A 57,671-nucleotide genomic window follows, 5' to 3' on the forward strand; every position below is an offset into this window, starting at 1 on the left:
CGGGGGGCGGGGGGCGCCCCTCCCCCCGCCCGGGGCCCCCCCGCCCCCCCCCCCGCACGCGCACGCGGGGCGGCCGGGCGCTCCCGGTGGGGGCCCCCCGGGGCGCCGGCTCGGCCCCCGGGGCCCCGCACTCCCGTTTACCACCTCTGACAGACGGAGTCACCCATGTCCGAATCCCCCAGCATCCGAGCGTTCTCGCTTCGCATGCAGCAGGCACCGATCGTCCGGGACAGACCCACCGCGTTGATCACACCGACCACCGAGCAGCTGCCGCCCCGGGTGATCCGGTACGTCCAGCGACCGCCGGGGCGGCCCTTCCTCCCGGTGCAGGGTTCGGTGGACCGGCGAAACCTGCACGAGTTGCGGATGACGCCGGGCCCGGACCAGAAATTCGACGACGACGGTGTCACGAAGATCGCCCGGTTCTCGCGGTTCGGGTTGTTCGGCCCCGATCCGGCCGACCCTGCGCCTTTCGTCCTGTCGGCACCGTTCGGCGTTGCGATATGCCCGACCCTCGCACCGTACGCGGCCGCGCGCTGCGCACGGACCTGACGGCGGAACTGGCCGGGCGCGCTGCGGAACTGTACGCCGCCGACCGGCAGTTCCGCAGTTGCGTTCCGCTTCCCGAGGTGTCCGCCGCAGTCCGTGAGGACGGTCTCGGACTGGCCGGCATCATCGCGGCGGTCATGACCGGCTATGCAGACCGGCCGGCACTCGGCCGGTGCGCGGGGTCCGCGCCGCACACGATCAGCTACCGGGATCTCTGGCAGCGGATCAACGCGATCGCCACGGATTGGCTTGCCCACCAAACATTCCCGATCTCATCAGGCGAGTTCGTCTGCACATTGGGGTTCGCGAGCGCCGACTACATCACCGTGGACCTGGCCTGCGCCCTGACCGGTGCCGTGACGGTCCCGGTCCAGTACGGTGCGCAAACCGGGCAGCTGACCAGAGTGCTGGCGGAAACCCGGGCGTCGGCCCTCGCCGTCAGCTCGGATCAACTGCCTACTGCGGTCGAAGCCGCACTCAGCGCTCCGCGACTGCGCCGCCTCATCGTCTTCGACCATCGAGCCGACATCGACGATTTTGGTGACACTTTCGAGCAGGCCCAACTGCGGTTGACGAAGTCCCGGCACCCGATTCTGTTCGAAACGCTCGACGAGGTCATCCGGCGCGGCCTCCGACGGCCACCCGCAGCATCGCCACGCCCACCGCTGCCGCCTGCCGACCCGGACCGGCTCGTCGGCCTGTCCTACACGTCGGGCAGCACCGGGACCCCCAAGGCCGCGATGTACACCGAACGCATGGTCGCCGGAACCTGGCGCAATTCCGTTGCCATACCGGTGATTTCCTACAACTACATGCCGATGAGTCACTACGGCGGGAAGGCGCTGGTGCTCACCACGCTGGCCAGTGGCGGCACGGCCTATTTCGCTGCCGCACCGGACATGTCGAGTTTGTTCGACGACATCGCCGCGGTGCGTCCCACGGTGCTTCCGCTGATCCCCCGGGTGTGCGAGATGATCTACAGCAGGTACCAGAGCGAATGCAGCCAGCGTTCGGCGCCGACTTCGGACCCTGCAACCGTACGCGCGCAGGTGATGACCCACCTGCGCGAGAACGTGCTCGGCGGGCGCATGCTCCTGGCGGCGTCCGGAAGCGCACCGCTGTCGGCGGAGCTCACCACGTTCATCGAAACGTGCCTGCGTATCCACCTCGCAATCGGTTACGGCACTACCGAAACCGGCAATGTGCTCAACGACGGCCGGGTGGTTCGTCCCCCGGTGATCGACTACAAGCTGGTCGACATTCCCGAGCTGGGGTACTTCGGCACCGACCGGCCGTATCCCCGCGGCGAACTACTCGTGAAATCCGAGGTCCTCACCCCCGGGTACTACCACCGTCCGGACGCCACGGACACGGCCTTCGACGACGAGGGCTACTACCGTACGGGTGACGTCATGGCCGAGATCGGGCCGGATCACCTGGCATTCGTGGATCGCCGCAGCAACGTGGTCAAGCTGTCCCAAGGCGAGTTCGTCGCGCTCTCCCACCTGGAGTCGGTGTTCGTCACCAGTCCGTACATCCGGCAGATCTTCGTGTACGGCAGCAGTCGTCGCGCGTTCGTCCTGGCAGTGGTCGTGCCTGAGACGCCACCCGGTCTCCCCGCTGCCACCAAGGCGACCATCCTCGCATCGCTGCGGACGATTGCCCGCGACAACGCTCTGCGTCCCTATGAGGTGCCCCGCGACATCCTGATCGATCCCCGGCCGTTCAGCGTCGACAACGGACTGCTCACCGCCACCGCCAAGCCGGCCCGACCGGCGCTGACCATTCACTACCGTGAGCAGCTCGAACAGACCTACGCCGACATCGCCGATCGCCAGGCGGTCGAACTCGCCACACTTCGGCAGGGCGCCGCCGACAGGCCGGTGCTGGAGACCGTGCGCCTGGCCGCCGCTGCCACCCTGGGGATCACCACCGTCGATGTCGACACGGTCCTGAGTGACATCGGCATCGATTCCCTGACCGCACTGACGTTGGCAACGCTGCTGACCGAGATCTTCGGTGCCCGGGTGCCTGCCACCGCCGTCATCGATCCCACCCGCAACCTGAGCGGGATCGCCTCGCTGATCGAAGCACAGCGTCGCGCCATCCCCCGCCGGGCCTGCCCGGGTGTTCACGGCCAGTGCACCGACCGCGTGTACGCCCGCGATCTGACCCTGGACCGGTTCATCGAGGCGCGCACGATCGACCGGGACCGGCCCGTGGCCCCAAACCCCGGCCCACCCCGGACGGTCCTGCTGACGGGCGCCAACGGCTTTCTCGGACAACTACTCTGCGCAGAGTGGCTACGCCGGCTGGCACCCATCGGTGGCACGGTGATCTGCCTGGTCCGGGGCGCCGACAACGCCGATGCCCACCGCCGGTTGAAAGCCGAGTTCGGCCCGCCCGCGGAATCCCGGCTGGAGGTCCTCGCGGGCGATCTCACCGACGAGCACCTCGGACTGGATGGTGCCACGTGGTCGCGGCTGGCAGCCACGGTCGACCTGATCGGGCATTCGGGTGCCCTGGTCAATCACCTGTTGCCCTACCCGGAACTGTTCGGTCCCAACGTCGTTGGTACCGCGGGCCTGATCCGATTGGCGATCACCGGCAAATCGAAGCGATTCGCCTTCGTTTCCACCGCGGCGGCAGGCACCACCGATGACGGCCGGCCGCTTCCCGAGGACGCCGATGTCCGGGTCGGTTGCCCGGCCCGTACCCGCAACACAGCACCCGCGAACGGTTATGTGATCAGCAAGTGGGCCGCAGAGGTACTGCTGCGCCGGGCCCACGACGCCCACGGGCTGTCTGTGACGGTGTTTCGCCCGGGGATGATCCTGGCGCACAGCCGATTCAGTGATCACCTCAATGTGGGCGACGTGTTCACCCGGCTGGTGTTGAGCCTTGCCGCGACCGGGATCGCGCCGCCCTCGTTCTACCGGCAGCCGGCCAACCGCCCGCATTACGACGGCCTGCCGGTCGACTTCGTCGCCGCAGCCATCGTGGAACTGGCAGCCGGGCCAGGACCCTTCGGCGGATTCGCGACCTACAACGTGGTCAACGACCACGACGATGCCATCTCGCTCGACGAGATCGTGGACTGGCTGGTCGAGGCCGGGCATCCGATCACTCGGCTCCAATCCCACCGGGAGTGGGCAGCCCGCTTCGAGACGGCCATGCGCGCGCTACCGGTGCGGCAACGTCGGCACTGCCTGCTCCCGCTCATGGCTGCGTTCGCCGAGCCCGCCGAAGCCGTTGCGGGATCGGCCTTTCCCACACAGCGATTCCGCGAGTGCCTCCGGTCGAGTGGCGCGCCGCGCCCGGTCCCCCATCTGACACCGGATCTCATCCACGGGTATCTCACCGCACTGCGTCACCGCGGCCTGCTGTGAGCAATAGGGGGCTCGCCGGTTCAAAACAGCCCGTCGCGCCGTAGACCCTCGACGGATTGCGTGATCGCCCCGCAAACCGCATCCATCACCTCGGTGTCGTGTGCGGCGGTGAACAGCGGGTACAGGAACTCGGGAAGGTGCACCCCGGCCGCGCGCAGATAGTACGTCCACAGGTATTCGGCCACCGCATGGCGCTGTGGGTGCACCAGGTCGACGAACTCCTCGGTCCCCATGGTGCCGAACAGTGGACGGACGAGCGTCTCGTAACGCCGGATCGCAATCGGAAGGCCTGTTTCATCGCGGAGGCGCTGCAGGTGCCCAGCGAATCGATCGGCTGCTGCCCGGGTGGTCGCGTACACGGCATCGCCGTGGTCTCGCAGATAGGCGAGCTGGGCCAGGCCTGCCGTGCAGGACAGGACGTTGCCGCAGAAGGTTCCGAGAACCCGGGTACGGGTCTGCATGTCGCGAAGGTGTTCCCCTGTGGTGACACCCATCTCGATGATGTCGGCGCGCCCCACGGTGGCTCCGATGGGCAGGCCGCCGCCGATGATCTTGCCGAAACTCGCCAGGTCGGGTGTGGGGCCGGCGTCGAGCGCGCTTCCGAACCGGAACCGGAAGCCGGTCAGCACCTCATCGAACACGAGCAGGACACCGTTTCGTGATGTCACCTCACGCAACCCGGACAGGAATTCGCGGTCCAACTGCGGCCAGCCGGAGCGGATCGGCTCGACGATCACACAGGCGAGTTCGGCGGCGCGCGCCTCGATCACCGCGAATGCACTGCGGTCATAGGGCAGCACGATCGTCGACGATGCCACCGACGGTGGGATGCCGGGCATCGACGGCGTCACCGTCCCGTCGGGCAACCGTGCGGCCAGAACGTCGGTGTGGTGGCCGTGATAGCACTGGTCGAACATCGCGATCAGCGGGCGCCGGGTGTAGGCACGGGCCAGCTTGAGCGCGTGCATCGTCGCTTCGGTGCCGGAACTGCTGAAGAATCCGCCGTCGGCCCACCCGACGGCGGCCAGCAGCAGACTCATCAGGGCGGTCTCCGTCTCGTGTCCCGCCGCAAACGACAGGCCGTCGCCGAGGGCGCACCGCAGCGCGTCGGTCACGACCGGGGCCGCATGGCCGAGGATGTTGGCCCCACGCCCGTTGTCGAGGTCGATGAACTCGTTGCCGTCGAGGTCGGCCACGTGCGCGCCGCGCGCCCATGCCACGATCATCGGCAGGACCCGGGGCATACCGTCGACGTAGTGGTTGTGAACACCGGTGCGCGCGCGGCGGGCCACGGCACCAATGGTTTTCGGTTGCCGACGGGTGAGTTCGCCGATACATTCGAGTTCGCTCAATCGCCGGTTCAGCCCGGTCGGATCGAGCATGAGCGTCCGGGTGGTGAAGGGCACCTGCGGGTTCACGGTGCCCGTCGTCGGGTTCATCCGGCACCGCTAGTCCGGTCGGCCGACCCCGTCGGCCCACAACCCCGGCCAGTTGCCGGCCACTTGCTTCGGATAGCCGTTGTCCACCCGCGAGGTTGCGATGTCGTAGCGGATGTACTGCGATCCCTTGAAGAAATAGGCCTTGCCGTTGTTCCTGATCACCGCATGGTCGATGCCGCTCTCATATTCGGTCGGCAGGTTCGGCGCCCAGTTGTCCTTGATCGGCTTGGGATAGCCCGCATCCACCTGGTCGGTGGCGATGTCATAGCGCAGGTACTCCGAGCCCTTGAAGAAATAGGCCTTGCTGTTGGGCCACACCACTACCGCGTCGAAGCCATCCGGCCACACCCCCGGCCAACTCGCCGAGATGTCCATCGGATAGCCGGGATCCACCTTGTCGGTCGGCAGATCGAAGCGGATGTATCGACTGCCCTTGAAGAAATAGGCCTTGCCGTTCGTCCACAGGACGTCCGCGTCGATGCCATCGGCGAAGTCGGCCGGGAACCCGGTCCAGAATCCGGCGATCGGCAGCGGATAGCCGGGGTCGGTCTTGCCTTTCGCGTCGTCGAACCGCGCGTACTGCGACCCGTTGAAGAAGTACAACTTGCCGTTGGGCCACACCGAGCTCGGGGAAACCGGGCCCGGGTACAGGCTGGCCGCGAACTGGGCGTCCAGGTTGTCGATGTCGGTTCCGCCCGGCACGGCGATCCCATCGGTCATGATCGACCCGGGCAGGTCGTAGCACATGATCGAGTTCTCGTCGGTCTCGTTGGTCGCGGTCAACGCCGAGACGTCGAACGGAGTCAGTACCTGCTCGATCACCTCCTCACGCGACCACCCCTGGGTCGCCATGAACAGGGTGATGGCCTTCTCGCGGTCGATGCGGTCGACGATCGCCTTGCGCCGGTGCTCATGTGGGAAGCCGAGGGTGTGGCCCGTCTCGTGCCGCACCACCCGGTGGAACTCCGACTCGGGCGTGTTCATCGTGAAGCCCTCGAGGTTCATGGTCTGCTCGTTCGCCGCGGCAAGCAGGATGTCGGTACCGAGGTACGACCAGTAGCCGTCGTCGGCAACGCGCGCGATCCGCACCTGAGGGTCCACGGCGGACGCCACGAACCTGACGTTGGCCCAGGCTCCCCACGCGTTCATATGGGCCAGAATTCGGCGCTGCAAGTCGGCCGGCGGGGAGTCGAGAAAACCGACCGTGAGGCGGACACCACCGGCGCTCCAGCGCTTGTTGGTCATGACCGCCAGATGCTCCCGCGACGGTAGGTCGTCCGCGGACAGCCCGGTGATGTTGGGCGCGTTCGCCGGATTGACCTCGACGGCCGCCTCCGCGGAGGCGACCACTTTCTCGGCCGGCAACCCCTTGATCGTGCACGGTATGAATGTCATCGTCGTCCCTCCTTCGGTTCCGGACGTGATCGGTGTGCCAACGCCGAACCTAGGACGGAGCAGCGCGCGACCACACGAGTGGAGCGCTACCTGTATTCGGGGCGTCCTGAACCGGGACGCACCCCGTGACCTGCCGGTGACTGCGCGCGGGCCGCCTCGTCCGCCGCACGGGTTCGAGTAGCCGACTACTCATGTCATTTCTGCTTCCGTGAACAACAATCGAGGCCGACAGGCTCGATATTTCGGCCGGAGGGAAACGACGGATGCTGACCACGGCGAGACAGACATCAGCGTTCGTCGCCGCTGTCTGGTCCCGGTCGCGATCGCTGACGGCCACCCTCGCGGCCCGGGTCGCCCAGTACATCGATCAGACGGTGGGCTGGCCCCGCCTACCCAAGGCGATCGGGCTGGCCGTCCTGATCGGACTGCGCCATCAGCTGCGAACGTCGAATCTGTATGCCGCCGAACCGGGCCCGATCCCGCCGGGCAGTCCCGCCGAGGCCGGCAACTATCTGGGCGCCCGCACCCGCGACGGGTCCTACAACGACCTCAAAGACCCGGGCATGGGCTCCGTGGGTTGCCGGTTCGGCCGCAACGTCCCGCCCGAACACTCCTATCCGGAATCCGACCAGCGGCTGCTCGACCCCAATCCCCGGCTGATCAGCCGCACCCTGCTGACCCGCGACAGTTTTCAGCCCGCGACCACGCTGAACTTGCTGGCCGCCGCGTGGATTCAGTTCGAGGTGCACGACTGGTTCGCCCACGGCTCGCTCGCCACCCGACCCTGGGTGGTGCCGCTACGCGACGACGATCCATGGCCACAGCGGCCGATGCGCGTCGAACGCACACCGCCGGACCCTCATCCCGGTGCGGCCGGCCCGCCCGCCTTCGTCACCCAGGAGTCGCACTGGTGGGACGCCTCCCAGATCTACGGGACCACACCGGCATTCGCCGGCGCCCTGCGTGCACCCGACGGCGGCAAACTTCGCATCGACGAGTCCGGCCTGCCGCCCGTCGAGGTCGAGGCCACCGCCGATCTCACCGGCACCGCGGGGAACTTCTGGGTGGGCCTGGCCCTGCTCCACTCGCTGTTCATGCGTGAGCACAACGCCATCTGCGACCACCTGGCGCAGAAGTACCCGTACCTCACCGGCCAACAGCTCTACGACAAGGCGCGGCTCGTCAACTCCGCATTGATGGCGAAGATCCACACCGTGGACTGGACGCCGGCCATCATCGCGCACCCGACAACGGTGACGGCCATGCGGGTCAACTGGTTCGGACTGCTGGGCGAGAAGCTGGGCCCCCGGTTCAGGCGAAGCTTCGGGCGCGTCAGCAGCAGTCCCCTGCTGCACGGCATCCCCGGCTCGCCCACCACCCATCACGGGGTGCCGTACTCGTTGACCGAGGAATTCGTGGCGGTGTATCGGATGCACCCGTTGATCCCCGACGAGTTCACGTTCCGCGCGCTGGCCGACGACCATGTCACCGCCCGGCACGAGCTACCCGAGCTGTCGGTGCTCAATGTGCGTGCCCGACTGACCGAAACCCCGATGTCCGACCTCTTCTATTCCTTCGGCCGAGCACATCCGGGCGCACTGTCGCTGCACAACTTCCCCAGGCATCTGCAGCACATGCACCGGGTGGACGGCACCCTGATCGACCTTGCCACGATCGATCTGATCCGCTGCCGGGAACGAGGTGTGCCGCGGTACAACGAGTTCCGGAAGCTGTTCCGACTCAAGCCGGTGACGACGTTCGAGGAGCTGACCGGTGACACCGCGCTGGCGGCCGAACTACGCGAGATCTACGACGACGACGTGGACCTCGTGGACCTGGTGATCGGCCTGTACGCGGAGCCCAAACCACCCGGATTCGGCTTCAGCGACACCGCATTTCGGGTCTTCATCCTGATGGCCACCCGCCGGCTGGAAAGCGACCGCTTCTTCACCACCGACTTCCGTGACGAGACCTACACCGTCGCCGGCATGAACTGGGTGCGGGAAAACAACATGCGCTCGGTGTTGTTGCGCCACTTTCCCGAACTGGCCCCCGCCCTGGCCGGTGTGGCCAACCCGTTCGCTCCCTGGACCTGTGTCTCACCCATCAGAAAGGCGTCCGCATGACCTCATCGACGACCCCAGCCATGACCGCCGCCGACGTACGTCGGATCGTCGAAAGCCTGAGCCCGGTTCCCTACCGCGAGAATCTCGAGCAGCCCAGGGCGGACGAGGCCCAGGACATCGAGAAGATCATCGGGTCTTTGCACAAGAACAACGAGCGGGCCTACAAGAAGTTCAAGCACGGGCTTCGTGACGCACATGCCAAGAGCCACGCCATCCTGCGCGGCGAACTCATCGTCAACCCGGATCTGCCGGACATGCTCGCCCAGGGCATGTTCGCCGAAGCACGCAGCTACCCGGTGATCGCCCGTATCTCGACCACCTCCGGGGTGCTGCGCAGCGACCGCAACCGCGGGGTGCGCGGACTCGGTATCAAGGCCATCGGGGTGCAAGGCGAGCGCGCCATGAAAGACCCGCAGGACGAATCGAATGTCACGCAGGACTTCGTGCTCGTCACCCACGAAGAATTCCTGTTCGCCGATGCGCACGCCTACCGCAAACTGGGGATGCTGAGCGCGACCCTGCTCGCCCGGTTGTCCGACGGCGCGCTGTGGGCAGGCAGCGAACTGCTCAGCGCGCTCAAGAAGATCGGCCTGCCGATACCGCCGAATCTGGCGGTGTTCATCGCCCCGAACCGTCCCATCCTGGGCGAGACGTTCTACTCCTCCGCCCCGATCCGGTACGGCGACTACGTGGCACGTTTCAAGTACGAGCCGACCTCACCGGAGGTGAAAGCGCTTGCCGACCAGACCCTTCCGCGCAATCCAGGACAGGACGAGCACCGCGATCTGATCATGGCGTTCTTCGAAAAGCACCCCGCCGAGTACACGTTCAGCGTGCAACTGTGTCTGGACGAGAAGCAGATGCCGATCGAGGACGCCACGAAACCCTGGAAATCCCCATATCTTCCGGTGGCCAAGGTGGTGTTTCCCCAGCAGAACCCGTACAGCGCGCTGCGCCGCGCCTACGGCGACGACGTGCTCTCGTTCAACTCGTGGCGCGGCCTTGAGGCACATCGCCCACTGGGATCCATCAATCGGCTGAAGCGCAAGGTATATGAGGCATCGAGCGACTTCCGGCACAAGATGAATCGCATCGACCGGCACGAGCCCTTCGACATCGTCGAACTGCCGGACTGACCCCCAGCGAACGGGAAATACTTGCAATGGGAAGAACATTCGCCCCTACGACCGACAACCGAAGCCCCGTCGACCCTCTGTTCGGCAGCGATCCGGGCCCGGTGGCCCTAGACTCAGGATTCATGCCTGGTCAGTGGCAGCTTTTGGACCGGCCCGCCGAGCACGAGGCCATTCGGGCCGCCCTCAGCGGGACGGACAGCTGCGGAGTCGTGCTTGTCGGAGCCGCAGGAGTCGGCAAGACCACCTTGGCGCGCACGGTCACCGCATCGTTGAGCCGGAAGGTGCACTGGACCGCGTGCACCGAATCGTCGCGCAGCATCCCCCTCGGCGCGTTCGCCCACTGGGTGTCGTCGTCGGGGTCACGCGACCCCATCGCCCTCATCGGGTCGGCACGCGAATCGCTTGTGGCCGACGGCGACACCATCGTGGGGATCGACGACGCGCATCTGCTGGACCAGTTGTCGGCGACACTGTTGCATCAGATCGCCGTGGAGCGCTCGGGCCACGTGGTGGCCACCGTGCGCAGCGGTGAGCCGGTGCCCGATGCGGTCACCTCACTGTGGAAGGACGGCTACCTCCAGCGCTTCGAACTCAACCCGTTCACCAAGCAGCAGAGCATCGCCCTCATCGAAACCGTCCTCGGCGGCACGCTGGAGGGGCTCAGCGCCGACGTGATGTGGGAGACCTCTGGTGGCAACCCACTGTTCCTGCGCAACATGGTCGAGGGTGCGGTCGACGCCGGCACCCTGACCAAGGTCAACGGGGTGTGGCAGTTCCGCGGCCCCACCGTCATTCCCTCCGGGCTCGTCGAACTGCTCGACGAACGCCTGGCGCACGCCGGCGAGGATGTGCTGCACGCGCTGAAGTTGCTGTCGCTGTGCGAGCCACTGGATATCGATGCGCTGGCAGAACTGGCCGGCGAGGACGCGGTGGACACGGCCGAGATGCGCGGCCTGATCCGGATCGTCGCCGACGACCGCCAGATCAACGTTCGCTTCAGCCACCCGCTGTTCGGTGAGGCGGTGCGCCGCCGGGTCGGCACTGCGTCGGCCCGGAAGTTGCGGGGTCGCATCGCCAAGATCCTGCACGAACGCAACCTCGACTCCCCTGCGAGCCGAATCAAGTTGGCAGAGTTGGCCATCGAGAGCGACCAGGGCACCGACATCGAACTGCTCATCACCGCCGCCAAGGACGCGGTCTTCCTGTCCAACCTCCCGCTCGGGGAGAAACTGGCCCGAGCCGCCTTCGACCACGGCGGCGGACTCGGCGCGGCCGCACTGCTGTCCCGCGCGTTGTTGTGGCAGGGTCAGCCGGCACAGGCCGACAGCATCCTCGAGCAGTTCTCGCCCGCAGACCTCAACGAGATGGAACTTGTGCAATGGGGCATTCCACGGGTGTCCAACCTGTTCTGGTCCCAGGGCGACGTGACGCGGGCCGCTCAGGTGCAGGCCCTCCTGCAGGACCGGGTCACCCATCCGACCCTGCGACTGATCGTCGACGCCACCGGCGCGGGTATGGCCGTACACCAGAACAAGATCCCCGAAGGCCTCGAGATCGCCGAACGGGTCCTGGCGAACCCCGAGGCACCCCGGCAGGCCGTGGATTTCGCGGCGTTCGCCGCAGGCCTGTCGATGCCGCTGGTGGGCCGGGGCAACGATTTCCTGCCCATCGCGTCGCGGTGCCGCGCTCAGCGCAAGACCACCGACGGCATGGTCCGGATCATGGTGTTCTACGGCGAGGTGCTGGCCCTGGCCTACACCGGTCAGCTCGAACTGGCCCAGCAACGCGCCACGGAATACACCGAGTTCTCCTCGGCCGGCCAGTTCGCCGGCTGGGCGATCGCCAAGATCATGGACGGCGTGGCCGCGACCCACAGCGGCCGATTCCGCGACGCGATCCGGGCCATCGAGCAGGCCCTGGCCGCGCTCAACGCCGAGAGCTCCCTGCCCTGGCAACTGCCCGGCCGGCTACTGCTGGCCCGCGCCTACGCCGGGGTGGGCAACCCCGCCGACGCGGAACGGGTACTCGAGGACGCCGAGGAACACTCGGGCGAGTTCATGGCGCTGCACGAGCCGCTCCGGATGATCGCCAAGGCCTGGCTGGCCGCCGCCAAGGGCGGGCACCGCTCGGCGATCGACCTCGCGCGGACAGCCGCCGATGCGGCGCATTCCTCCGGCCAGTTCGCGGTCGAGGCCGAGGCATTGCACAGCGCGGCACGCTTCGGTGACCGCAGTGTGACCCGTCGCCTGCAGGACCTGGTGGACCGGGTCGACGGCCCGCTGCCGGCCCTCTACGCGCGGCATGCCGCCGCGGTGGCCGCCGCCGACGCCGCCGAGCTGGACAAGGTGGCCGCCGCGTTCGAGGAGGCCGGCCTGCTGCTGTCGGCGGCCGATGCCGCGGCCCAGGCGGTACCGCTGCACGACAAGGCCGGTCACCGCCGAAACAGCACCGAATCTGCCGCGCACGCACTGCAATTGGCGTCCAAGAGCGGCGGTGCGGCCACCCCGGCGATTCGATCGGCCGCCCGGCCCCTGCCGGTGACCGGACGCGAACGCGAGGTGGCCGGTCTGGTCGCCCAGGGAATGTCGAATCGCGACATCGCCGAACGACTGACCGTCTCGGTCCGCACCGTGGAGGGCCATATCTACCGCGCCTGCATCAAGCTCGGGGTGGCCGACCGCGACGAACTCGCCAAGATCGTGTGGAACGACCTGGCTCAATGAAGCGAGCCCGATAGCCCGCCTCAATAGACGTCGCGGACATACCGCTTCTGGGCAACCAGTTCCCGCTTGTAGTCGCGCGCGGCATCTTCGGTCATCCCGCCGTGAGTGCGCAGGATCGTCGTCAGCGTGGCGTCGACATCCTTGGCCATCCGGGCGGCGTCACCGCAGACGTAGAAGTGGGCGCCGTCGTCCAGCCACCGCCACACCTCGGCCCCGCGGTCCAGCATCTTGTGCTGCACATACACCCGGTCGGCCTGATCGCGGGAGAACGCCAGGTCCAGGCGGCTCAAGAAGCCGTCATCGACCATGTCCTCCAGGTCATCCCGATAGTAGAAGTTCTCCCGGCGGTGCTGATCGCCGAAGAACAACCAGTTGCGACCACCGTGACCCAGCGCCCGGCGCTCCTGCAAGAAGCCCCGGAACGGCGCTACGCCGGTACCCGGGCCGACCATGATCATGGGCGTGTCCGCGTCCTCTGGCGGACGGAAATGCGGCGAGCGCTGGAGGAACACCGGCGCCGCGGCTGCCCGGTCGGCGAGAAAAGTGGAACACACCCCGCCCCGAGCAGCGCCGCCCGGCCCGCGGTAGCGCACCATCGACACGGTCAATTGCACCTCGTGCGGGCTCACCAGCGGACTCGACGAGATCGAGTAGCTGCGTGGGGTCAGCCGGACCAGAACCTCCTGCCACTGCTCGGGTTCGGCGTGCACCGCGAACTCGGTCACGATGTCGAGACCGTTGCGGTTACGCAACCAGTTACTGCGCCGCTCACCGGAATTGCGCAGAATCTTGGCCGCGGAGCGGTCCGGGCTGGAATCGGCAACAAACCGCAACAAGTCCGGGGTCACGCGGCAGATGTCATACGACGAGATGAGGGCATCCCGCAGTGACTGCTCGACACCGTCGACCTCGATCTCCGAGTGCGGATTCAGCGCGGTGGCCGCCAGCCAAGAGTCGACCACGGCCGGATCGTTACTGGCGTAGACGCCCAGGGAGTCACCGACCGAATAGCTCACGTCGTACTCGGAGATGTCGAAGCCGAACTGGCGCACCTCTTTCGCCGCGCTCGGCGTCGTCAACAGCTGGTTGCGCGCCAGGGCAGCCAGAATCGGTTTGGCCCTGGTGAATTCGTCGGGCTCGGTGGGGATGACAGTTCGGATACCGCCGCCGACGACCGCCGGGGCGGGCGTCGCACCGGTAAGCGCCGTCGTGACCGAATCGGCCCAGCGCCGCATCGGCTCGTCATCGTAGGACTCGCATTCTGCGCGCTCGAGCAACTTGGTGGCACCCAGATCGGCGAGCCGCCGGTCGAGCGATTTGGCGTGTCCGCAGAAGTTGTCGTACGCCTTGTCGCCGAGGCCGAGCACCGCATAGCGAACCCCGTGCAACTGAGGCGCATCCGGGGCCTGTAGCCGGCTCCAGAAGTCGGCACCGTTGTCCGGTGGGCCACCGTCACCGAATGTACTGGTGACCACCAGGATGTCGCGAGCGGCGGCCAGGTCGGCCAGTGCGAGGTCGTCCATGTTGACCAACGACGCCCCGTCGATGCGGCCCGCCAACCCGGCTGCGAATTCCTCGGCGGTGCCCGTCTGCGAGGCCCACAACACCAGCGGCCCACCGGGTGCCGGCCGGTCGCTCGGCACACCGTCTCCGGCCCGTGAGTAGCGACCGGCCAGCACTCCGTCCACCCACAGCCGCGCCCTGGCGCTCAGCGGCGCCGCCGCCGGAAGCACCGGAACGCCCATGGGAGCGTCCGGCAGCCCGGTGAAAAACCCTGCCAGGTAGATCTTTTCATCCTGGCTCAGCGCCGGCTTGTGCACCGCACCCAGACCCATCTCCGCGGCGAGCGGATGCACCGCCGGGGTGCCGTCGACCGACCGGACCGGACGCAGGCTGACCGCGCACACCTTGAACTCCGGCTGCAGCGAGTCCGGGTCGACGGCGTCGTTGGTCACGGCGTTCACCGTCAAGTACTCGCCGTGTTCGTCGTTCCAGTGAAACGGTGCGAAGCAGTTGCCCGGCCGCACCCGGTCCGACAGCACTGCGGGGAGCACCGCGCGGCCACGCCGGGACGTCAATTCGACCGGCTGCCCCTCCACGATGTCGAGTTCCAAGGCGTCCAGCGGGTGGATTTCGACGAACGGCGCGGGATTGAGCTTGTTGAGCTTGTCCACCTTGCCGGTCTTGGTCATGGTGTGCCATTGGTGTTGCAGCCGGCCGGTGTTGAGCACCATCGGATAGTCGTCATCGGGTAGTTCCGCGGCATCCATGTGCGGACGGGGATGAAAGACGGCCCGCCGCGACGGCGTCGCGAAGGCCAGCCGAGGGCGGTGACCGTCGGCGTCGACGAACAGGTCCTGGCTCACGCCGTCGTTGAGGTAGCGGATCGGGTGCCGGTCCTCCGCACCGCCGGGCCCGTCGACCGGAGGGACCGGCCACTGCAGCGGGGTCTCGCGCAACCTTGCGTAGCCCGCACCCCGCAGGTCGTATCCGGTCTTCGGGTTCGCGAACCCGCGGATCTCGGCGAAGATCTCTTCGGCCGACTGGTAATCGAAGTGTTCGGCGAAGCCAAGGTGCGCAGCCACCTGGCAGATCAGCTGCCAGTCCGGCCGGGCCTGCCCCAGCGGGGCGACCGACGGGGACAGCAGGGTGAGGTTGCGTTCCGAGTTGACCATGACGCCTTCAGATTCCGCCCACAACGCCGCGGGCAGCAGGATGTCGGCGTAGTGATTGGTGGCGGTGGACCGGTAGGCGTCCTGGACGACGACCAGCTCGGCGGCCTCCAAGCCGTTGATCACGGTCTTCCGGTTGGCCACGCTGGCAACGGGATTGGTACAGATGATCCAGCAGGCCTTGATCAGGCCCTGCTCCATCTGCTCGAACATGCCGATGGTGCCCGGGCCCACCTCGGAACGGATGGTGCCGGGGTCGACGCCCCACTGCGTCTCGACAAACGTCCGGTCATCGGCCGCGACTACCGAGCGCTGCCCGGGCAGACCCGGTCCCATGTAGCCCATCTCCCGGCCGCCCATGGCATTGGGCTGACCGGTCAGCGACATCGGGCCACTGCCCGGGCGGCAGATCGCGCCGGTGGCCAGGTGCAGGTTGCAGATGGCGTTGGTGTTCCACGTTCCGTGCGTGCTCTGGTTGAGGCCCATGGTCCAGCAGCTCATCCACTCCCCGGCCTCGGCGATCATCGCTGCGGCGGTGCGGATGTCGGCTTCGGGGATGCCGGTGATCTCGGCGACCCGGGCCGGTGGGTAGTCGGCCAGAAATTCCGGCATCGCCTCCCACCCCGTGGTGTGTTCGGCGATGAAGTCGTGGTCGATGGCACCGTCTTCTAGCAGCAGGTGCAACAGGCCGTTCAGCAGGGCCAGATCGGTTCCCGGCTTGATCTGCAAGAACAGATCGGCGCGTTCGGCGGTCGCCGTCCGCCGTGGGTCCACGACGATGAGCTTGGCGCCGGCCTTGAGCCGATCCGCCATGCGCAGGAACAGAATCGGATGGCAATCGGCCATGTTCGCGCCGGTGACGAAGAACAGGTCGGCCCGGTCGAAGTCGGTGTAGGAACCCGGCGGCCCATCTGCGCCCAGCGATTGCTTGAACCCGGTGCCCGCGCTGGCCATGCACAACCGGGAATTCGATTCGATGTGCACGGTACGCAGGAAGCCCTTGGCGAGCTTGGTGGCCAGGTACTGCGCCTCCAGCGTCATCTGGCCGGACACATAGAGGGCGACGGCGTCGGGACCGTGCTCGGCGACGATGGCCCGCAGTCGGCGGCCCGCCTCGGCTACCGCGTCGTCCACCGGAGTCGGCAGCAGTTCATCCGAACGGGAGGGCCGCAGCAAAGCAGACGTGAGCCGGTCTTCGTCGGCGGCCATCAGCTCGGCGTGCATCGCCCCCTTGGTGCACAGCCGGCCGAAATTCGTGGGATGCAGCTTGTCGCCACTGACTCGGGCGATCACAGTCCGGCCGTCATCGACCCTGGTGGTGACCTCGATACCGCAGCCGACGCCACAGTACGAACACGCAGTCCGTTGTTGCTTGCCCGGGATCGAACCCGGTCCCGCGTCGTCCGCCATGCCCCCATAGTGCGGTGAAGGTGTTGTCGGATCTTTCCGGCGACGTTATCCCCACGAAAACTGATCCTCACCACGCACAGATGCCCGCGGTGAGGACCATTCCCCCAGTTCAAACCCCTCGCGAGCAGACGCGGAGGTACCCAATTCCGCGCCGATCGGGGTGCGTTCGCGTCTGCTCGGCCGGGATTGATTACTCAGGTTTGACCGCGAGAACCGGTTTGGGGCATTCCAGCAGCAGTTGTTGCGACACGCTGCCCAGCAACAACTTGCCCACCGGGCTGCGATGCCGCATACCGATCACCAGCAACTCGGCGTCGTCAGCGTCCATCGCATCGAGCAGTTCAGTGGCCGCGTCGACCCCCACCGGCTGGCGTAACTCGAACGGCACGCCGCTCTCCCGCAGGCGTTCCTCGACGTCGTGGACCTGACCCGAACGGGCGAACCGGGAATCCACATAGGCCTCACCCGAAGTCGCGTTGATCACCAGCACGCTGGTGCCGCGCAACTGGGCTTCGGCGATGCCGTGCTCGACAGCGGCAATGCCGAAGGCGTCCGCGGTGTAGCCGATGACAATCATTGTTGAGCCGCCTTCTGCTGCTGATCCGCGTCGTCCTCGACGATCAACAACGTCTCCTCACTGCGGTGCATCAGCTTGAGCACCAACGGCATCAACAGCAGGACCGCCATGAGTACGTAGGTGACGATCGCGACCGGCTCGGTGAACAGACTGGTCCAGTCCCCGCCGCCGAGTTGCAGGCTCTGGCGCAGTTGTCGTTCGATACGTGGACCCAGGATCACCCCGATGATCAACGGCAGCACCGGCAATCCGAACCTGCGCATCATCAAACCCAGCAGCCCGAAGACGAGCAGCAGCGCCAGGTCCAGCGGTTGCACGTTGACCGCGAGCGCTCCCAGCGTGGCGAAGAACAGGATGCCGGCGTACAGGTAGGGCCGCGGGGTGCGCAGCAGCTTGGCCCACAGCGGCGCCAGCGGCAGGTTGAGCACGAGTAGTAGGAAGTTGCCGATGAACAGGCTGGCGATCAGTGTCCAGATCAGCAGCGGTTCCTTCTCGAAAAGCGTTGGCCCGGGCTGAATCCCGTAGGACACGAACGCGGTCAGCATCACCGCGGCGGTGGCATTGGTGGGCAGGCCCAACGACAGCATCGGCACCAGGGTGCCCGCGGCCGAGGCGTTGTTGGCCGCCTCCGGACCGGCGACGCCCTCGATGGCACCCTTGCCGAACTCCTCGGGGTGCCTGGAGAGGCGCTTTTCGGTGATGTAGGACAGGAACGTCGGCAACTCGGCGCCGCCGGCGGGCAGCGCGCCGAACGGGAATCCGTAGGCGGTACCGCGCAGCCACGGTTTCCACGACCGCGCGAAGTCCTGGCGGCTCATCCACGGCCGCCCCACCGGAATCACGTCTGCCGGCCGGCGGCGCAGGTGCGCCGCCACCCAGAGTGCCTCGCCGAGAGCGAAGATCGCCACCGCGATCACCACGATGTCGATGCCGTCGGACAGCTGCGGCAGGCCGAAGGTGGCGCGGGGCTGGCCGGTCAGGAAGTCGATGCCGACGACGCCGATCGCCAGACCGAGGAACAGCGAGATCGCACCGCGCAGTTTGGACGAACCCAGCACCGCGGTGACCGCGACCAATGCGAACAGCATGATCGCCAGGTACGAGGGGGCGCCGAGGGTCACCGCGAACCGCGAGATGGGCGGCGCGAACGCGGCCAACAGCGCGGTGCCGATGGCGCCGGCGACGAACGAGCCGATGGCGGCGGTGGCCAGGGCCTGGGCGGCCCGGCCGGCCTTGGCCATCTTGTTGCCCTCGATCGCCGTGATCACCGACGAGGATTCACCGGGGGTGTTCAGCAGGATCGAGGTGGTCGATCCGCCGTACATCCCGCCGTAGAAGATTCCGGCGAACATGATGAACGCCGCGCTCGGGCTGACGTTGTAGGTCACCGGCAGCAGGAGGGCCACCGTCATGGCCGGGCCGATGCCCGGGAGCACCCCGACGGCGGTGCCCAGCAGCACCCCGATCACGGCGTACAGCAGGTTCATCGGGGTCGCCGCCTCGGCGAATCCCTGAAGCAACCATTCGAAGTTGTTCATCTACAGAATCCCGTCCAGAATGCCTGCGGGCAGCGGGATTCCGAGCCCGGAGTAGAACGCGTAGAAGCTCGCCACCGAGAGCACCGTGCCGATCGCAAGATTGCGGACGTAATGACGATTGCCGAGAATCGTTGCCGCCCCGGCGAACAGCAGTGCTCCGGTGATGGTCCAGCCCAGCGGTTTGACCAGGAGGATCACCAACACGAACAGTCCGACCAGCAGCCCCACCGTGCGCCAGTCCCCCGGCATGTTGGGGTCGACATCCTCGCCCGCGTCGGCCTCACCGACCGAGCCACGCGGGATCGCAACCGCCAGAACCAGGGCGAGCGCGATCAGGATGATCCCGATCCCCAGTGGAAAGGCACGCGGCCCAACGGGATCGACCTTGGCGAATCCCCCGGTCAGCGTCAGCGCGTCGTAGATCAGGAATGCGCCCACCGCCACCAGGACCAGGCAGACCAGATACTGCGCCTTGTCGACCTTCACAACAGCCCCAATTCACTCAGCGTCGTCGAGACGCGGTTGTCTTGATCACGCAGGAACTGTTCGAAGTCGGCTCCCGTGCTGAAGGCGTCACTCCAGCCGTTCTTGACCAGCGCGTCGCGCCACTGCTCGGTGCCGTGCAGGTCGGTCAGCGCCCGTACCATCGCATCCTTGGCCTCACCGGAAACGCCTGGCGGCGCAAGTATTCCGCGCCAGTTGGTGAACGTCAGATCGATGCCCGCCTCAGTCAGGGTCGGCGCGTCGATCCCCTCGACCCGCTTGGCACCCGAGACCGCCAGCACCCGGACCTGCCCCGCCTCGATCTGGTCGACGAACTCGCCGAGGCCGGTGGTACCCGCCGCGATCTTCTTGCCCAGCAGGGCCGTCAGCAGATCACCGCCGCCGTCGTAGGTGATGTAGTTGACCTTGCGCGGGTCGACTCCGACCGCTCGTGCGGTCTCCATCGGGAACAGGTGGTCGGGCCCGCCCGGTGAGGATCCGCCGCCGATCGTGACCTTGGCCGGATCGGCCTTCCACGCCGCCACGAGATCACCGATGGTGCGGAACGGCGAATCCCCCGGCACCAGAATGCCTTCCTGTTCCTCGACCATCTTGGCCAGCGCGGTGGCGTCCGACGCGCGAGCAGAGGAACCGTTGGTGTAGACGGCACCCACCACGCCGAGCCCCATCATCATCATGAGGTCGTCGTTGCCCTTCTCGTTCATCAGCCGCGCCATCGCCACGGTGCCGCCGGCGCCGATGACGTTGAACACCTCGATACGGCCGGTGATGTCGGTGTCCTCCATGATCTTCACCGCGGTACGGGCAGTCAGGTCGTAACCACCTCCTGGGCTGTTCGGCACCATCATGCGCAGCCGATGCAAGCCCCTGGATTCGTCGCCGCGGGTAACTCCGCAGGCTGTGACCAGCATCAGCGCGACCACGGCCACCATCAGACCGGCACCTAGTCGTCGAAACCTCATGGTCAGCAATACTGGACCCATGACGTGACGCAGGTCACCTATTCGGACGCAAAGGAAGTTTTGTTCGTTGAGTTCACCAGCCCCGCGGACACCGCGCGCACGCACCCGGTTCTTGCCCAATGGCAGCCTGGCCGCACGCTTTCTGGTGTTTCAGCTTCTGGTGGTCGCGGTCGTGCTGGTCGCGGTGGCCGCGGTGTCGGTGGCGCAGTCCACGCGGGAGTTCCGTGATGTCCGCGGGCAGCGGATGATCGCGGTCGCCGAGAACGTCGCGTCAACACCCGTCGTCCGGGATCGCTACGACGACCCGTTCGCCGCTTCGGTGCTGGCGCCCGAGGTCGAGCGTGCGGTGGCCCTGTCGGGCGCCGAGCGGGCCGAGATCACCGATCCCGCCGGGACTGTGCGGGTGTCGTCGGATCCGGACCGCATCGGCCGACGGCTCGACCTGAGCAGCAGCCGGGCCGACGAGGGCCGAGCCTGGTCCGGCGACAGCGATGCCGACGGCTCGCACCGCCTGGTGGGACAGGTCCCCATCCTGGCTGCCGACGGCGCGGTGCTGGCGATCGTGTCGGTCAGCGAGCGCTACCCGTCGCTGTGGGAGTTGTTGGGCGGCGCCGGTGAACGTCTGCTGATCTATCTCGGACTGGGTGCGGCGCTCGGGATGCTGGCCTCGTGGTTGTTGTCGCGGCGAATCAACCGTCACACCCGTGGCCTGGACATCGCGGAGATCGCCACCCTGGCCGATCACCGGGAAGCGCTGCTGCACAGCATCCGTGAGGGTGTGGTGGCGGTGAGCAATGACGGGGTCATCACACTGATCAACGACAGCGCGTCCGAACTGCTGGGAATTGGTGCCGACGCGGTGGGCCGCCGCGTCGATGCGGTCGGTCTGGAACCGGGTGTGGAGGCATTCCTGTTGTCCGGCGAGGGAACTCACGCCGAAGAATCCGACGTGGTGATCACCACGCCGACCCGGGTGTTGGCACTCAACCGCCGCGCCGCCCGCAGTCAGGGCAGGAGGATCGGTACCGTGACCACCATGCGCGACAGCACCGAGCTCGCCGCACTGCAGGCTCAGCTGTCCTCACACCGCAGTGTGACCGACACACTGCGGGCCCAGACCCACGAGTTCTCGAATCAGCTGCACACCATCTCCGGTTTGACCCAGTTGGGCGAGTTCGACGCGGTCCGCACTCTGGTCGGCACCCTGACCCGACGCCGGGCCGAAATCAACGAGGCTGTCACCCAACATGTTTCAGATCCAGCGGTGGCCGCGCTCCTGATCGCCAAGACATCACTGGCCGCCGAGAGCGGGGTCACCCTCGGCCTGACCGACGACAGCCACCTGGACGCACTCGACCCGGCTCTGGCCACCGACGTGATCACGTTGCTGGGCAATCTGATCGACAATGCCGTCGACGTGTCGGTGGGCTCGGCGGCCGCACGGGTGGACGTGCGCATCGACGATGCGGCCGGCCTGGTGCTGGCGGTCTCGGACTCCGGACCGGGGGTGCCCGAACACCTTCGGGAGTCCATCTTCTCCCGCGGCGTCACCTCCAAGGCCGAGGTGCCCGGCGGGAGGGGGATCGGCCTGGCCCTGGTTCGGTTGGTGACGGCCCAGCACGGGGGTGCCGTCGAGGTCACCGACGCGCCAGGTGGCGGCGCCCTGTTCGTGGTGAGACTGCATGCGTGACGTCCTGGTGGTCGACGACGACTTCATGGTGGCCGAGATCCACCGCCGCTTCGTCGAACGCGTCGACGGGTTCCGCCCGGTCGGCGTGGCGCGCACCGGGGCCGACGCGCTGGCGTCGGCAGCCGAGCTGCGTCCCGATCTGATCCTTCTCGACGTCTATCTGCCCGACATGACCGGGCTCGAGGTGCTCCAGCGGTTGCGCGCCGAGGGCAACCGGGTCGGCGTCATCATGGTCACCGCGGCCCGCGAACTCGACACGGTCCGGGGCGCGTTGGACGGCGGCGCCGCCGATTATCTGGTCAAACCGTTCGACTTCGATCAGTTGCAGACGAAGTTGGCGGCGTTCGCCACCCGCGCCGAGGCACTCGCGGGCGCCGGAGGTGCCGATCAGTCGACCATCGACGCGCTGTTCGGCGGCTCGGCGGTGGTGCTGCCCAAGGGGCTCGGCGCCGAAACCGGTCGCCTCGTCATGGCCGCAGTACGCACCGCCGGTGAGGTATCAGCCATGGAATGTGCTCAGCTGGTGGGGATTTCGCGTGTCAGCGCCCGACGCTATCTGGAGCACTACCTGAGCACGGGGGCTTTGGAACTGCGATTGCAGTACGGAACCGGTAGGCCCGAACGGCGTTACCGGGCGAAGTGAGGTAGCCCGCTACTCACGACTCGCGGCGTCGGGAAGACCAGCATCACCATCAGCAGGTTCTTGCCCGATCACGCGGAGGCTGTCATGACGCTGGTAACCGATGCCGACCTTCCCCCGCTCGACTACGAGCACGAGACCGATCCCGAGGCTGTACACCGGCTGATCGCGCAGGCCCGCGCCCACTCCCCGATCGCGATGGGGCCCCACGGTCCGGAGCTGTTGAGCTACGACCTGGTCCGCACGACCCTGCGCGATGCGCGCTTCGAGATCCCCAAAGGCGTGTTCCTGGCCGCGCAGGGCATCACGTCCGGCCCGCTGTGGGACCGCGCGAACAGCAGCCTGCTGGGTGTCGATACCGAATCGCACACCCGGTTGCGCCGACTCGTCGCCAAGGCGTTCGCACCCCGCAGCGCCGACCGGCTCCGCGAAACCTGCGTCGACATCGTCACCGAACTCACGGACCCCTACCTGCCCGAGGGGCACTGCGACGTGGTTGCCGACATCGCCGTGCAGTATCCGATCCCGGTGATCTGCGCGCTGCTGGGCGCCCCGCGCCAGGACTGGCATCTGTTCTCCCAGTGGGCCGATGACATCTTCAAGATGTTCAGCTGGAACCTCGGCGCCCATGCCGACACGGTCGAGGCAGCCTGGCTACAGCTCGACGAATACGTCGATGCCATGGTGGAGCGACGGAACTCCAGCCTCTCCGATGATCTGCTCTCCGATCTGGTCCGGGCGGAGGTCGACGGTGACCGCCTCACGCATTCCGAGCTGCTGATGCTGGCCGGCGGCGTCATACTGGCGGGCACCGATACCACCCGCAATCAACTCGCGGCGGCCGTCCAGGTGCTGTGCGACTATCCTGAACAGTGGCTGATGCTGGCCGAAAACCCTGATATGGCACCGCTTTTCGTCGATGAACTACTGCGCCACACGCCGATCGCCCTGAGCAGTGTGCGGATCGCACGCGAGGATACCGAACTGGGCGGCCTCACGTTCCCGGCCGGAACCCAGGTGGTGGTGAACTTCGCTGCGGCCAACCGGGATCCACAGGTGTACGACGAGCCCGAGCGATTCGACGTCAACCGCATCGGACCCCCGGCCATGATGACGTTCGGCGGCGGTTTGCACTACTGCCTGGGGGTCCATCTGGCCAGGGTCGAGCTCACCGAGGCATTGCGCGTACTCACCCGGAAGCTGCGCAACCCCCGGTGCGAGCGACGTGCGCCCTGGAAGCCGATGACGGGTATCACCGGTCCCGCGTCACTGCCGCTGAACTTCGAGGCAGCCTGAAGGTCTAATAATTGGACCTGAAATTCGGCACGCATCGCATAATGGCGGCGTGACATCGAAGGTTCTGTTCCTGCGAAACGACCACACAGCCACCGAGGCCATGCTGGCCGATGTCTTCGCCGAATACGGCTTTGACATCGACACGTTCCAGGTCGTTGCGCCCGAGCAAGAGGACGCGCCCGCGGGTGAGGTGACCTTCCCCGATCCGACGGACTATGACGTGATCGTTCCGCTGGGCGCCCGCTGGGCGGTCTACGACGAATCCCTGCTCGACAGCTGGGTCGGAGCCGAGATGGCCATGGTGCGCGCGGCGGTGGAGGCCGGGGTCGGTGTACTCGGGGTGTGCTTCGGCGGACAGCTCGTCGCCCAGGCCCTCGGCGGATCGGTCAACAGGTCGCCGGCACCCGAAGTGGGCTGGTACGACGTGGTCACCGACGACGAGCAGTTGGTTCCCGGCGGTCCATGGTTCCAGTGGCATTTCGACCGCTGGACACTGCCGCCCGGGGCCACCGAGATCGCCCGCACACCGGCCGCCTCGCAGGCCTTCGTGCTGGGCACGGCGCTGGCCTTGCAGTTCCACCCGGAGCTCGATTCCGGGCTGTTGGAAGTCTGGTTGGCCCACGACCGCGACGGCGAGGTGGCCGGAATCGGTGGCAGCCACGATGAATTACGCTTGCAAACAAGAGAATTCGTCGATGATGCGGCCGCCCGCCTACGCGCCCTGGTCCGGGCGTTCCTCAGCCGGGTGGTCCGGCACCGACCATCGACGTAGGCTGACATGAGCCGGCGGAATTCTCCTTCAGCGCCGGCCACAGTGCCGATGAACACCTGGAGTCTTCGAGCGAGCAGGGACCGCACCTACCAGGACCGCCACGAGGCGGGCCGGGTCCTGGCCGAGCAGCTGGTGTCCTATCGAGACCGACCCGAGGTACTAGTTCTCGGCCTGGCCCGGGGCGGAGTACCGATCGCCGCCGAGGTCGCCTCGTTCCTGCATGCTCCGCTGGATGTGTTCGTGGTCCGCAAGCTGGGCGTGCCGCAGTGGCAGGAACTCGCCATGGGTGCGGTGGCCTCGGGCGGCGGGCTGGTGCTCAACGACGAGCTGGTGAACCGCCTCGGCATCGACGACGACACCATCGCCGAGACGATCCGGCACGAGACCGCCGAGATCCAGCGTCGGGAGCAGGCCTATCGCGGGGGTGCGCCACCCCCCGACCTCACCGGCCGGACCGTGATCCTGGTGGACGACGGTATCGCCACCGGGGCCACGATGCTGGCCGCGGTCCGTGCCGTACGCGCGGCGCGACGGGTCGTGGTGGCGGTCCCGGTCGGACCACCGACGGTCAGCGGTCAACTCATGGAGGAGGCCGACGAGGTGGTGTGCCCCAGCACTCCATCCCAGTTCGAAGCGGTGGGCCAGGCCTTCGCAGACTTCCACCAGGTCAGCGACGACGAGGTACGCCGCTTACTGGCACAGCCCGGCGAGGGCTAGCTCTTGTTGTACTTCTCGGCGGAATCGTCGACCTCGACGTCCGCATCGGCGGCGTCGGGCTCCACGGCGACATCCGACTCCGGCTCGGCGACCAGCTCGTCGGGATAGTCCACCGGCGCGTCGACCGCTTCGAAGGTCTCGGTCGTCTCGGTGGCGTTGGCCTCATCGGCCGCCGCGGTGTCAGCGTCTTCGGCAGCACCGGCCTTGGTTCCGCGCGAGCGTTCCCGCAATGCGTCGACGATCAGCAGCAGCACGCCGATCACGCTGGCGCCGATACAGACCCAGGCGATCAACTCATTGCTGGTTACCACCGCGGTCACCAGCGCGGCCAGGCCGATGACGGCAAGCACGAGCGCAATGATCAACATCGTTCAACCCTAAGTGTGGTGGCCCGTGATCGGGCCGGTTCACGACAGTGTGAGGAAGTCGGGCTTTCCGGTCAGTTGTTGCCGCGGTTGAACTGGCTGAAACCACCCGCCGAGTCGTTGTTGGCGCTGGAGTCCACCGGGGCGGCCGAACCGCGCTGACCCAGCTCTTCCAGCTGAGACTCCAGGTAGGTCTTCAGACGGGTCCGGTACTCACGCTCGAACGTGCGCAGCTGCTCCAGGCGGCCCTCCAGGACCGTGCGCTGCTGATTGATCGTGCCCATGATCTCGGAGTGCTTGCGCTCGGCGTCAGCCTGCAGCGCGTCGGCCTTCTCCTGAGCCTGGCGAAGCTGGGTCTCCGAGCGGGTCTGCGCATCGGCCAGCATCGCGTCGGCACGGGTACGGGCCTCCGAGACCGTGGTCTCGGCGGTCTTGCGGGCATCGCTGACCATGGCGTCGGCCTGGGCCCGCGCGTCCGAGAGCAGCTTCTCCGACTCGGCCTTGGCCGTGGAGGTCAGGCGATCTGCGGTGTCCTGCGCCAGGCTGAGCACCCGGGCGGCACGCACAGCGGTGTCCTCGCTCTGCGGAGCGGGAGGGGCGACCGGCGCCGCCGGGGCCTCGTAGACCGGCTGGGGCGGCGGGGTGGGCTCGGGCTCCGGCTCGTAGAGCGGGATGGACTGGGTGGACTGAGCGCCGCCCGCTCCGGACCGCGCCGACGCCAGCTCAGAATCGAGCTCGGACACGCGCTGCCGAAGATCGGCGTTCTCCTCGATGAGCCGAGTCAGCTCGTTCTCAACCAGATCGAGAAAGGCATCGACCTCGTCCTCGTTGTAGCCACGTTTGCCGATGGGCGGCTTGCTGAACGCGACGTTATGGACGTCCGCTGGTGTGAGCGGCATTGTCTGCCCCCTTGAAGTCTTGGACCGTCAACCGATCTCAAAGTGTAAAGCCTTGCTTGATCGCAACTGGAGTCCATCCTGTCACACCAGACCCGGCGGTTGCAGTGGAGGCCTATTTTTAAGAACGAATTTCAATCTTCTTACGCATTTGTGGACCATTCGGCAAACGCCGAGAGCGGGTCTCCCCCACCCACTCGCGCCGACGTTCTACATCGACGCATTGAACGCCAATTGCATCCCGATGAACGCCGCGAGAAGCAGCACCATGATCGACAGGTCGAAGCGCACCGCGCCTATCGTGAGCTGGGGAATGAGCCGCCGCAGCAGTTTCACCGGCGGATCGGTCACGGTCATGATGAGCTCCAGGATCACGACGGTCAGCCCCTTGGGATGCCAGTCGCGACTGAAGGACCGGATGAACTCGACGACGACGCGCGCGATGAGCAGCAGCCAGAACACGAACAGCGCGAATCCGAGAATTTCGAAGAACAGCGACAACTGAGCCGACCTCACTACAGCAGGATGTGTGACATTGGATACAGGTCGCCGTAGGCCGGACACATCTCACGCAGATGACGTGGTCAGCCGATAGTGCGACGCCGCCAGCCTACCCGGGGCCCTCTCGGACCTCAGGCATGCGCGGCGGCGCCACAGCGCCGCGACTCACGTCGCGGCTCTACTGATAGGCGTAGAAGCCGGCCTCGGCGATCCTGCGCCGCTGCTCGGCGCTGACGTCGACGTCGGCCGGCGACAGCAGGAACACCTTCGTCGCCACCTTGTCGAACGATCCGCGCAGTGCGAACGCCAGCCCTGCGGCGAAGTCGACCAGGCGCTTTGCGTCGGCGTTGTCCATCGACACAAGGTCCATGATCACCGGGGTGCCGTCCCGGAACCGCTCGCCGATCGTGCGTGCCTCGCTGTAGTCCTTGGGTCGCAGGGTGGTGATCTTCGCCAGCGGGCTGCCTGCTTCGAACAGCTCGGCCATCCGGCGGGGATCCATCGCCAGTGCTCCCCGGGTGGACCCGGACAGTGCGCCCAGACGCGGTGCGGCACGGTCGAATTCGCGGGGGGCGCGCATCCGGGCATCGAACCGCTGCTCGTCGGCGAAACCGCCGGGGTACCCACCCCGGTAAGCCGGGCCCTCGTCGTACTCGGGAGCCTCGTAGCCGTAGCTGTCCTCTTCGAACCGCTCGTCACGGGGTCGCCGGGCGTAGCTACGGGCCGCACCGCGATCGTCGTCCTCGTAGTACTCGTCGTCATAGTCCTCCATCGGCGCCATGCCGAAGTAGGCCTTGACCTTGTGCAGTGTGCTCATCTCGGCGACCCTTCTGCTGACGATGGGGGTGGTGGTGTCTGTGATGAAGATGTGACTGGTGTGACTACTTCCGGTGACGTTAGCGGGCGTTGCCCCATCAGCGCGGTTCCGACACGCACACACGTCGATCCGTGTTTGACGGCGCTTTCGAGATCTCCGGACATTCCCGCCGACAGCTCGAGCCGGTGCTGGTAGTCGCGCTGCACCCGGTCCCGCTCGGCGGCCAGCCGCGCAAAAGCGTCGTCGGGATCCCACGCCAGTGGCGGGATTCCCATCAGACCGACGAACTCCAACACCTCGGCGGAGTTCGCTGACCCACAGATTTCGTCGACGAGATCGGGGGCGTCCACATCGACACCGCCCCGTTCGGTGTCCCCGTCGAGACTGATCTGGATGTACACACGCAGCGGTTCGGTCCGCGCGCCCGCGGCCAAGGCCTCGCCCACGGCCCGGTCCAGCGCGGTCAACAGACGGATGCTGTCGACGGAGTGCGCAGTGTGTGCCCAGCCCGCGACAGCCCGCGCCTTCTTCCGCTGGATGCGCCCCACCATGTGCCAGCGAATCGGAACATCCGTTAATTCCGCGCGAACAGTTTCGACTTTTTCGGCCGCCTCTTGTTCGCGGGATTCACCAAATGCGAGGCACCCTAATTGATTGAGAATAATGACATCGGTGGCCGGAAAGTATTTCGTAATCGGAAGTAATTCGATTTCATTTACATTTCGCCCGACCGATTCCGCGGCGCGTGCCAAACGGGCCCGCGCGGCACCGAGCGCGGCGGTCAACTCGGCCGTCCGGTCGGCGTCACGCCCGCGCTGCACGGTGCTCATCTCAGGCTCACTCCAGGCTCGTCAGGGGGTCGTTCAACGGGGCTGCTCCATCCACACCACGCTCGCCAGGCGTCCGGTCGGTGCGTCGCGGCGATGGCTGAACAGCGCGCGGTCGGCGACCGTGCACCGCGGGTCCACGTCGATCGCGGTGACGCCCAAAGCCGTTAGTTGCCGGGCTATTCCGGCCCGGAGATCCAAGCCGGGGGTGCCACGGGAGGTGGTGGTGCGCGAGCCGGGCAGGTCCGCCTCCACCTCGGCGGCCATCTGCTCGGGTACCTCGTAATTGGCGCCGCTGACCGCAGGGCCCAGCAGTACCGAGATATCCCCGAGATGTGCGCCGACGGCCAGCATGGCCTCGAGAGTCCTGGGCACGATTCCCTTCTGAGCGCCCACCCGCCCGGCATGCACGGCGGCGATCACCCCGGCGCGGGCATCGCCCATTAATACCGGGACACAATCGGCGGTCACCACAACCAATGCCAAACGCGGGGTCGTCGTCACCAATGCGTCGGCATTATCGACCGCGGTGTCGCGCGGCCCGTCCACCGTGACGACGTGATCACTGTGCACCTGATTCATCCAGACCAGCGCGTCGGCCCCGACGGCCGCCGCCAGGCGACGCCGGTTCTGGGCCACCGCGGCCGGGTTGTCGCCGACATGGTCGCCGAGGTTGAACGAATCGAAGGGCGGTGTCGAGACCCCGCCGGCGCGGGTTGTCGTCACCCGCCGAATACGAACACTCACGATCCCAGTATCCGAACCCGCCGCCGGGCCCCGCTCAGTGCCGCATGAACGGTGGGACGTCGACATCGTCGTCGGCGATCCCGCCGTCTCCGTCGCCACCGACACTCACGGTGGCGCCATTGGTGTGTGCCGGGACGCTGACCGCATCCGTCGGTTCGAACAGTGACGTGGTCACCTTGCCGGAACGCGCCGAGGCGATCGGCTGGGTCGGCGCCGAGCTCGGGCTGACCACAGGCTTGCGACTGGGCCCGGCCATGTCGAAGCCGGCCGCGATGACCGTGACCCGCACTTCGTCACCGAGCGAGTCGTCGATCACCGTGCCGAAGATGATGTTGGCTTCGGGATGCGCGGCGTCCTGCACGAGCGAGGCAGCCTCGTTGATCTCGAACAGGCCCAGGTCACTGCCGCCGGCCACCGACAGCAGCACACCCTGCGCGCCTTCCATCGAGGCTTCCAGCAGCGGGGAGTTGATCGCGATCTCGGCGGCCTTGAGCGCCCGGCCGTCACCGCGTGCCGAGCCGATGCCCATCAACGCCGTGCCCGCACCGCTCATCACGCCCTTGACGTCGGCGAAGTCGACGTTGATCAGACCGGGCGTGGTGATCAGGTCGGTGATGCCCTGGACGCCGTTGAGCAGCACCTCGTCCGCGCTGCGGAACGCGTCCATCAGCGACACCGCGGCGTCACCCATCTGCAGCAGCCTGTCGTTGGGGATCACGATCAGGGTGTCGCAGCTCTCGCGCAGCGTCTGAATGCCGTTCTCGGCCTGGTTGCTTCGGCGCTTGCCCTCGAACGAGAACGGCCGGGTGACGACGCCGACGGTGAGCGCGCCGAGCTTGCGCGCGATCGACGCGACGACGGGCGCGCCACCGGTTCCGGTGCCGCCGCCCTCACCGGCGGTCACGAACACCATGTCGGCGCCGCGCAGCAGCTCCTCGATGTCGTCCTTGGCATCCTCGGCAGCCTTGCGGCCCACTTCGGGGTCCGCGCCTGCGCCGAGCCCACGGGTCGAGTCGCGGCCGACGTCGAGCTTGACGTCGGCGTCGCTCATCAGCAGTGCCTGTGCGTCGGTGTTGATGGCGATGAACTCGACGCCCTTGAGGCCCTGTTCGATCATCCGGTTGACGGCGTTGACACCGCCGCCGCCGATACCAACCACCTTGATTACCGCTAGGTAGTTATGCGGGGGGGTCATGGATCGTCTTCCTCCCAGGTTGGGTGTTCACAGTGCTTCTGACGCCGAATCCTCCTGGGCAAACTCTCAACCTCAACCATAGGCTTAGAGTTATGTCAAGTAGTTCCGCGCAAACAGAACGGTAGGGGGCCAACGCCGGTGATCGCGGCAGGCGCGCCGACGCGCCGCGCGGCAATTTTGCCTCGAACTACTTGACAGTCGGCAGATCTGGGCTGGAGACGTCGTAGGTATGGCCCGGCTGGGTCAGCAGTGCGGCCAGCTTCAATGCCTTCTCGTCGGTCCGATCGTTGGTCCCCCACACCACAACCCGCCCGTCGGCCAGCGTCAGCGCGATCGAGGCCACCGACGGGGCGGCGATCCGGCCCACCTGTGCGACCACATCCGGTGGCAGCGCCAGCATCACCTCGAGCGCAGCCTTGGTGGCCGGATCCGCCGGACCCGGATTGTCGGTGTCCAGATACGGCAATGTCGGCGGTGGCGGTTCGGTGGCGAAATCGACTCCGTCGCGGTCGAACAGATGGGGACCGTCGGGATAGTCCTTGACCACCACCGGCACCCGCTCGACCACCGTGATCCGCAGGGTCGACGGATACTCGCGCTGCACCCGTGCGGTGGCGACCCGACGGATCGTGGCCACCCGTTCGGCGACCGCATCCGTGTTGATCTGCAGCAGCGGCGTACCGGGCGCCACCGCAGCGGCGGCCAGCACCTGCTCCTGCGGGATTGCCGCCACACCGTTGACCACCACATTGCGCGCCGCCATTGCCGGCGTGAAGTAGAGAACCAGGCCCAACGCCACCGCGATTACGCTGACCAACGCCGACCAGAGCAGGACCTTCAGACCACGAATAGTGCTGCGGGCCACCGTGTTCGGGCTGTCCGAAGGCTGCCCGTTCACCTTGCGCTTGGCCTCGCGGCGAGCATGCTCGATCGCCACCGCCCGGTCGCGCGCGGCCCGGCGCTCCTCGCGTTCGCGGCGGGCGCGGCGGCGGGGTCCCTCGTAGTCGGGTTCTGCCGCGGGCGGCACATCGGGCCCGGCCGCGGGCGGCACATCAGATCCTGCCGAAGGCTCGGCGGACTCAGCCGCGGGATCGGCGGACTCGCCCGTGGGTGAGTCGCCGGGCTCGCCGGGGCCGGATTCCTCTTGAACCGGGCCGGATTCCACCGCAGCGGTTTCCTCGGTCGCCTCGTCGGGACCGCCGGGACCCGTTTCGGTCACGGCGATTCCGTCGAGGATCGGCCCGGCGCGCTGCGATTTGCCTTGATCCCGAGCTCGGTCACGATTTCCTTGCCCAGCATGGTCACGTCACCGGCCCCCATGGTGAGCACCACGTCGCCCGCCTGGGCCGTGGCGGCGACCGCCGCGGCGACCGCCGAGAAGTCGGGTACATAGGTGACCGGCGCGCTGACATGCTCGGCGACCGTGGCGCCGCTGATACCGGGCAGCGGCTGCTCCCGCGCGCCGTACACGTCGAGCACGAAGACCTCGTCGGCCGCGCTGAGGGCCGACCCGAACTCGGTCGCGAAAGTCGCTGTGCGCGAGTACAAGTGCGGTTGGAACGCAACGATGACCCGGCCACCGGTCTGATCCACGACCGTGCGGGCGGCCTCGAGAGTGGCCCGGACCTCGGTGGGATGGTGCGCATAGTCGTCGAAGACCCGGACGCCGCCCAGTGACCCGACCAGCTCGAAACGCCGTCGTACCCCCTCGAATCCGGCCAGTCCGTCGAGCACGGCCTCGGCCGGCGCACCCACCTCGATGGCAGCCAGCAGCGCAGCGAGTGCGTTGAGCGCCATGTGCCGGCCCGGCACCGCGAGCCGGATCGCGCGCGGATGCGGCTCGCCGGCGAGCTGGATGTGGGCGACCGCCCCGGTCCCCTGCTGTTCCCAGCTCAGCAGGGTGCCGGCCAGATCACCGGCGGGCGTGCTGCCGTACCGCAGCACCCGGATGCCCAGCGAGTCGGTGTGTTCGGCGAGCGCAGCCGCCCCCGGGTCATCGGTGCACACCACGAGCGCGCCACCCGGCGCGATGCGGTCGACGAATGCGGAGAACACCGCGGTGTAGGCCTGCTCGCTACCGAAGAAATCCAGGTGGTCGGCTTCGATGTTGGTGACCACCGCGACATTCGGGGTGTACTCGAGCAGTGAGCCGTCACTCTCGTCGGCCTCGGCGACAAAGCACTTCCCGCTGCCGTGATGGGCGTTGGTGCCCGCCTCGCCCAGTTCCCCGCCCACCGCGAACGACGGGTCGAAACCGCTGTGCTGCAACGCCACGATGAGCATCGAGGTGGTGGTGGTCTTGCCGTGGGTGCCCGTCACCATGAGCGTGGTGTAGCCGGCCATCAGCTTGGCCAGCACCACCGGACGCAGGATGACCGGGATTCCGCGGCGCCTGGCCTCGACCAGTTCCGGATTGGTCTTGGGGATCGCGGCGTGGGTGGTCACCACCGCGGTCGGCCCACCGGGCAACAGGTCCAGCGACGACGCGTCGTGACCGATCCTGACCTCGGCGCCGCGGGCCCGCAGGGCCACGACACCGCGCGACTCCTTGGCGTCCGATCCGGACACCAGGCCACCGCGGTCCAGCAGAATTCGGGCCACGCCCGACATCCCGGCGCCCCCGATCCCGACCATGTGCACTCGCTGCAGTTCAGCCGGAAGTGAATTAGCGTTCACTGCAGCCTCTTTCGTCGGTCGCGGGCGACATCGAGGGCAACCTGGGCCACCCGCCGAGCGGCGTCGGGGTGGCCCGACAACGAGGCGGCGGCCGTCATCGAGGCCAGCCGGGCGTCGTCGGTCATCAGGCCGGCGACCGTATCCGCCACGAATCCCCCGTCGAGCTGGGCATCGTCGACGACGATCCCGCCACCGGCCGAAACCACCGGCAGGGCATTGAGCCGCTGCTCGCCGTTACCGATCGGCAACGGGACGTACACCGCGGGCAGGCCCACTGCGGTCACCTCGGCAACCGTCATCGCCCCCGACCGGCAGATCGCCAGATCGGCTGCGGCATAGGCCAGGTCCATCCGGTCCAGATAAGGCACCGCGACGTACGGTGGTGCCCCCGCCGCAGCCGGCGGCAGATCGAGGGTGTTCTTCGGCCCATGCGCATGCAGTACCGAAACACCGGCAGCACCAAGAGCTTCGGCAGCCGCGGACACCGCGCGGTTGAGCGACTGCGCGCCCTGCGAACCACCGAACACCAACAGCACCTTGGCATCCGGCGCGAAACCGAAGAACGCCCTGGCCTCGGCGCGTAGCGCGGCGCGGTCCAGTGACGTGATCGACGCGCGCACCGGCACGCCCACCACCTCGACCTTGCGCAGCCCCGGTTCGGGCACCGCCGAGAGCACCCGGCGGGCCGACACCGCGCCGACCCGGTTGGCCAGGCCGGCACTGGCATTGGCCTCGTGGACCACCACCGGAACCGCGCGCCGACGCCCGTGCACACCGAAGCCACCGCGGGCCGCGAGGTAGGCCGGCAGCGCGACATAGCCACCGAACCCGATCACCACATCGGCCTCCACGCCGGCCAATACCGAACGGGTCTGACGGATCGCGGTCCGCACGCGCAGCGGCAACCGCACCAGATCTCCTGACGGCTTGCGCGGCAGCGGCACCGGGGTGATCAGCTCGAGGTCGTAGCCGCGCTGCGGCACCAGCCGGGTTTCCAGACCGCGGGCGGTTCCGAGGGCCGTGATCCGGACCTGCGGATCGAGTTCCCGCAACGCATCCGCCACCGCCATCGCCGGTTCGACGTGACCTGCCGTGCCACCACCGGCCAGAACGACAGATATCCCCCGGTCGCTTCGCTCCTGGCCCCCAGGACCAGATATCCGCCGGCCCGTCTTACCCTCACTCACCCGTAACGCTGACCTTCCAAAGTCCGGGCCCGATGACCCTGTTTCCGCTGGCCTGCAGGATATCGGACCGAGGACTTACCGCCCCCCGCCGGCTGCTGACCAGCAGCGCGCCCGGAACGGCGCACCGGCCGGTCCCCGCTGCGCGGCGTGCGACGTGGCGCCGCTTGTCTGGCGTCCGCTTGTCGGGCCCGGGTCTGCTTGCCCGCCTGCTTGCCGGCGGTCTTGGCACCCGCCTTACCTGCGGGCTTGGCGCCGGCCTTGCCTGCCGGCTTGCCCGCACCGCGTGAGGGCGACTTCCGACGATCGTGCAGCCGGTTGCGGGCGACCTCAAGGCGGGTGGGGATATAGGGCTCGGGCAACGGCAGCCGCAACAGCCGGGTCACCCGGTCATCGCGGCCGGCCCGCAGCGCGGCCACGGCCTCCGGCTCGTGCCGGGCCGCATTGGTGACCAGACCCATCATCAGAAGTGTTGTGGCTTGCGATGATCCACCGGCCGATATCAGTGGCAGCTGCAGCCCGGTGACCGGCAGCAGGCCCACCACATAGCCGACGTTGATGAACATCTGACCGACCACCCACAGCGTGGTGGTGGCCGTCAGCAGGCGCAGGAACGGATCGGCCGAACGGCGGGCGATGCGCATCCCGGTGTAGGCGAACAGACCGAACAGGGCCAGCAGACCCAGCGCGCCGACGAATCCCAACTCCTCGCCGATGATGGCGAAGATGAAGTCGTTGTGGGCGTTGGGCAGGTAATTCCACTTCGCCGTGCCCTGGCCGAGGCCGTCACCGAAGATGCCTCCGTTGGCCAGGGCGAACCGGGCCTGGCGGGACTGATAACCGATGCCCTGACCGTCGGCTGCCGGGTCGAGCCAGGACTGCACCCGGTCGGACCGGTAACCCGCGGAGACTGCCAGCACCGCGGCGGCCACGACCGCGGCAAGCAGCGAGGACAGGAACACCCGCAGCGGCAGACCGGCGTACCACAGCAGACCGAGCAGGATGATGCTCAGCGAGACGGTCTGCCCGAGGTCGGGCTGGGCGACGATCAATGCCAGCGCGATCACCGCGGCAGGCACCAGCGGGATCAGCATCTCGCGCAGCGAGGCCCGCTCCATGCGCCGCGCCGCCAGCAGGTGCGCGCCCCAGATGGCGAAGGCGATCTTGGCCAGCTCCGACGGCTGCATCGAGAACCCGGCGACCACGAACCAGCCGCGAGAACCGTTGGCCACCTTGCCGATTCCTGGGATGAGCACGAGGATCAGCAGCAGGATCGTGAAGGCGAAACCGGGGAAAGCTATCCGGCGCAGGGTGCGGACCGGCATCCGCAGGGCGATATAGAACGCGATCAGCCCGACGCCCGTCCACATGACCTGGCGGCCGAACACCGCCCAGGGCGACCCGTCGAAGTCATAGGAATACACGCCCGACGCCGAGAGCACCATGATCAGGCCGAGCGTCGTGAGCAGAGCGGTGACCGCGATGATCAGATGGAACGAGGTCATCGGACGGCCCAGCCAGGCGCCGAAGCGGGTCCGCGGGGCCGCCGACGATCCGGCCGCGGCGTTCGAGCTGGGTGCAGCCTCGGAAGTTCCGGCGGCTGAATCGGCGGTTTCGCCGGCTGCGGCACCGTCACGGCGGCGCAGCCGGGCCAGGATGCCGGCCACCGCGCCTACCCGATCGCGGCGCGGACGGCGCCGGCGAATGCATCGCCACGCTGGCCGTAGCCGCTGAACTGATCGAAGGACGCGCCTGCCGGGGCCAGCAACACGGTGTCACCCGCGCCGGCCAACCCGCGGGCGGCATCCACGACCGCCGCCATGACCGCATCGGAGACCGGACGGTCCCCGACGTCGATCACACGAGTCACATGATCACCAATAGACTCATTTGTCTCAAGCACCCCAGAATCCTCCCCCGCCACAACCTCGACGACGGGGACATCCGGGGCGTGTCGCGATAACGCATCGGCAACCATTTGCCGATCCCGCCCGATCAGCACCACAGCAACCAGGCGATTCGCCACGTGACGCACCAACTCGTCGACCGAAGCGCCCTTCAGCAAGCCCCCGGCGATCCACACCACCCGATCGAACGCGGTGATCGAGGCCTGCGCGGCATGTGGGTTGGTGGCCTTGGAATCGTCGACGTAGCGCACCCCGTCGTCCTCCCCGACCAGCTCGGCACGATGCCTGCCAACCTGGAACGACGCCAACGCGGTGGCAATCGAAGCCGGCGCCACCTCGACGGCACGCGCCAGGGCCGCGGCGGCCAGCGCATCGAGCACACCGACCGGACCCGCCACCCTGATCGTCGCGGCATCAGCCAACTCGACGTCGTCGCCGAACGCACGGTCGACGAGCTTGCCGTCCCGGACCCCGAGCTCACCGGCGGCCGGTTCGCCCAGCCGGAACCCGACCCGAACGGGCGCCCCGGCGGACGGCAGCAGACCGGCGGCCACCGGATCGTCGAGACCCACCACGGCCACCCGCCCGGCCAGTGCCCTGGCCTTGTCGGCGGCATAGCGGGCCATCGAACCGTGCCAGTCCAGGTGATCCTCGGCCACGTTGAGCACCACACCGGCGTCCGGGCGCAGCGAGGGTGCCCAGTGCAACTGAAAACTGGACAGCTCGACCGCCAGCAACTCCGCCGGCTGGTCCAGCACAGCCAGGACCGGGTCACCGATGTTGCCGCACAACAGGCTTCGGCGCCCATCGGCAAGCAGCATCTCGTGCAGCATCGAGGTCGTGGTGGTCTTGCCATTGGTACCGGTGACCACCAACCAACGCCGCGGCGGACCGTAGTGCCCCGCAGCGTCCAACCGCCAGGCAAGCTCCACGTCGCCCCAGATCGGTACCCCGGCCTCGGCGGCAGCAGCCAGCACCGGAGCCGTGGGCGGGAATCCCGGGCTGGTCACCACCAGCGCGTAGCCGGAGATGGACGCGATGGCCCCGGCCGGATCGATCACGGCGGTGCCCTGCTCCGCGAGAACACGCAGCGCCTCGGCGTTGTCGTCGCACAGCGTCGCGGCCACGTTCAGCGGCGCCAACGCCGCCAGGACGGCACGTCCGGTCACCCCCGCACCGGTCACCAGCACCGGGGCACCCGGGGTCAGCAGCGACAGATCGTCGTCACCGCCGCGCCCGCCGGATGGGCCGGCCACGTCAGGCCCCGACAGCGGTGAGCCACTCGCTGTAGAACAGGGCCACACCCAGACCACAGGCGATCGCCGTCAGCAGCCAGAACCGGATGATGACCGTGGTCTCCGCCCAGCCCACCAACTCGAAATGGTGGTGGAACGGTGCCATCCGGAACACGCGGCGGCCCGTCGTGCGGAACGCCAGGATCTGCACCACCACCGAGGTCACCTCGGCCACGAACAGCGCACCCAGCACGACCGCGAGGATCTCGGTGCGGCTGGTCACCGACAGCCCGGCGATGATGCCACCCAGGGCGAGCGAGCCGGTGTCGCCCATGAAAATCTTGGCCGGTGCGGCGTTCCACCACAGGAAGCCGATACAGGCGCCCGCGGTCGCCGCCGCGATGATCGCCAGGTCCAGCGGGTCGCGCACGTTGTAGCAGCCCAGACCGGGCGCCGTGGCGCAGGCATTGCGGTACTGCCAGAACGTGATCAGGACGTAGGCCGCGGTCACCATCGCCATCGCGCCTGCCGCCAACCCGTCCAGGCCGTCGGTGAAGTTCACCGCGTTGGACCAGGCGCTGACGATCACGACGCAGAACAACACGAACACCCAGCCCGCCAGCGTCACCGTGGCGATCTCGCGAACATAGGACAGCTCAGGGCTGCCCGGAGTCAGGCCGTCACCGTTGCGGAACTGCAGGGCCAGCACGCCGAACAGCACCGCGGCGGTCAGCTGGCCGACGGTCTTCGCGGTCTTGTTCAGGCCCAGGTTGCGCGAGCGCCGCAGCTTGATCAGGTCGTCGACGAAGCCGACGAGGCCGAGCATCGTGGCCAGCCCCAGCACCAACAGCCCCGAGGCCGACGGACCGTCACCGCCCAGGGCCACCCCGACCAGATGGGTGCCCAGGTAGCCCGCCCAGATGCCGGCCACGATCGCCACGCCGCCCATCGACGGCGTCCCGCGCTTCTTGGCGTGGCTGGCCGGGCCGTCCTCACGGATCTCATGTCCCAGCCCACGCTTGGTGAACAGCCGGATCAGTGCCGGGGTGAGCAGGATCGAAACCGTCAGGGCGATACCGACGGCGATCAGGATGAGCTTCATCGGTCGGCATTCCCCACTTCTGCCGCGACCAGCGCGTCGGCCAGCGCACCCAGCCCCACCGAGTTGGATGCCTTCACCAGCACCACATCCCCGGGCTGCAGCTCAGCCTGCAGCAAGGCCAGCGCAGCATCGGCGTCGTCGACCATCGTGGACTCAGATCCCCACGAACCCTCCATCACCGCGCCGTGGTGCATGGCGTTCATAGTCCTCCCGGTTCCGACGACGATTAACCGAGACACATCTAAGCGCACCGCGAACCGTCCGATGGCGTCGTGCTCGGTTATCGCGTCGTCACCAAGTTCGGCCATCTCGCCGAGCACCGCCCAGCTGCGGCGCTTTCCGTGCAGGTCAGCGGCGGGTTCACCCGCCTCGTCACCAGAGCCCTCACGGGCCATCCAGGCCAGCGCCTTCAGTCCGGCGCGCATCGAATCCGGATTGGCGTTGTAGGCGTCGTTGATCACCGTCACACCGTCGGCGCGGGTAGCGACCTGCATCCGGTTGCGCGAGACGGGGCCGGCGCCCGCCAGCGCCGTGGCCACCTGTTCCAGACCGGCCCCGCACTGCAGCGCGACCGCGGCCGCGCACAACGCGTTGCCGACCTGGTGATCGCCGTGCACCGCGAGCGCCACCTCGACGTGCCCGCCACCGGCGTGCAGCGTGAACCGCGGGCGCGCCAGACCATCGAGGGCGACCGGACCGGCCCACACGTCGACCTCGGAACCGGGCTCACGCGAGACCCGCACCACACGGGCCGCGGTCTTGCCGGCCATGGCCGCCACCGCGGTGTCGTCGACGTTGAGGATCACCACGCCCGAGGCCGGAACAGCTTGCGGCAGCTCGGCTTTCGTGTTGGCGATGGCCTCGCGCGAACCGAACTCGCCGAGGTGGGCGGTGCCGACGTTGAGCACCACCGCGATCTGCGGCGGGGCGATCGCAGCCAGGGCGGCGATGTTGCCAGGATGCCGGGCCGACATCTCCAGGATCAGGTAATCGGTCTCGGGCGTGGCGCGCAACACCGTCCAGGGATGGCCCAGTTCGTTGTTGAACGAGCCCGGCGGCGCGATGACCTGCCCCAGCGGGTCCAACACCGCGGCCAGCAGATCCTTGGTCGAGGTCTTGCCCGAGGATCCTGTCACCCCGATGATCGTCAGCCCACCGGCGACGAGCTCGGCCGCCACCGCCGCCGCAAGTTTGGCCAGGGCGGCCAGCACCGCCGCGCCGGAGCCGTCGGTGTCGAATTCCAAAGCGCCAGACGCGGCGTCGGCTGCCCCAGGCTCGGGCTTGACGACGATGGCGGGCACCCCGACGGGGCGCGCGGCCAGCACCGCCACGGCCCCGGCCGCCACCGCCGTCGCCGCGAAGTCATGGCCGTCGGAGCGGGCACCGGGCAGGGCCAGGAACAAGCCGCCGGGAGCCACCGCGCGGGAGTCGAATTCGACGGTGCCGGTGACCGCGGTGGCGGCCGCCTCTTCGGCGGTGATGTCGGCCAACTCACCGCCGACGATCTCGGCGATCCTGGCGACAGTCATCTCGATCACGTGCCCGACTCCCCTTCCTTCAGTGCCTCCAACGCCGCCGCCAACTCGTCACGATCGTCGAACGGCCTGGTGTGGCCGCCTCCGGTCTGGCCGCTCTCGTGGCCCTTACCGGCGATCAGCACCGTGTCGCCGGGCCCGGCCCAGGCCACCGCACGCTCGATCGCCGCTCGCCGGTCGGCGACCTCCACGACCTCCGCATACGTCTGCGCCTCGGCGGCGCCGGCCATGATCGCCGCCCGGATCAGCGCGGGGTCCTCGTCGCGCGGGTTGTCATCGGTGACGACGACGAGGTCGGCCAGTTCGGCCGCCACTCGTCCCATCGGCGCACGCTTGCCCGTATCCCGATTGCCGCCGGCCCCGAACACCACCCCGATGCGGCCCGGACCCGACGCCCGCAGCGTCTCCAGCACCGCCTGCAGCGCACCGGGCTTGTGCGCGTAATCGACCAGCGCCAGGAACTCCTGTCCGCGGTCGATCGGCTGCAGCCGCCCCGGCACGGTCGCCGCACGCAGCCCCGGCTCCGCCTGCTCGGGTGTCACGCCGGCCCCGTCCAGCAGCGCGACCGCCAGAGCCGCATTGGCGATGTTGTAGGCACCGGTCAGCCCGATCCGCATCCGGTGGGCCACCCCGGCCGGGTCGACGAGGGTGAACTCCTGAGACCCGACGCCGACCGCCGAGACATCGCGCACCTGCCAGTCTGCAGCCGCGCCCGCGGCGCTCACCGTCGTCACCTTCTCGGCCCGACGGGCCATCGCCACACCCGCATCGTCATCGACGCACACGACCGCCGCGCGGGCATGGTTGGGCGACTCGGGGTCGAACAGGCCGGCCTTGGCCTCGAAGTAGTCCTGCATCGTCGGATGGAAATCCAGGTGGTCGCGCGACAGATTGGTGAACCCGCCGAGCGCGAAGACGATTCCGTCGACGCGGCCCAGCGTCAGCGCATGGCTCGACACCTCCATCACCACGGTGTCGACACCGCTTTCGACCATCAGCGCCAGCAGCGCCTGCAGATCCGGCGCCTCGGGCGTCGTCAGCGCGCTCGGCAGATCGCGGCCGGCGATGCGCACCCCCACCGTGCCGATCAGCCCGGCCACCCGCCCGGCGGCCCGCAGACCGGCCTCGGCCAGATACGTCGTGGTGGTCTTGCCCGAGGTGCCGGTCACCCCGATGACGGTCAGCCGCTCCGACGGACGTCCGTATACCTCGGCGGCCACCTCGCCGAGCACCGAACGAGGGTCGGGATGCACCAGGATCGGGACCTCGAGCGCGTTCAGTTCGGCGGCCCCGGCGGCGTCGGTGAGCACCGCCACCGCGCCGGCGGCAACCGCGTCGGCCGCATAGCGCGCACCGTGCACCGCCGAGCCCGGCAGCGCCGCGAACAGGTCCCCGGGCCGGGCGTCCTGGCCGCGCAGGGTCACTCCCGTCACCCGAAGTTCGGGCAACGGATTTCCGGTGGCGGATGCCGCTTGGACCTGTTCGGCGAGCGGCACGAGGTATTGGCCGGCGGGACGGCTGGGACGCAGCTTCATGGCCATGCCACAGTACCCATCTGCGGTCCGCCGACCGCACCACCCACGACTATCGCGGTCAGGTCGCCTGCAGCGTCAACCGCGGCCCCGGATCGGCCGACAGCGGGACGTTGTGACGCTGCAGCAGCCATGAGGCGATGTTGTGGAACAGCGGCGCCGCCGAGGATCCCGGTGAGCCGTCCGCAGCTCGGTGCGGGGCGTCCATCATGATGCCGACGACGTAGCGAGGATCGTCCGCGGGCGCCATGCCTGCGAAGGTGATCCAGTAGACGTCGTCGTAGTAGCAGCCGCACGCCGGGTTGATCTGCTGCGCCGTACCGGTCTTGCCCGCGATCTGGTAGCCCTCGACCGCGGCCTGCGGGCCGGTGCCCTGCTGGTAGCCCATCGGATCGCGCTGCACGATGGCACGGAACATGTTGCGCACCGTACGGGCGGTCTCCGGCGTCACCACCCGAACCCCTTCGGGCCGTGGCTCATCGGTCCGGGTGCCGTCCGGCGCGATCGTGGACTTGATGATCCGCGGCGGGATGCGCACCCCGTCGTTGGCGATGGTCTGATACATCCCCGCCATCTGCAGCAGCGTCATCGAAAGACCCTGCCCGATGGGCAGGTTGGAGAACGAACTGCCCGACCACTGATCGATGGGCGGCACCAGCCCCGAGCTCTCACCCGGCAGGCCGACGCCGGTGCGCTGCCCGAGCCCGAACCGGCGCACCATGTCGTAGAACCGATCCGGGCCGACGCGCTGGGCCAGCATCAGGGTGCCGACGTTCGACGACTTCCCGAACACGCCGGTCATCGTGTACGGCATCACGCCGTGGTTCCACGCGTCGCGGACCGTGACCCCACCCATGTCGATCGAGCCTGGCACCTGCAGCACCTCGTCCGGGTTGGCCAGACCGTACTCGATCGCCGCCGAGGCGGTGATGATCTTGTTCACCGAACCCGGCTCGAACGGCGAGGAGACCGGCAGGTTGCCCATCTGCCGGCTGTCCTGCCGCCCCAGATCCTGGCTCGGGTCGAACGTATTGTCGTTCGACATCGCCAGTACCTCACCGGACTTCGCGTCGAGCACGACAGCCGAGACATTCTTGGCACCCGAGGCGTCCTTGGCCTGCTGCACCTGCTGCTGGACGTAGTACTGGATGTCATCGTCGAGGGTCAGCTGCACCGTGGACCCGTTCACCGCGTCGTGCCGGTTGCGGTAGCTGCCCGGGATCACCACGCCGTCCGAGCCGCGGTCGTAGGTGACCGAACCGTCGGAACCTGCCAGCACCGCGTCGAGCGAATCCTCAAGTCCCAGTAGGCCGTGGCCGTCCCAGTCGATGCCGCCGACGATGTTGGCCGCCAGCGATCCACCCGGGTACTGGCGCAGGTCCTGGCGCTCGGCACCGACCTCGGGGAACTTGTCCATGATCGCGCTCGCGATCGCGGGGTCCACCGCGCGGGCCAGGTAGACGAAAGTCTCGTTGCTCCGCAGCTTCTTGAGCACGGTCTTGAAATCGGGCCGGTTGTCGAGCCGGGCGGCGATCTCCTTGGCGATGTCGACGAGCCGGCGATCCGGATCCGGCGCCTCACTGGATTTGGCCTTGGCCTCGGCGAGCTGCTTGCGGACCCGGACCGGCTGGAACGTCAGCGCCTTGGCCTCGATGGTGAAAGCCAGCTTGTCGTCGTTGCGGTCGACGATGCTGCCCCGCATCGCCGGGTTCACATCGGTGACCTTGAGCTGACTGGCCGCCTCGGCACGCAGACCAGCCGCCCTGGGCACCTGGAGCGTGAACAACTGCACCGCCGCGATCACCAGCACCGCCAGCATGACCAGGTTGCCTGCGCGATGCCGGAACACGAAAGACGAGCTGCGCAAACCTGTTTCGGGAGCGGCAACCCTGGTGCGGCGAGCTCCCGCCTCGTGCCCGGGTCCAGGCGAGGCCTTCTTGGCCCGCTGCTGCTTGGGCGTCTGGCCGCCGCGGCCCGGGCCGCGGCTCATGCGGCCGGTGCCTGAGCGTTCACGGCAGCAGCCGGGATGTGCGCCGCCGGCGCCACCGGCGGGCTGAACTGCTCCACCGGGGTGACCGGGCCCGGAGCTGCCAGTGTCTGCGCGACAGGCGCAGGCATGACAGGCGCAGGTGCGGGCGGTGCGGGCGCGGCCAGTGCAGGCGCGGCCGGTCCGGGTGCGGTCGGCACACCCGGCACGTGCGTCGGCTCGGGGGCCAGTTGCGGTGCGAGCTGTGCGGGGTCAACCGGCGCGGGCGCGGCCAACGGGGCAGGCGCCGGAGCGGCCAGCACCTCCGGTGCCGGTCCCGGCAGGACCGGCCCGGGCACCGGAGGAACGGCACCCGGCGCCCCATGGGGCGCATCGACCTGAGGGACCGGAATGCCCGGTACGCCAAGAGCACCCGGACGCGGCGCCCGCACCGTCAGCTCGCGCGGATCAACGACCCGCGGGGCCGGGGGCGCGGGCGGAGCCGGCGGGGCCTCCTCGGGCAGCGGCGTGTTCAACGGGGGCGGCGGCACGCCTTCGGCAGGCTTGGGAGTGCCGACGACGGTCCAGTTGCCTGCGGCATCCTGCACCAGGTGTGCGGTATCGCGCGATGGGATCATGCCCAGATTGCGGGCGGATTCGGCCAGCGCCGGAGCCGCCTGCGCTTCGAGCACATCGCGCTCCAGCGCCTCTTTCTGTTGCATCAGACCCTCATTGACCTGGCGGGCGTGACCCAACTGGTAGGACCGCTCAGCCGAACCGGTCGACAGCCACAGCGTGACCGCGAGCCCCAGACCCAGCGCCGCGATCACCAGCACGACGAACGGGACCCGGGAGATCAGGACACGTGGATTCAGCTCGATCGAGGCCAGCCGTACCAGCAGACGCTCCCGCAGGCGGACCCGCAGTGGCGGACGGACAACCTTGGGAGCCTTCGCTTTACGAGCCTTCGCCCGGGCCTTTGCCTGGCTGGCGCTCTTGGGGCGGGCCGGACGCGTACCCGGCCGTTGAATCGGGCCGGCACTCGACGCCGGACGCGCGGGCCGCTGTTCGGAACCCGGCCGACGCTTGCGCGGCGGGGCCTGCTCGGTGCGCCGCCCGCCACCTCGCGCGGGTTGACGCACCGGACGCCTGCGGTCTGCCTCGCGCAGCTGCTCGGGTCGCTTGACCTTCATGAGTTGCCCCCTTCCCCAACCTTCTCCAGTGCCCGCAGCCGCACCGGAGCGCTACGCGGATTGCGATCGATCTCGACTTGGCGGGCCTTCTCGGCGCCGCGGGTCAGCGTGACGAATTCGGGTTCATGGCCGGGTAATTCGATGGGCAGGCCAGGAGGGGTCCGCGAGGCGGTGGCCGCGGCAAACGCCTGCTTGACGATCCGGTCCTCGAGCGACTGATAGGACATGACCACGATCCGTCCGCCGTCGGTCAGCGCGGCAAGCGCAGCAGGCAGGGCGGCGCGCAGCGAATCCAATTCGCCGTTGACCGCCACCCGCAGCGCCTGGAATGTCCGCTTTCCCGGATGCCCCCCGGTACGACGAGCCGGCGCCGGGATCGCCTCGTAGAGCAGCTCGACCAGTTCACCGGTTGTCGAAAACGGTTGCTGCGCCCGGCGTTTGACGACCTTGTCGGCTATCCGGCCGGCGAAGCGCTCTTCGCCGAAGTCGCGCAGAATGCGTGCGATCGACTTGGCGTCGTAGGTGTTGAGGATGTCCGCGGCCGTCAACGGGGCGTCGGGATCCATTCGCATGTCCAGCGGCGCATCGGCCGAGTAGGAGAAGCCGCGTTCGGTCTGATCGAGCTGCATGGAGGACACACCGAGGTCGAACAGCACGCCGTCGATCTGGGTGAATCCGGAATCCGCGATCGCCCCGGCGATTCCGTCATAGCGGGTCCGCACGGGCCGCATCCGGTCACCGAACGGAGCCAGTCGGGCACCGGCGATGCCGAGCGCGTTGGGGTCACGGTCCAGGCCGATCACCTGCAGACCCGGGAAGTCGGTGAGAAAGCGCTCGGAGTGCCCGCCCGCGCCGAGCGTTGCGTCCACCAGCACAGCGCCCGTGCCGTCGTCGCGGTGACGGGTGAGCGCGGGGGCCAGCAGCTCGACGCAGCGGTCGAGCAGAACCGGAATGTGACCGTGGCCCTCGGAGTCGGACTGATCTGGGGAATCTGGCACCGCTGAAACACCTCCGCTCGGAATGGCCCCTGCACCGGGGTCTCTGTCCGAATTCACGGACCTGGCGTTGGGGAAGTACGCCAGGGCCAATTCGGGCAGAGGCCTCGTTGCACGGGCTAAGTCCAGACCGGCCGCCGGTTGACCGGCTGTGTCAGCGGCACCATCACAGAACGTCGCGAGTGTCATCAGTGGCCGCGGAGAAGTTTTCTTCGTGGGTCTGCTGGTACTCCTGCCACGCGTCGGCGTCCCAGATCTCCAGGTAATCGACCGACCCGATCACCACGCATTCCTTGGACAGGTTTGCGTAGCGACGGTGATCCGCCGACAGGGTGATCCGACCCTGGCCGTCCGGACGCTGCTCGTCCGCGGCCGCGGCGAAAACCCGCAACTGCGCACGACGCTCCGGATGCGCCTTGGCCTCTTCGACCGCTTTGCGTGCACGTTCCTCGAACTCGTCCCGCGGGTACACGGCCAGGCTGTGATCTTGACTCTTCGTGACCATCAACCCTCCTGCCAGTACGTCGCGGAACTTGGCGGGCAGTGTGAGCCGCCCCTTGTCGTCGAGCTTGGGCGTGTAGGTACCCAGAAACATCTGGACACCTCCCGCCACCCGGTTCGGATCCCGAGACGCTTGCGAGATCCAGGCCAGGCCTTCTGCCCTCCGAACGGGGTTCCGTTTCCCCGTTGGCCGCCACTTTACCCCACGATCCCCCACTTTGCTCCATTTAGTTGGGCAAGTTTGGGCGGTCCCCCCACCTGATCCCCCCAGAACTGCCCCCTGAGCGCAGCTCGGCGCCCCACCGAAGCCCACAGAAACAGAGAAACCGCAGGTGAAGACCTGCGGCGCGAAGGTGGGGGGTTGTGGGGCGGAATTCCCTGAGAATCTGCCGATCTCCCCCACACCGCCCCACCACCGGGAGCGGGGCACCTACTCCGGCGTGTCGCTGGGCCGCCGTCTGCACCCGACGGGGAGGCAGGAAAGGCACACAAAAAAGGGGGCAACCCCTTACGGGCTGCCCCCTGACTCAGTCAGACGGTTCAGTCGTCGAACCGGCGCCGGAACCGGTCTTCCATCCGAGTGGTGAACGAGCCGCCGCCGCGCTGACGACGCTGCCGCGGCGCACTGCCGGAACCCTGGGCCGCACGCCCGGGACCGCCGGTCACGCGCGGGCCGGTGACGGCGAACACGACGCCGGCGAACATCGCGACGAAGCCGAACACCGACAACACCGGGAAACCACCGAGCCACAGCGATTTCACCGCGACACCGACTACCAACAACGCCAGGCCGAGGACGAACAACAACGCGCCCTGAAGCCTGCGCCGAGCCGATGGCGCGCGCAAGGTCCCACCACGAACGCTCGAGGCGAACTTGGGATCCTCGGCATACAGCGCGCTCTCGATCTGATCGAGCATGCGCTGCTCATGATCGGAGAGTGGCATTCGTCCCTCCTTGCCGACGCCGCCGTCGCTCTTCAAGATTTCACGTGCCCGCAATCACGGGCACCTAACCCTAATGATACGAGGTCGATCCGAGCCGTACCACCTTGTTCGTCGTCGATTGTAGGTCGTCGCGAGATAGCTCGGGTCGACGGGACCGACCGTCTGTCAACCGGATAATGCTGAAGATAATGAGTTAGGCAGGACACCGGACGGGCGAAAGGCGAAAGCATTGGCGACGTATCTCATCGATCTGTCGCCGGACGATATGAAGCGCCGGCTTCCCGAGGCTCTGCGCGTGTACGTCGACGCCATGCGCTACCCGCGCGGAACCGAGGAACAGCGCGCCGCCCTGTGGCTCGAACACACGCGGCGCGCAGGCTGGAAATGCGTGGCTGCCGTCGAGGCCCCCGAATCCACCAGGCCCGACAGCGCGGAACTGCTCGACGCTCCCCTGCTGGGAATCGCATACGGCTACAGCGGCGCGCCGGATCAGTGGTGGCAGCAACAAGTCATCTCCGGTCTGCAGCGGATGGGCACCAACCCGGTGCACATCGCCGACCTGATGGCCAGCTACTTCGAACTCACCGAGCTGCACATCGAACCGCGCACCCAGGGGCAAGGCCTCGGCGAGGCTCTGACCAGGCGACTGTTGGCCGGGCGGGATGAATCTCACGTGCTGTTGTCCACCCCTGAGATCAACGGCGAGGCCAATCGGGCGTGGCGGTTGTACCGGCGGCTGGGCTTCACCGACGTCATTCGCGGTTACCACTTCGCCGGCGACCCCCGGCCGTTCGCCATCCTCGGTCGCCCACTGCCGTTGTGAGATCTGGCACGATGACCAGCGTGCACGTCCGACCACCCAGCCGCCTGCCCAGACGTAGCCGACGGACCCGTCTGCTGACCCTGGTGATGTTGTTGCTGATCCTTCCCATGGCGGTGGGCTGCGTCCGGGTCCGCACGTCGATCACGGTCTCCCCCGATGACAGGGTGTCCGGTCAGATCATCGCCGCGGCCAAGCCGCGCGATTCCGACGACAAGGGCCCGCAGCTGCTGAACAACCTTCCGTTCGCCACGAAGGTCGCCGTCTCGGAGTACAGCCGCGACGACTACGTCGGTTCGCAGGCCGTCTTCTCCGACCTCACGTTCGCCGAACTGCCCCAACTGGCCGGCATGAGCCGGGATGCCGCCGGCGTCGACATCTCCCTGCGCCGCGCGGGTGACCTGGTGATCCTGGAAGGCCGGGTGGACCTCACCTCTCTCAACGATCCGCAGGCCGACGTCCTGCTGACGGTGTCGTTCCCCGGCGAAGTGACATCGACCAACGGTGATCAGGTGAGTTCCTCGATCGTGGAATGGAAACTGCGGCCGGGAATCGTCAGCACCATGAGCGCCCAGGCCCGCTACACCGATCCCAGTGCCCGGTCCTTCACCACCGCGACCATCTGGCTCATCGTCGGCGCGTTCCTGGTGGCCGGCGTGATCGGGAGCCTGGCCTGGATGAGCCGGGACACCTCCCCGAAACCGGGTGACCCGGTCACCGGCGGCGACTGACCGCCGTCCTCGCCCAGCAATCACCAGGCGGGCCTCACTTGGTACAAAACGCGTGACACGCTCTACGCTGAGTGCACTCTCCGGACATACCGTTGAACACAGAAAGGGGCGGGCGCTGAGCGTGCAAACATCGGCTCCGTCAACCGTCGAGCTGGCCGCAGCCGTCACCGACCAACTGCGCGACTATCTCCGTGAGCGCCGCCGCGACTGCGAGTACATCGGAACCGACTACGCCGAGCTGACCGAGGCCCTCGAAGAATTCGTGCTGCGCGGCGGCAAACGGATGCGCCCGGCCTTCGCCTACTGGGGCTGGCGCGCGGTGATCGACCCGGCCGACCGCCCCGCTGATCCCGATGTGCTGAGGTTGTTCGCCGCCCTGGAACTGCTGCAGGCCTGTGCCCTGGTGCACGACGACGTCATCGACGATTCGGCCACCCGCCGTGGCCTGCCGACCGTGCACCGGGTCTTCGCCGACCGGCACCGCGAGCGCAATTGGCACGGCTCGTCGCGACAGTTCGGCTTGTCGGCGGCCATCCTGGCCGGCGACCTGGCGCTGTCCTGGGCCGACGACATCGTCGCGGCGGCCCCGATCCCCGCCGACGCACAGCAGCGCGTCCAGCAGGTCTGGCGTCACATCCGCACCGAAGTCCTCGGCGGTCAGTTCCTCGACATCGTCGCGGAGGCCAGCCGCGCCGAATCGGTGGCCTCGGCGATGAACGTCAACACCTACAAGACCGCGTCCTACACCGTGGCCCGTCCGCTGCAGCTGGGTGCCGCCGCGGCCGCCGACCGGCCCGACGTGCAGCAGATCTTCCACCAGGTCGGCAACGATCTGGGGGTCGCCTTCCAGCTCCGCGACGACGTGCTCGGGGTGTTCGGCGACCCGGCGGTAACCGGAAAGCCCTCCGGTGACGACCTGCGATCCGGCAAGCGCACGGTGCTACTGGCCGAGGCACTCGAGCTCGCCGACAAGTCCGACCCCGCAGCCGCAGAACTGCTGCGCACCTCGGTGGGCACCGAGCTGTCCGACGCCCAGGTGGGCGAACTGTGCCGGGCCATCGAATCAGTGGGCGCCCTCACCGCCGTCGAGGCGCACATCGAGCTGCTGACCAACCGCGCGCTGGACACCCTGGCCGCCGCCCCCATCCATCCCCAGGCAAAGACCGGCCTGGCCGAGATCGCCCGATTCTCGGCGAGCCGGTCGGCGTAGGAGCACGTCACAACGACATGACGACTCCCTCATGACAACTATGCCGACCGAGACCCCGAGAACCGGGGTTGTGCAACACATCTCACGCCTGGCTGCATTCGCGGTGTCCGCCGATGCCCGCCCGGCCCGGCTGGGTTTCCTGGGCGCCGCTGTACTGACCATCGGCGGCCTGGGCTCGGGCAGCACCCGGATACACGACCCGCTCCTTGAGTCGCTGCATCTGTCCTGGCTGCGATTCGGGCACGGCCTCGTGCTGTCCTCGATCCTGCTGTGGGTCGGCGTCGCCATGATGCTGATCGCCTGGCTCTGGCTGGGCCGGCGCGTGATCGACCGCACCGCCACCGTCTACACCATGGTGGCCACGACGGGTTTCTGGCTCGCGCCATTGCTGCTGAGTGTGCCGCTGTTCAGCCGTGACACCTACTCGTACCTCGCGCAGGGCGCACTGTTGCGCGACGGCTTCGACCCGTACGTGGTGGGGCCGGTGGAGAATCCGAACGTCCTGCTGGACAACGTGAGCCCGATCTGGACGACTACCACCGCGCCCTACGGACCGGCCTTCATCCTGGTCGCCAAGTTCGTCACGATGCTGGTCCGCGACGACGTCGTGGCCGGCACCATGTTGCTGCGGCTATGCATGCTGCCCGGTCTGGTGTTGCTGATCTGGGCGACCCAGCGCGTCGCGCGGCACATCGGCGCGAGCCCCGCCGCTGCCCTGTGGGTTTGCGTGCTCAACCCGCTGGTGATCATCCACCTGATGGGCGGCGTGCACAACGAGATGCTGATGGTCGGGCTCATGATGGCCGGCATCGCACTGACGTTCCGACAACACCCGGTCTGGGGTGTCGGCCTGATCGCCATGGCCGTCGCAGTCAAAGCAACCGCGGGACTTGCACTTCCGTTCATCGTGTGGGTGTGGGCACGGCAACTGCGCGACCGCCACGACCACTCACCGGTGCGGGCATTCGTCCTGGCCACCGCCGCCTCCATGGCGATCCTCGCCGCGGTGTTCGCGGTGATGTCGTGGCTCGCCGGAGTCGGCCTCGGCTGGCTCTCGGCCCTTGCTGCCGGCAACGTCAAGATCATCAACTGGCTCACGGTCCCCACGGCCGCCGCCAACCTGATCAACGCCATCGGCGGCCTGATCTTCCCGGTCAACTTCTACGCCGTGCTCGAGGTCACCCGCATCATCGGCATCCTGACGATCGTGATCGCGCTGCCGCTGTTGTGGTGGCGCTACCGGCACACCGACCGCGAAGCCCTCACCGGAACCGCCCTGGCCATGGCTGTGGTCGTGTTGTTCGTCCCCGCTGCGCTGCCCTGGTACTACACCTGGCCGCTGGCCGTGGCGGCCGCCCTGATCCAGACCCGACCGGCCATCGCGGTGGTGGCCGGGCTGTCCACCTGGATCATGGTGATGTGGAAACCCGATGGGGCCCACGGCATGTACTCGTGGGCACACGTCCTGCTGACCACGGCATGCGCAGTGGTGGCGTGGTATTCGCTGTACCGCGCACCCGAGCGGCCTGCGGCTGAGCCGGCGGCCGAAAACCAGCCGTCAGTAACCTAGCGCCTGCGCGCGACGCAGCACCTCGCGTGCCTGGTGGGAATGCAGGGCGTCGACCGGGCGGGCATTGGCCACCTGCTCGGTGCGTCCGTCGGCGGTGATCGTCAGCGACTCGTCCGGGGTGAACAACCAGCGCACGATCTCGGTGTCGCGGTAACCACCGTCGCGCAGCACCACCAGCAGGCCGGGCAGATGCTTGACCACGTGGCCCTTGTCATCGAAGAAGATCTGCGGCACCACCATGACGCGGTCACGGCGCACGGCGATCAACTGGCCGTCGCGCAATTGTTGATGCACCTTGGTGACCGGGATGCCGAGCAAACCCGACACCGTCGGTAGGTCGTAGACGGGCTCGTCGGGGTCCAAGACATCATCGGCGACCGGAATGCTGCTCACCGCACTGATTCTAGGACCATGGCTGCAACTCGTAACATGTGTCCGGTGGAGCAGCAATCGGATCCACTCGTCGGCACTATGCTCGACGGGCGCTATCGCGTGGAGACCACCATCGCCACCGGTGGTATGTCCACGGTCTATCGCGGCCTCGACGTCCGCCTGGACCGCCCCGTGGCGCTGAAGGTGATGGACTCCCGCTACAGCGGCGACAGCCACTTCCTGACCAGGTTCGGGCGCGAGGCGAAGGCCGTGGCCCGGTTGAAGGATCCTGGGCTGGTCGCGGTCTACGACCAGGGCGGCGGAGGCTCCGGAACGTCCCACCAACCACCTTTCCTCGTCATGGAACTCATCGAGGGCGGCACGCTGCGCGAGCTGCTGGCCGAACGCGGCCCGATGCCCCCGCACGCGGTCGCCGCGGTGCTGGCTCCCGTGCTCGGCGGGCTCGCAGTCGCACACCGCGCCGGCCTCGTGCACCGCGACATCAAGCCCGAGAACGTCCTGATCTCCGACGACGGCGAGGTCAAGATCGCCGATTTCGGTCTGGTGCGCGCCGTCGCCGAGGCCAAGATCACCTCGACCAGCGTGATCCTGGGTACTGCGGCCTACCTGTCCCCCGAGCAGGTCAGTACCGGCGACGCCGATCCGCGCAGCGACGTGTACGCCGTCGGCATCCTCACCTACGAACTGCTCACGGGAGTCACCCCGTTCACCGGAGACTCGGCGCTCACCGTGGCATACCAGCGCATGGACAACGATGTACCGGCGCCGAGCGGGGTGATCGCAGGGGTACCAACGCAATTCGACCAGTTCGTGCGCCGCGCCACGGCACGCGATCCGGGGCAGCGCTTCGCCGACGCCGACGAGATGCGGGCGGAATTGACCGAGATCGTCGACGACCTCGGGCTGCCGGCATTCCGGGTGCCCGCACCGCAACATTCGGCGCAGCACCTGGCCGCCACCCGCGTGCATGATCTCGGTGACGGCGCCGGCGGTCGGGCGGAGAGCGCCACCGTCGTGACGGCCGCACCGCCGCCCCCGCCGATGGCCCCACCGGTCGCCCCCGCACCGCGCCAACCCACCCGGGAGATCACCCGCGACCAGCACGACTGGGCGCCGATCCCGGCCGGTCCCGAAGACGCCGAATACTCTTTCGAGGCAGGGCAATTCGCCGGCATCGAGATGAGCGAGTTCCAGTGGGCCCGGCAGCGCGCCAAACGGGCGCTGGCGTTCTGGGTGATCGCGGTCCTCACCCTGACGGGCCTCGTGGCCGCCGCAGCATGGACGCTGGGCAGCCACGTCGGCGTCTTGTTATAGCCGGGCGACAGCCCGTATTAGCTAGCCGCGCAGCATCTCCGCGACCAGGAACGCCAACTCCAGACTCTGCTGGGTGTTGAGTCTCGGATCGCACGCGGTCTCGTAGCGGCCGGCCAGATCCGAATCGGAGATGTCCTGCGCCCCACCGAGGCACTCGGTGACGTTCTCACCGGTGATCTCGACGTGGATGCCTCCGGGGTGGGTGCCCAGGGTGTGGTGCACCTCGAAGAACCCCTGCACCTCGTCGACGATGCGGTCGAAGTGGCGGGTCTTGTACCCGGTCGACGACTCGTGGGTGTTGCCGTGCATCGGGTCGCACTGCCAAATCACCTGATGGCCCGTGGCCTGGACCTTCTCGATGATCGGCGGCAGCAGATCGCGCACCTTGTTGTTGCCCATGCGCGTCACCAGGGTCAGTCGGCCTGCCTCGTTGTTCGGATCCAGGCGCTCGACGTACTCGACAGCCATCTCCGGCGTGGTCGTCGGCCCCAGCTTGATCCCGATCGGGTTGGCGATCACCTCGGCCAGTGCCACATGGGCCCCGTCGAGCTGACGCGTGCGCTCACCGATCCAGAGGTAGTGCGCGGACTGGTTGTACAGCTTGCGCGGCCCGTCCGGGTTCTCCGCAGGATCGGCCAGCCGCAGCATCGCGCGCTCATAGTCGATCACCAGCGCCTCGTGGCTGGCGAAGATGTCGGCAGTCTGCAGGTTACGGTCTGCCACCCCGCAGGCAGACATGAACTTCAGGCCCCGGTCGATCTCCCCGGCCAACGCCTCGTACCGGGCGCCGGCGGGCGAGGTCCGGACGAACTCGCGGTTCCAGTTGTGCACCAGGTCCAACGACGCCAGCCCGGACGAGGTCAGCGCGCGCACCAGGTTCATCGCGGCGCTGGCATTGGCGTAGGCCCGCACCAACCGCGACGGATCATGCTCGCGCACCGCGGCATCCGGCGCGAAGCCGTTGATCATGTCACCTCGGTAGGACCTCAGGCCGAGCGCGTCCAGATCCGCCGACCGCGGCTTGGCGTACTGGCCGGCGATACGGGCCACCTTGACCACCGGCATGCTGGCGCCGTAGGTCAGCACCACCGCCATCTGCAGCAGGGTGCGGATGTTGGCCCGGATGTGCGGCTCGGTGTTGTCGACGAACGTCTCGGCGCAGTCGCCGCCCTGCAGCAGGAAGGCCTCGCCGCGGGCGACGTCGGCCAACAGGCCCTTGAGCTTCTCGATCTCCGACGGCACGGTGACCGGAGGCACGCTCTCCAGCACGGTACGCATGGCCTTGGCCGCGTCCGGGTCCCAGCTGGGCTGCTGCACGGCCGGCTTGGCCAGCGCCGCATCGAGCCGTTGACGCAGCTCGTCGGTCAGCGGAGGCAGTGGTGGCAGCTGGTCGATGGGGATGTCGACGGTCCAGTTCACCCGTTCATGGTAGCCGCCGGTGAACGGCCGTTTTCAGGGCTTTGTCAGCCGGGTTGCCGCGCCGGCCTGAGCCCCTCACCCGTCATCAGCTGGAAACGGTGCAGATTGTGCCGTGCGTCGACGAGCGCGTCGTGCGCATCGGTCGGTCGCGCCGGCATCCGCGGTGACCCACGCTCCTCCCAGAACTGCCGCAGCTCACGGGTGAACCGCGGCATCGCCGGAGGCAGGTCGGTCATCGGCCCCCACAGCTGACACAGCACCACGTGGTCATAGGCGCCCACCCAGGCCCACAGCTCGATCGGTTCATCACCGTCGATGTCGAAGAAATCCTCCAGCTCCGACCGGATCTGCCGCCGTGACCGCCACAGCTTCGACGACGGCGACGGCAGCTTGGGCAATACGTGTTTGCGCACCCACCGACCGGCCCGGTCCGGATTGAATTCCGTCGAGATCGCGTAGTACTCACGGCCGTCCTCGGCTGCCACGCCGATCGAGATCAGGTCGATGGTGTGACCGTCGTCGATGAACTCGGTGTCGTAGAAGTAGCGCATCAACCAATCCGTCCTGCCCGCTCGTCCGTCTTCGCCGCCGCGGTCGACACCGGTGCGGGGGCCGCGTGGATCTCGCGATCCAGTTGCGCATCGACGGTGGCATCGTCGGGGAACTTCGGCATCCCGGTGATCGCGTCCTGCAACCACAGCTTTGCCTGCACCACTGGCCGGCGCAGCCAGCGCTCCCGCTCCAGTGCACGGTGCATCTTGCGCGGATGTCCGGTGTAGCGCCAGCGCGCCCACGGTGCATGCGGCCGCGACAGCCGAACCGCCCCCACGAACAACAACGGGGTAATGAACATGCCCACCAATCCAGTCCACACCTTGCCTTTGAGCAGAACCACCACCGCCAGCAGCAGGGTCAGCACCGCCACCCCGACCACGAGCACGCGCATGGCCGCCGACTGGTCCTCGCGCCAGATACCGATATCAAAGAATGACAGCGGATTGAAACCCAGGATCAACAACCCGGCCACCGCGACCGCGGCGAACACCGCATCCACCGACGTGCGGCCGTCCTCGGCCCAGTACACGTCAGACAGATGCAGGATCAGTGCGAACTCGTCGAGTACCAGGGCCGCCCCGATTCCGAAGAACACCGCAGCCACCGTGAACTCGGGTACACCGCCGTTGACCGCGAGCGTCACCATCGTCACGCCCGACACCAGCACCAGCACGACGCCGATCACCATGTGGTGGATGTGTACCGAACCGTGTCCCATGTTGCGGGGCTGCCACCACCTGGGCGGCCGTTCGCTGCCGGCATTGCGGCGGATGTAACGCACCACGATGCGGGTCACGAAGAACGTCAGAATGAACGCCACCAGGCAGCACAGCAGCGGCAGGCGATCGCGCGTGAGGAATTCGAGGTGAACGGTCGCGTGCACGGACAGAGAACTTACGCCGACCTGCGCGCGTCGCGAGTGCGGATGCGCCCTCTTCGGGTTGCCCCCGATAGTCTGTTGAGGACATGAGTAAGCGGCAGTCGCCCGGCGGGGCTGGTTGGGCACCGACGATCGGGTGGCGGCTTTTTCAGTTGCTCACAGCAGCCGGGTTGATCCTGGTCGGCTGGAAGCTTCTGGGGCACGTGCCCTATCGCATCGACATCGACGTATATCGGATGGGCGGGCGGGCGTGGCTGGACAACCAGCCGCTGTACGCCGACGGTGCCATTTTCCACACGCAGGGCGGCCTCGACCTGCCGTTCACCTATCCCCCGCTCGCGGCGATCATGTTCGCCCCGTTCGCCTGGCTCTCGTTACCGGCGGCGAGCGTGGCGATCACAGCCACCACACTGGTGCTGCTGATCGTCTCGATGGTGATCGTGCTGACCCGGCTGAACGTCTGGCCCGACACGGCCATCACCTCCGAGCCGGCCTGGCTGCGGCGCTGCTGGCTGGCCGCCGCGCTCGTGGCGCCCGCGGTCATCTGGCTGGAGCCGATCCGGTCGAACTTCGAGTTCGGGCAGATCAACGTGGTGCTGATGACGCTCGTCGTCGCCGACTGCGTTCCGCGCCGCACGCCGTGGCCGCGCGGTGTGCTGCTGGGCTTGGCGATCGCGCTCAAACTCACCCCCGCGGTGTTCCTGCTGTACTTCCTGTTGCGCCGCGACGTCCACACGCTGCTGCGGACCGCCGCGGCTGCGGTGGTGGCGACGCTGGCCGGGTTTGTCCTCGCCTGGACGGACTCGATCGAGTACTGGACCGAGACGGTGCGCAACACCGACCGGATCGGTACGGCCACGCTCAACACCAACCAGAACATCGCAGGCACGCTGGCCCGGCTCGGCCTGTCCGAGGGGCCGCGGTTCGCCCTGTGGGTCGTGGCCTGCTTCGCGGTGTTGGCGCTGACGGTGTGGGCGGCCCGACGGGTCCTGCGCTCGGGCGCCGATGAGGCCCCGGTGGTCGCACTGATCTGCGTCGCCATGTTCGGCCTGGTGGTGTCGCCGGTGTCGTGGTCACATCACTGGGTCTGGACCCTGCCGACCCTGTTGGTGACCGGTGTGCTCG

The 57,671-nt window shown here is 67.9% G+C and carries 47 protein-coding genes (1 of these 47 running past the window's edge); 16 read left to right on the forward strand and 31 right to left on the reverse strand.

Translation table 11 applies throughout. The features are described from left to right. Window positions 1-165 precede the first annotated feature (165 nt). Together A5779_RS14625 and car are read left to right on the forward strand one after the other, a co-directional pair. Window positions 166-552: a hypothetical protein gene (locus A5779_RS14625; RefSeq protein ID WP_064883040.1), complete on the forward strand. Its 387-nt coding sequence runs from the start codon at window positions 166-168 to the stop codon at window positions 550-552. Next, the gene (gene car, locus A5779_RS14630; protein WP_110777326.1) at window positions 504-3,938 is read left to right on the forward strand and encodes a carboxylic acid reductase; all 3,435 of its coding nucleotides are present in this window, start codon (window positions 504-506) and stop codon (window positions 3,936-3,938) included. Before A5779_RS14625 ends, car begins: the two co-directional genes overlap by 49 nt. Window positions 3,939-3,958: 20 nt before the next feature. Here the strand turns inward: car and A5779_RS14635 are convergent, their stop codons facing one another. Together A5779_RS14635 and A5779_RS14640 are read right to left on the reverse strand one after the other, a co-directional pair. Beyond that, window positions 3,959-5,377 (reverse strand): aminotransferase class III-fold pyridoxal phosphate-dependent enzyme, encoded by a 1,419-nt coding sequence (locus tag A5779_RS14635; RefSeq protein ID WP_064883042.1) that lies wholly within the window; start codon window positions 5,375-5,377, stop codon window positions 3,959-3,961. Window positions 5,378-5,386: 9 nt separating this feature from the next. After that, the gene (locus A5779_RS14640; RefSeq protein ID WP_064883044.1) at window positions 5,387-6,772 is read right to left on the reverse strand and encodes a hemopexin repeat-containing protein; all 1,386 of its coding nucleotides are present in this window, start codon (window positions 6,770-6,772) and stop codon (window positions 5,387-5,389) included. 263 nt (window positions 6,773-7,035) lie between these two features. Here A5779_RS14640 and A5779_RS14645 point away from each other — a divergent pair, with 263 nt between their 5' ends. The 3 genes from A5779_RS14645 (at window position 7,036) to A5779_RS14655 (ending at window position 12,757) form a co-directional block, all read left to right on the forward strand. Further along, window positions 7,036-8,898: a peroxidase family protein gene (locus tag A5779_RS14645; RefSeq protein ID WP_064883046.1), complete on the forward strand. Its 1,863-nt coding sequence runs from the start codon at window positions 7,036-7,038 to the stop codon at window positions 8,896-8,898. A 20-nt stretch (window positions 8,899-8,918) separates the two neighbouring features. Then, complete coding sequence (locus A5779_RS14650) at window positions 8,919-10,034, forward strand: catalase family protein (RefSeq protein WP_064883048.1); 1,116 nt, start codon at window positions 8,919-8,921, stop codon at window positions 10,032-10,034. Between the two features lie 122 nt (window positions 10,035-10,156). Then, a complete protein-coding gene (locus A5779_RS14655; protein WP_064883147.1) occupies window positions 10,157-12,757 on the forward strand; it encodes a LuxR C-terminal-related transcriptional regulator in 2,601 nt (866 codons plus the stop codon). A gap of 20 nt (window positions 12,758-12,777) precedes the next feature. Here A5779_RS14655 and A5779_RS14660 read toward each other — a convergent pair whose 3' ends face one another. From A5779_RS14660 to A5779_RS14680, 5 genes are all read right to left on the reverse strand, one after another. Then, entirely contained in the window at window positions 12,778-16,839 is a 4,062-nt protein-coding gene (locus A5779_RS14660) for a bifunctional nitrate reductase/sulfite reductase flavoprotein subunit alpha (protein WP_064883050.1), read from the reverse strand. A 190-nt stretch (window positions 16,840-17,029) separates the two neighbouring features. Next, window positions 17,030-17,416 (reverse strand): universal stress protein, encoded by a 387-nt coding sequence (locus A5779_RS14665; RefSeq protein ID WP_064883052.1) that lies wholly within the window; start codon window positions 17,414-17,416, stop codon window positions 17,030-17,032. Further along, window positions 17,413-18,954 carry a tripartite tricarboxylate transporter permease gene (locus A5779_RS14670; RefSeq protein ID WP_064883054.1) on the reverse strand — a complete coding sequence of 514 codons (1,542 nt, stop codon included), beginning with the start codon at window positions 18,952-18,954 and terminating at the stop codon, window positions 17,413-17,415. The genes A5779_RS14665 and A5779_RS14670 overlap by 4 nt, the downstream gene beginning before the upstream one ends. Then, entirely contained in the window at window positions 18,955-19,440 is a 486-nt protein-coding gene (locus A5779_RS14675) for a tripartite tricarboxylate transporter TctB family protein (RefSeq protein ID WP_207549078.1), read from the reverse strand. Further along, window positions 19,437-20,420 (reverse strand): Bug family tripartite tricarboxylate transporter substrate binding protein, encoded by a 984-nt coding sequence (locus tag A5779_RS14680; RefSeq protein ID WP_064883058.1) that lies wholly within the window; start codon window positions 20,418-20,420, stop codon window positions 19,437-19,439. The genes A5779_RS14675 and A5779_RS14680 overlap by 4 nt, the downstream gene beginning before the upstream one ends. Window positions 20,421-20,487: 67 nt before the next feature. Between A5779_RS14680 and A5779_RS14685 the strand changes: the two genes are divergently transcribed. From A5779_RS14685 to A5779_RS14705, 5 genes are all read left to right on the forward strand, one after another. After that, window positions 20,488-22,110: a sensor histidine kinase gene (locus A5779_RS14685; RefSeq protein ID WP_064883060.1), complete on the forward strand. Its 1,623-nt coding sequence runs from the start codon at window positions 20,488-20,490 to the stop codon at window positions 22,108-22,110. Continuing rightward, window positions 22,103-22,753, forward strand: a complete 651-nt coding sequence (locus A5779_RS14690) for a response regulator (RefSeq protein WP_064883063.1) — start codon at window positions 22,103-22,105, stop codon at window positions 22,751-22,753. The genes A5779_RS14685 and A5779_RS14690 overlap by 8 nt, the downstream gene beginning before the upstream one ends. Before the next feature lie 84 nt (window positions 22,754-22,837). Next, window positions 22,838-24,046 (forward strand): cytochrome P450, encoded by a 1,209-nt coding sequence (locus tag A5779_RS14695; RefSeq protein WP_064883065.1) that lies wholly within the window; start codon window positions 22,838-22,840, stop codon window positions 24,044-24,046. A gap of 49 nt (window positions 24,047-24,095) precedes the next feature. Continuing rightward, a complete protein-coding gene (locus A5779_RS14700) occupies window positions 24,096-24,818 on the forward strand; it encodes a type 1 glutamine amidotransferase (protein WP_110777329.1) in 723 nt (240 codons plus the stop codon). Between the two features lie 48 nt (window positions 24,819-24,866). Next, window positions 24,867-25,535 carry a phosphoribosyltransferase gene (locus tag A5779_RS14705; RefSeq protein ID WP_064883068.1) on the forward strand — a complete coding sequence of 223 codons (669 nt, stop codon included), beginning with the start codon at window positions 24,867-24,869 and terminating at the stop codon, window positions 25,533-25,535. On the opposite strand, the gene A5779_RS14710 is transcribed toward A5779_RS14705, so the two are convergent. The 20 genes from A5779_RS14710 to A5779_RS14805 all read right to left on the reverse strand — a co-directional run bounded on the left by A5779_RS14710 (window position 25,532) and on the right by A5779_RS14805 (window position 47,654). Further along, the gene (locus A5779_RS14710) at window positions 25,532-25,903 is read right to left on the reverse strand and encodes a hypothetical protein (protein ID WP_064883070.1); all 372 of its coding nucleotides are present in this window, start codon (window positions 25,901-25,903) and stop codon (window positions 25,532-25,534) included. The genes A5779_RS14705 and A5779_RS14710 overlap by 4 nt on opposite strands. Window positions 25,904-25,974: 71 nt before the next feature. Continuing rightward, window positions 25,975-26,799 carry a DivIVA-like cell division protein Wag31 gene (gene wag31 / locus A5779_RS14715; protein ID WP_055115009.1) on the reverse strand — a complete coding sequence of 275 codons (825 nt, stop codon included), beginning with the start codon at window positions 26,797-26,799 and terminating at the stop codon, window positions 25,975-25,977. 207 nt (window positions 26,800-27,006) lie between these two features. Next, the gene (locus A5779_RS14720) at window positions 27,007-27,297 is read right to left on the reverse strand and encodes a YggT family protein (RefSeq protein WP_055115011.1); all 291 of its coding nucleotides are present in this window, start codon (window positions 27,295-27,297) and stop codon (window positions 27,007-27,009) included. Window positions 27,298-27,475: 178 nt separating this feature from the next. Then, complete coding sequence (locus A5779_RS14725; protein WP_064883072.1) at window positions 27,476-28,114, reverse strand: cell division protein SepF; 639 nt, start codon at window positions 28,112-28,114, stop codon at window positions 27,476-27,478. Continuing rightward, window positions 28,111-28,944, reverse strand: a complete 834-nt coding sequence (locus tag A5779_RS14730) for a YggS family pyridoxal phosphate-dependent enzyme (RefSeq protein WP_064883074.1) — start codon at window positions 28,942-28,944, stop codon at window positions 28,111-28,113. The genes A5779_RS14725 and A5779_RS14730 overlap by 4 nt, the downstream gene beginning before the upstream one ends. A 33-nt stretch (window positions 28,945-28,977) precedes the next feature. Next, window positions 28,978-29,688, reverse strand: coding sequence for a peptidoglycan editing factor PgeF (gene pgeF, locus A5779_RS14735; protein WP_110777332.1), 711 nt, complete (start codon window positions 29,686-29,688; stop codon window positions 28,978-28,980). Window positions 29,689-29,722: 34 nt separating this feature from the next. Beyond that, complete coding sequence (gene ftsZ / locus A5779_RS14740) at window positions 29,723-30,883, reverse strand: cell division protein FtsZ (protein WP_055115017.1); 1,161 nt, start codon at window positions 30,881-30,883, stop codon at window positions 29,723-29,725. Between the two features lie 187 nt (window positions 30,884-31,070). Continuing rightward, window positions 31,071-31,934: a cell division protein FtsQ/DivIB gene (locus tag A5779_RS14745; RefSeq protein WP_110777342.1), complete on the reverse strand. Its 864-nt coding sequence runs from the start codon at window positions 31,932-31,934 to the stop codon at window positions 31,071-31,073. A gap of 164 nt (window positions 31,935-32,098) precedes the next feature. Further along, window positions 32,099-33,559, reverse strand: coding sequence for a UDP-N-acetylmuramate--L-alanine ligase (gene murC / locus A5779_RS14750; protein ID WP_064883080.1), 1,461 nt, complete (start codon window positions 33,557-33,559; stop codon window positions 32,099-32,101). Further along, window positions 33,556-34,746: an undecaprenyldiphospho-muramoylpentapeptide beta-N-acetylglucosaminyltransferase gene (murG, locus tag A5779_RS14755; RefSeq protein ID WP_064883082.1), complete on the reverse strand. Its 1,191-nt coding sequence runs from the start codon at window positions 34,744-34,746 to the stop codon at window positions 33,556-33,558. Before murG ends, murC begins: the two co-directional genes overlap by 4 nt. Beyond that, entirely contained in the window at window positions 34,743-36,410 is a 1,668-nt protein-coding gene (ftsW, locus tag A5779_RS14760) for a putative lipid II flippase FtsW (protein ID WP_064883084.1), read from the reverse strand. The genes murG and ftsW overlap by 4 nt, the downstream gene beginning before the upstream one ends. A gap of 5 nt (window positions 36,411-36,415) precedes the next feature. Next, window positions 36,416-37,906 (reverse strand): UDP-N-acetylmuramoyl-L-alanine--D-glutamate ligase, encoded by a 1,491-nt coding sequence (gene murD, locus A5779_RS14765; protein ID WP_064883086.1) that lies wholly within the window; start codon window positions 37,904-37,906, stop codon window positions 36,416-36,418. A gap of 1 nt (window position 37,907) precedes the next feature. Next, entirely contained in the window at window positions 37,908-38,987 is a 1,080-nt protein-coding gene (mraY, locus tag A5779_RS14770; RefSeq protein ID WP_055115027.1) for a phospho-N-acetylmuramoyl-pentapeptide-transferase, read from the reverse strand. After that, window positions 38,984-40,525, reverse strand: coding sequence for a UDP-N-acetylmuramoyl-tripeptide--D-alanyl-D-alanine ligase (locus tag A5779_RS14775; protein WP_064883088.1), 1,542 nt, complete (start codon window positions 40,523-40,525; stop codon window positions 38,984-38,986). The genes mraY and A5779_RS14775 overlap by 4 nt, the downstream gene beginning before the upstream one ends. Beyond that, on the reverse strand, window positions 40,522-42,063 hold the full coding sequence (locus A5779_RS14780; protein WP_064883090.1) for a UDP-N-acetylmuramoyl-L-alanyl-D-glutamate--2,6-diaminopimelate ligase: 1,542 nt from the start codon (window positions 42,061-42,063) through the stop codon (window positions 40,522-40,524). The genes A5779_RS14775 and A5779_RS14780 overlap by 4 nt, the downstream gene beginning before the upstream one ends. A gap of 52 nt (window positions 42,064-42,115) precedes the next feature. Next, the gene (locus tag A5779_RS14785) at window positions 42,116-44,044 is read right to left on the reverse strand and encodes a peptidoglycan D,D-transpeptidase FtsI family protein (RefSeq protein WP_064883092.1); all 1,929 of its coding nucleotides are present in this window, start codon (window positions 44,042-44,044) and stop codon (window positions 42,116-42,118) included. Next, entirely contained in the window at window positions 44,041-45,213 is a 1,173-nt protein-coding gene (locus tag A5779_RS14790) for a cell division protein FtsL (RefSeq protein WP_064883094.1), read from the reverse strand. The genes A5779_RS14785 and A5779_RS14790 overlap by 4 nt, the downstream gene beginning before the upstream one ends. Then, window positions 45,210-46,211, reverse strand: a complete 1,002-nt coding sequence (rsmH, locus tag A5779_RS14795; protein ID WP_064883096.1) for a 16S rRNA (cytosine(1402)-N(4))-methyltransferase RsmH — start codon at window positions 46,209-46,211, stop codon at window positions 45,210-45,212. Before rsmH ends, A5779_RS14790 begins: the two co-directional genes overlap by 4 nt. 163 nt (window positions 46,212-46,374) lie before the next feature. Beyond that, window positions 46,375-46,803 (reverse strand): division/cell wall cluster transcriptional repressor MraZ, encoded by a 429-nt coding sequence (gene mraZ / locus A5779_RS14800; protein ID WP_055115035.1) that lies wholly within the window; start codon window positions 46,801-46,803, stop codon window positions 46,375-46,377. Window positions 46,804-47,249: 446 nt separating this feature from the next. Beyond that, a complete protein-coding gene (locus A5779_RS14805; RefSeq protein ID WP_064883151.1) occupies window positions 47,250-47,654 on the reverse strand; it encodes an SCO2097 family morphological protein in 405 nt (134 codons plus the stop codon). A 229-nt stretch (window positions 47,655-47,883) separates the two neighbouring features. Here A5779_RS14805 and A5779_RS14810 point away from each other — a divergent pair, with 229 nt between their 5' ends. From A5779_RS14810 to A5779_RS14825, 4 genes are all read left to right on the forward strand, one after another. Continuing rightward, window positions 47,884-48,477 carry a GNAT family N-acetyltransferase gene (locus tag A5779_RS14810; protein ID WP_064883099.1) on the forward strand — a complete coding sequence of 198 codons (594 nt, stop codon included), beginning with the start codon at window positions 47,884-47,886 and terminating at the stop codon, window positions 48,475-48,477. An 11-nt stretch (window positions 48,478-48,488) separates the two neighbouring features. Continuing rightward, on the forward strand, window positions 48,489-49,205 hold the full coding sequence (locus tag A5779_RS14815) for an LppM family (lipo)protein (RefSeq protein ID WP_064883101.1): 717 nt from the start codon (window positions 48,489-48,491) through the stop codon (window positions 49,203-49,205). A 121-nt stretch (window positions 49,206-49,326) separates the two neighbouring features. Continuing rightward, window positions 49,327-50,415 (forward strand): bifunctional (2E,6E)-farnesyl/geranyl diphosphate synthase, encoded by a 1,089-nt coding sequence (gene idsA2 / locus A5779_RS14820; protein WP_064883103.1) that lies wholly within the window; start codon window positions 49,327-49,329, stop codon window positions 50,413-50,415. A 31-nt stretch (window positions 50,416-50,446) separates the two neighbouring features. Continuing rightward, window positions 50,447-51,985, forward strand: coding sequence for an alpha-(1->6)-mannopyranosyltransferase A (locus A5779_RS14825; RefSeq protein WP_064883105.1), 1,539 nt, complete (start codon window positions 50,447-50,449; stop codon window positions 51,983-51,985). Here A5779_RS14825 and A5779_RS14830 read toward each other — a convergent pair. Next, window positions 51,974-52,378 carry an Rv2175c family DNA-binding protein gene (locus tag A5779_RS14830; protein WP_064883107.1) on the reverse strand — a complete coding sequence of 135 codons (405 nt, stop codon included), beginning with the start codon at window positions 52,376-52,378 and terminating at the stop codon, window positions 51,974-51,976. The genes A5779_RS14825 and A5779_RS14830 overlap by 12 nt on opposite strands. A gap of 36 nt (window positions 52,379-52,414) precedes the next feature. Between A5779_RS14830 and A5779_RS14835 the strand changes: the two genes are divergently transcribed. After that, a complete protein-coding gene (locus A5779_RS14835; protein ID WP_064883109.1) occupies window positions 52,415-53,692 on the forward strand; it encodes a protein kinase domain-containing protein in 1,278 nt (425 codons plus the stop codon). 21 nt (window positions 53,693-53,713) lie between these two features. Here A5779_RS14835 and A5779_RS14840 read toward each other — a convergent pair whose 3' ends face one another. From A5779_RS14840 to A5779_RS14850, 3 genes are read right to left on the reverse strand one after another with little or no spacing between them, the layout of a single operon-like run. Next, window positions 53,714-55,111 (reverse strand): class II 3-deoxy-7-phosphoheptulonate synthase, encoded by a 1,398-nt coding sequence (locus A5779_RS14840; RefSeq protein WP_064883110.1) that lies wholly within the window; start codon window positions 55,109-55,111, stop codon window positions 53,714-53,716. Between the two features lie 44 nt (window positions 55,112-55,155). Beyond that, window positions 55,156-55,662: a polyadenylate-specific 3'-exoribonuclease AS gene (locus tag A5779_RS14845; RefSeq protein ID WP_055115050.1), complete on the reverse strand. Its 507-nt coding sequence runs from the start codon at window positions 55,660-55,662 to the stop codon at window positions 55,156-55,158. Beyond that, entirely contained in the window at window positions 55,662-56,549 is an 888-nt protein-coding gene (locus A5779_RS14850) for a hypothetical protein (RefSeq protein WP_064883112.1), read from the reverse strand. Before A5779_RS14850 ends, A5779_RS14845 begins: the two co-directional genes overlap by 1 nt. An 83-nt stretch (window positions 56,550-56,632) precedes the next feature. Between A5779_RS14850 and A5779_RS14855 the strand changes: the two genes are divergently transcribed. Next, window positions 56,633-57,671, forward strand: the 5' portion of a protein-coding gene (locus A5779_RS14855) for a glycosyltransferase 87 family protein (RefSeq protein WP_064883113.1). It continues 275 nt past the right edge of the window; the window shows 1,039 of its 1,314 coding nt (coding positions 1-1,039); the start codon lies at window positions 56,633-56,635; its stop codon lies beyond the right edge, outside the window.

Source organism: Mycolicibacterium peregrinum (assembly GCF_001665625.1).
Lineage (GTDB): Bacteria > Actinomycetota > Actinomycetes > Mycobacteriales > Mycobacteriaceae > Mycobacterium > Mycobacterium peregrinum_B.

Coding starts and splice junctions, on each gene's coding strand:
- A5779_RS14625 (WP_064883040.1), top strand. CDS start 166: ATGTCCGAATCCCCCAGCATCCGAGCGTTCTCGCTTCGCATGCAGCAG.
- car (WP_110777326.1), top strand. CDS start 504: ATGCCCGACCCTCGCACCGTACGCGGCCGCGCGCTGCGCACGGACCTG.
- A5779_RS14635 (WP_064883042.1), bottom strand. CDS start 5,377: ATGAACCCGACGACGGGCACCGTGAACCCGCAGGTGCCCTTCACCACC.
- A5779_RS14640 (WP_064883044.1), bottom strand. CDS start 6,772: ATGACATTCATACCGTGCACGATCAAGGGGTTGCCGGCCGAGAAAGTG.
- A5779_RS14645 (WP_064883046.1), top strand. CDS start 7,036: ATGCTGACCACGGCGAGACAGACATCAGCGTTCGTCGCCGCTGTCTGG.
- A5779_RS14650 (WP_064883048.1), top strand. CDS start 8,919: ATGACCGCCGCCGACGTACGTCGGATCGTCGAAAGCCTGAGCCCGGTT.
- A5779_RS14655 (WP_064883147.1), top strand. CDS start 10,157: ATGCCTGGTCAGTGGCAGCTTTTGGACCGGCCCGCCGAGCACGAGGCC.
- A5779_RS14660 (WP_064883050.1), bottom strand. CDS start 16,839: ATGGCGGACGACGCGGGACCGGGTTCGATCCCGGGCAAGCAACAACGG.
- A5779_RS14665 (WP_064883052.1), bottom strand. CDS start 17,416: ATGATTGTCATCGGCTACACCGCGGACGCCTTCGGCATTGCCGCTGTC.
- A5779_RS14670 (WP_064883054.1), bottom strand. CDS start 18,954: ATGAACAACTTCGAATGGTTGCTTCAGGGATTCGCCGAGGCGGCGACC.
- A5779_RS14680 (WP_064883058.1), bottom strand. CDS start 20,420: ATGAGGTTTCGACGACTAGGTGCCGGTCTGATGGTGGCCGTGGTCGCG.
- A5779_RS14690 (WP_064883063.1), top strand. CDS start 22,103: ATGCGTGACGTCCTGGTGGTCGACGACGACTTCATGGTGGCCGAGATC.
- A5779_RS14695 (WP_064883065.1), top strand. CDS start 22,838: ATGACGCTGGTAACCGATGCCGACCTTCCCCCGCTCGACTACGAGCAC.
- A5779_RS14705 (WP_064883068.1), top strand. CDS start 24,867: ATGAACACCTGGAGTCTTCGAGCGAGCAGGGACCGCACCTACCAGGAC.
- A5779_RS14710 (WP_064883070.1), bottom strand. CDS start 25,903: ATGTTGATCATTGCGCTCGTGCTTGCCGTCATCGGCCTGGCCGCGCTG.
- wag31 (WP_055115009.1), bottom strand. CDS start 26,799: ATGCCGCTCACACCAGCGGACGTCCATAACGTCGCGTTCAGCAAGCCG.
- A5779_RS14725 (WP_064883072.1), bottom strand. CDS start 28,114: ATGAGCACACTGCACAAGGTCAAGGCCTACTTCGGCATGGCGCCGATG.
- A5779_RS14730 (WP_064883074.1), bottom strand. CDS start 28,944: ATGAGCACCGTGCAGCGCGGGCGTGACGCCGACCGGACGGCCGAGTTG.
- ftsZ (WP_055115017.1), bottom strand. CDS start 30,883: ATGACCCCCCCGCATAACTACCTAGCGGTAATCAAGGTGGTTGGTATC.
- mraY (WP_055115027.1), bottom strand. CDS start 38,987: ATGAAGCTCATCCTGATCGCCGTCGGTATCGCCCTGACGGTTTCGATC.
- A5779_RS14780 (WP_064883090.1), bottom strand. CDS start 42,063: ATGGCCATGAAGCTGCGTCCCAGCCGTCCCGCCGGCCAATACCTCGTG.
- A5779_RS14785 (WP_064883092.1), bottom strand. CDS start 44,044: ATGAGCCGCGGCCCGGGCCGCGGCGGCCAGACGCCCAAGCAGCAGCGG.
- A5779_RS14790 (WP_064883094.1), bottom strand. CDS start 45,213: ATGAAGGTCAAGCGACCCGAGCAGCTGCGCGAGGCAGACCGCAGGCGT.
- mraZ (WP_055115035.1), bottom strand. CDS start 46,803: ATGTTTCTGGGTACCTACACGCCCAAGCTCGACGACAAGGGGCGGCTC.
- A5779_RS14805 (WP_064883151.1), bottom strand. CDS start 47,654: ATGCCACTCTCCGATCATGAGCAGCGCATGCTCGATCAGATCGAGAGC.
- A5779_RS14815 (WP_064883101.1), top strand. CDS start 48,489: ATGACCAGCGTGCACGTCCGACCACCCAGCCGCCTGCCCAGACGTAGC.
- A5779_RS14825 (WP_064883105.1), top strand. CDS start 50,447: ATGACAACTATGCCGACCGAGACCCCGAGAACCGGGGTTGTGCAACAC.
- A5779_RS14835 (WP_064883109.1), top strand. CDS start 52,415: ATGTGTCCGGTGGAGCAGCAATCGGATCCACTCGTCGGCACTATGCTC.
- A5779_RS14845 (WP_055115050.1), bottom strand. CDS start 55,662: ATGCGCTACTTCTACGACACCGAGTTCATCGACGACGGTCACACCATC.